The following is a 57,149-nucleotide window of genomic DNA, read 5'->3' as shown; positions in this document are numbered from 1 at the left end:
GGTTCCCAGTAGCGGTCAGAGCCGGGCGATCGCTTCGTCGACCGGCGTGTTCCCCGACACCAGTTCCAGCGTCCGGTGGAAGGTGCGGCCTTCCTCCAGCACCGCCACCACGACGACGGCGACGTCATCACGCGGCACCTCGCCGTAGTCGACGGTGTCGGCGAGGTGAATCTCGCCGGTGCCGGGTTCGTCAATCAACCGGCCAGGGCGGAGGATTGTCCAGTCGAGGTCGCGTTTGCGCAGGTCGTCCTCGGCGGCCTTCTTCGCCCGTAAGTAGGCGGCGAAGACGTCATCGGTGTCAGGGCGAGGTGGACGGTCCACCCCCATCGAGCCGATCTGGATGTGCCGGCGGACCCCCGCGCGCTCGGCGGCCTCGGCGAACAACGCCGCCGCGCCACGATCCACGGTGTCCTTCCGGGCGATGCCGCTGCCAGGCCCCGCGCCGGCGGCGAAGACCGCGGCGTCGGCGCCCCGCAGAACCTCGGCGACTTCGGCCACCTCGGCGCTTTCCAGATCGAGCACCACCGGCTCGGCGCTGGAATCCCGCAGATCACCGGCCTGACCCACGTTCCGGATGATGCCGATCGCGTGATCGCCGTTCGCCGCCAGCACACGCTCGATCCGCAACGCGACCTTGCCGTGCCCACCCGCAATCACCACTCGCATAGAAGTGACTGTACTTATGCCACCGGAAGGTCGTAGGACGCGAGCAGTTGCTCGTAGACCATCTCGTTCATCCACCGGGACACGGCGTCCTCCGCCATCATCAGGCGTTCGGGACGGCCCTCCAGGTCCTTCTCGACGATCGCGTCCGCGTCGGCGGAAACGATCCCGATGCCGTGGGCGCGCGCCCTCGGCAGGCAGTTGTCCACGTAGTCGCGGTTCAGCATCGCCGAGGTGGGCAGCACCAGCGCCGCGTCGCCGTAGCGGGCGAACGGCACGGCCGAGGCCATCGCGGTGCGCCAGTGCCGGGCGACGGCGAGCACGCCGACGATCTCCGCGGCGGGTTCGGGGGCCGTGGCGGCGAACTCGGGCCAGATCCAGGTCGCCACGGTGGCACGGTCGGTGACCGGGCCGGTGCCGACGGCGATCCGCTCGGCGTGCACGTCGGTCCGCAGCCGCGCGACCACGCACACCTTGCGGCCGAGCATCGTCACCTCGGGCAGCACGACCCCGGTCCAGCCGAGCCGCGCGGCGGCCTCGCCGGCCAGGAAGGAGGTACTCGCCGGAAGTTCGACGGGCGGCACCACACGAGTGGGAAATCGGCCGGTCACCACCGCGTCGCCGGTGTGCCCTGGTGTCACCGCCACGAGTCCGCCTCCTTGTTCGCGCCCTGGCTCCCCTGCGTTTCGCGCCTCGTGAAAAGAGGCACATGAATTGAGTACCAGTGGCGGCGGTCGTGGTCTCCGGGTAAAAGCACGGCCTGCGATCGGCGGCAGCCAACGGTCGGTGACCGGTCGATAAGCGGTCAATGGACTTCAGCCCGACCCTGCCACCGAACGGGTGAGATCAGGCTGAACGGCGTTACACGTTGGGGTGCCGTACCCCGAACGGAGCAGATTCCAGCAATGTCCATTTAGGACGATCATGGTAGCAGTGTTCGCCCTTGCGGACTCAACAAATCGGCGACCTCGGGGTAAGGAACCAGAAGCTCCTGGTAATCGCAGGCCATCGGGTAGCCCAGTGCCGAGGCGGCGATGCCGAACCTCACGCCCTCCGAAGTGAATTCGATCTGGACAACGGGTGAACCACCTGGTGTGTACGGCGCCAAATCCTCGAGTCGAAGCGCACGTTCGGGCTCGATCGGCTCGGTTCCTTCGCAATATCCATTGGGCGCGTGCGCGCGGATTCGCTGCTCCAACCGGGTTACGTCACCCTGGTCGCGCAGTGCGAAGACATCCTTCGCGGTCACCACGCCGCCGTTGGCGAGGTCGACGTTGACCGTCTTGATCGTGGCCGCACCGTGATTGCCGAACTGGCTGGAGTCCACGGTGAGCAGGTAGCGCACGGACAGCACCTTGCCGTCCTGGCGGTCGATCCGAACCTCGTTGTGCACATGCGGAATCCCGCCGCCGGGCTCGGGCCCGAGTGTGCCCGCACGGACGTAGGCGATCCAGTCGTCCAAGGGAGCCATGAGCGCGTCGTTCACCCGCTTTTCGGCCGCCGGATCGCTCATCCCCGACACCCGCACATACTGCGCGCTGACATCGAAGTCGGGGTACGTGTCGCGCTCGGTCCTGGTCGCGGTGTTCACCGCCAGCGTGACCGGCCGCACGGTCGAGGCCGGCGCGGCGGCCCGAGGTGGACTGTCGCCGCTGTCCGTCGCGACGACCACGGCGGCGGCGATCCCGGCGACAGCGACGACCCCCGCGACGATCGCCCCGACCTTGGCGCCGACCGCGACTCCGGCCGCGGTACCCGCTGTGCCGGCACCGGCAGTCCCGGCACCGGCCGTCCCGGCAGTCGCGGCACCGGCCGCCGCGCCCACCCCTGGCGCTGCCGCCGTCCCCACACCCAGCAGGGCCAACGGTGAGAGCGCGAGCAGCACCCCGGCGCGCTGCGCCAACCGTGCCAGCCCGCGGTCCTCCCAGTCCGCGCCGTAACCCGCGACCGCCGCAATCTCGAGCTCACGAACGAATTCCTCGGCACCGGCGGGCCGCCCTTCCGGGGTCTTCGCCAGGCCACGGGCAACGAGTGCACGGACCGGTTCCGGTACCTGCCCGACCGGGATCGGTGCCTGCTCGTGCGCTTCCCGCAGCAGCTGAAGATCCTCGGCGGCGTACGGCCGCGCACCGGTGACACCGAGAAAGAACACACAGGTGGCGGCGTAGACGTCGGTCGCGGGCGTGGCCGGTCCACCGCGCCACTGCTCCGGTGCCATATAGGCGGGAGTGCCGACCGGGGCCCCGGCCTCACCCGCCAGCATGGCGATGCCGAAGTCGACCAGCTTGCTCTCCCGATCGGGGCCGACGAGCACGTTGCCGGGTTTGTAGTCCCGGTGCACGACGCCGGCCCGGTGCGCGTCGGCCAACCCCAGCAGTGACCCCTTCAGGACGGCCAGCGCCGACTCGGGCGCCAGCCTCCCGTCGACCAGCAGTACCTCGCGCAACGGGACGCCGCGAACCGCCTCCATGACGATCGCCGCGCCCTCGGGAGTCTCGACGAATTCATAGAGCCGGCTGATGTGCGCGCTCGACACCCGGCGCAGCATCTCGGCCTCGCGCCGGAACTCGGCCAGCCGCACCGGATCGGTGAGATACCGCTTGAACAGGTACTTGACCGCGACCGGCGTGCCCGACGCGTCGTGCCGCGCGAGCACCACCCGGCCGAACCCGCCTTCACCCAGAGGCCTGAGTTCGGTGAAACCCGCCAACTTCACCCTCCTGGGAGGTGAGCTTCGCCGCAGCGGTTCCCATCCATGCCAAGCTAGGGTTCCTCGCTGGTACTGAACTGGTACTGAAAGGGAGGCATCGATGCGCTCGCCGAAGGACTTCTTCGCGCCCCTCGCCGTCGGCGCCCCGGAGCCGGTCCGGGAAATCCCGGCGCTGCCCTCCAGGATGATCCACTTCTTCGACCCCGGTAACGAGAAGATGATCGCCAAGCTGCCCGACCTGGCCAAGAAGGTCGATGTGCTGCTCGGCAACCTCGAAGACGCCGTACGCGCCGACCGCAAGGAAGCCGCCCGCCAAGGCCTGGTGGAGGTCGCGAAGACCACGGACTTCGGCGGCACCCAGCTGTGGACGCGCGTCAACAGCCTCGACTCGCCCTGGGTACTCGACGACCTGATCACCCTGGTCACCGAGATCGGCGACAAGCTCGACGTGATCATGGTGCCCAAGGTCGAAGGCGCACAGGACATTCATTACGTGGACCGCCTGCTCGCGCAGTTGGAGGCGCGCGCGGGGCTGCGGCGACCACTACTGGTGCACGCCATTCTGGAGACCGCGAGTGGCGTGGCGAACGTCGAGGAGATCGCCGGCGCCAGCCCCCGGATGCAGGGCATCTCGCTCGGCCCCGCCGACCTGGCCGCGAGTCGCCGGATGAAGACCACCCGTGTGGGTGGCGGTCACCCCGGCTACCTCGTCCGCACCGACCCCGTCGGCGACGACCTGCACTCCGGGCGCACCACCTATCAACAGGACCTGTGGCACTACACGGTGGCGCGGATGGTCGACGCCTGCGCGATGCACGGGATCCTGCCCTACTACGGGCCGTTCGGTGACATCCGCGATGTCGTGGCCTGCGAAGACCAGTTCCGTAACGCGTTCCTGCTCGGGTGCGTGGGCGCGTGGAGCCTGCACCCGACGCAGATCGAGATCGCGAAGAAGGTCTTTTCGCCCTCCCCCGAGGACGTCGCGTGGGCCAAGCGGGTGATCGACGCGATGGGTGACGGCACCGGCGCCGTGATGATCGACGGGAAGATGCAGGACGACGCCTCGGTGAAGCAGTGCCGCGTCGTCGCGGAGCTGGCCGACAAGCTGGCCGAACGCGACCCGGAACTGGCCGAGGCCTACCAGAACGCGGTCAAGGAGGCACAGCGGTGAGATCCCGACGCTCGGTGCTGTACATGCCCGGCGCCAACGAACGCGCGCTGGAAAAGGCCAAGTCTCTCCCGGCCGACGCGCTGATCCTCGACCTCGAGGACGCCGTCGCACCGGACGCCAAGGAAGCGGCGAGGGAACGCGTGTGCGCGGGCGTCGGCGAGTACGGCTCGCGCGAGGTCACGATCCGCGTCAACGGGCTCGACACCGAATGGCACGACGCCGACCTGCGTGCCACCGCACAGGCGGGGCCTGCGGCGGTCGTCGTGCCCAAGGTGAATTCGGCTCGCGACGTGGGCGGCATCGAGCGCGCGCTGGAACAGGGCGGGGCGCCCGATCACACCAAGATCTGGGCGATGGTAGAAACCCCGGTCGCGATGCTGCACGCCGAGGAGATCGCGTCGGCCAGCGAGCGCCTGACCGTACTCGTCATGGGCACCAACGACCTGGCCAAGGAGCTGCACGCCGAGTTCCTCCCCGGCCGCGCGCCGCTGCTCGGCGGGCTGTCCCTGTGCCTGCTCGCGGCCCGCGCGACCGGCAAAGTGATCCTCGACGGCGTCTACAACGACGTGAAGGACATCGAGGGGTTCGAGGCGGAATGCCGTCAGGGCCGGCAGTTCGGCTTCGACGGCAAGACCCTCGTCCACCCGGGTCAGATCGAACCGTGCAACCGGATCTTCGCCCCCTCCGGCGAGGAAATCGCGCAGGCCCGCAAGATCATCGCAGCGTTCGACGAGGCCAAGGCCGAGGGGCGCGGCGTGGTCACCGTGGACGGCCGCATGATCGAGAACCTGCATGTGGACAATGCTCACCGCATCCTGTCCCTGGCCGAGGCCATCGGCGCGGCGGACTGACGTCGCGAGCGGGGAACTCAGGCGCCGCGAACGAGGGACTCGCGCGGTCAGATGTCCGAGTCGTGGAGCCAGTCCAGGGCTTTGCGGGCGGCGTTGGAGACCATGCGGTCGGGATGAGCCACGGCCATGGACTCCAGGACCTCGCGCGTGCGGGGGTGGCCACAGATCGTCGCGTCGGCCAGGAAGAGCAACTGCGCCGGGCGCGGCTGGGCGGCGAACTCCTCGAGGGCCTTCCGCCGGCCCGCCGACCGGATGCCCGCGGCCAGCACGTCGACCATGCCGTAGGTCCGCTCGCGGCCGCTGACCTCGCTGGCGTCGATCAGGCCCGCGTCAAGCAGCCAGGCCAGCGCGGCCGGACCGGCGGCCGAGTGCTCGCGCATGCCGGCGATCGCGGCGATGCCCGCGTCGCCGCCTTCGGCGAGTAGCTCGAAGGCCAGCATGCGGTGTTCGAAGTCGTCGGTGCGGCGGGCCACCTCCGACAGCTCGGCCATGGCGCGGCCCGGTTCGCGTGCCTGCAGCCACAGGCGCGCGCCCTCGTCGAAAACCTCGCTCGGCAGCGGCGCGAGCCGCGCGAACAGCACCTCGGCGGTCTCGCCCGCGAGGTCGCGGAGAGTGATGGCCTCCCCGCCGGAGAAGATCCGTGCGTCGTACATGGCCCGCACACCCAGCGGGCGCAGGCGCACCACCTGGCGCTCCTCCGCCGGCACCTCGTCAACGGAGTCCACGCCGGCGAAGTCGACCAGGTCCTGGTGGTGCTCATCGGTCGCCGGAAAGGTCTCGACCAAGCCGAAGTCGACCAGCCGCCGCACCATCCGCAGCACCGAGTCGCTACCGCCGCCCAGCAACTCGACCAGCATCGGGATGGTCGCGGGCTCGGCCACCAACTCGTCCGCCAGCTCGAAGGTCCAGCGGTCTTCGAGCACATGTGGCAACGCCGCATGCCACAGCGCGAGCGGGTCGGCCAGCAACGGCGCCCCGCGCTTGACCGGCACCAGACGGCCTCGGTAGGAGCGCACCACACCGGCCTTCTTGGCGGAAGCCACCAGGTCGGGCATGTCCTGCACCGCGCCGAGCGGCTTGCCGTCGCCGATCCACTCGACGAACCGCCGCAGCCGCCGGACGACCACGGTTCTCTCCGCGTCCGCGGCAAGCCGATCATCGGGGGTCAGCACGAACACGGGCGCGGTCTCGGCGGGCTCCGCGCCGGGATCACCCTCGTAGTGCCGGTAGGCGATCTCGTGCAGCAGCTCCTGGTCGACCCGCACCTCGCCACGCTGCACCCGTTCGACGAACCGCTGCGCGGCCAACTCGTTCAGCGGGTCGATGCCGTACTCGGCCATCGCCACCGCCCAGAACTTGGCGAGACCGTAGTTGGCCGGGTCTTTCATCGCGTCGTCGAACTCGTCGCGGATGCCGGCGAGGAAGGTGCGCAGCACGGGCAGCGGCTCGCTGCGGTCGTCGAACAGATCCGCGTCCTCGAAGAAATCGAGCAGGGCTTCGACGGTGTCGGTGACCGCGCCGGTGTCCGGGTGGAGCAGCACCACCTTACGCGGGAACCAGGTCAGCAGCGCGACCCGCAACACCTCCCCCGTCCACCGGCCGAGCAGGCCGTCACGCTCGAACCGGTAGTCGAGCATGGCCCCGGCGACCACCGGGTCCACCGGCCGCAGGCGCATCTGCGACCACGCGTCCAGTTCGACCAGTAGCCGCTGGCGAGCGTCGATGAAGTCCTCTTCGTCCGCTCCGGTGTAGACCATGCGCATGTCCAGATGGTCTCACCAACCCGCGATCTATCACAGCGGAACGTCCCGTTGCGGATGCCGAATTCCTTCGAATGCCGCCGCCGTTCGGAGCACGCCGAGGTCGTCGAACCGGCACCCGGCGACCTGCAGGCCGATCGGCAGGCCCTCACGCGTGTGACCGCAGTTGACGGACACCGCGGGCTGGCCGGACATGTTGTACGGGACGGTGAACGCGATGTGCTCGAAGGGCCGTCCCGGGTCGTTCGTCGGCGATGCCCATCCGGCCGGCGGTGCGGACACCGGGCAGGTGGGCGACAGCACGAAGTCGAAGTCCCGGGTGGCGCGCAACACGGCCGTACTCATCGCATCCATCTGCGCGAACCCGCGGTACGTCGCGGCCCCGGAGGCACCGGCACCGCCTTCGGCCCACTCCGCGATGTAGGGCAGGATCTTCGCTCGCCGGTCCTCGCTCATGGCCGAGAAGTCGCACCAGAACCGCACCCGCCAGAAGGTGTCCAGACCATCCAGCATCTCCCGGGTCAGGAACGGCTCGACGGGTTCGACGATCGCCCCGGCCGCCTCGAACAGCCTGGCCGCCTCGGCCACCGCGGCACGGATGTCCGGTTCGACCTCGAGGCCCACGCCGCCGTCGAGGTGCAGGCCGATGCGAAGCCCGGCGATGTCGCACTCCAGCTCGGACCAGGCGATTTCGGCCGGCGGCAGGCTCAGGTGGTCGCGCTCGTCGGGTGCGGACAGCACCGGCATCAGCCACGCGGCATCGGCTACCGTCCTGGTCAGCGGCCCGACGACCCGGCCGGGGTACGGCGGGTCCACCGGCACCCGGCCGAAACTGGGCTTGAAGCCGACGAGCCCGCACCAGCCGGCGGGCAAGCGGATCGAGCCGCCGATGTCCGTGCCGACGTGCAACGGCCCGTATCCCGCCGCGGCGGCGGCCGCCGCGCCCGCACTCGACCCGCCGGGCGTGCGGCCGGTGTCCCACGGGTTGCGGCTTGCCCGGTGAAAGCTGGACAGGCTCGAGGTGAGCATGCCGTAGTCGGGCATCGTCGTCTTGGCCAGCAGGACTCCGCCGGCCTCACGCACGCGCGCGGCCGCCGGGGCGTCCTCGGCGGCCGGCACCAGCTCGGTGGCCGCGCTGCCGAGCGGGACCGGGGTGCCCCGGGTCGCGATGTTTTCCTTGAGCGTCAACGGAACGCCATCCAGTACGCCCGCCTCCCCGGACCGCCACCGCTGCTCCGACGCCTTCGCGGCCGACCGCGCGCGCTCCGGGTCGTACGCGTACAGCGCGTGCAGTTGGGGCTCAAGCGCGTCGATGCGGGCGAGCACCGCCTCGATCACCTCGACCGGGGACAACGATCCCTTGCCGTACTCGGCCAGCAACTCGGTGGTGCTCAAGCTGATCACGGGCTTCTCCTTACTCGGGTGGGGTGTATCTCCCGTCGACCGCGGTCCAGCCTCCGTCGACCGCGAGCACCGCACCGGTGACGAAGCTGGCCGCGTCGGAGGCGAGATACACCACGGCACCGGCGATCTCCTCCGGCCGCGCCCACCGCCCGAGCGCGCTCTTGCCGGCGTAAGCCGCGTACCAGTCGGGGCTGGCCTTGATCTGCTCGGTCAGCGGGGTCTCCACGACCCCGGGCGCGATCGCGTTGACGCGCACCCCGGCCGGGCCGAACTCCGCGGCCGCCGTCCGGAACAGCTGGACGAGCCCGGCCTTCGTCGCCGCGTAAGGCCCCTGACCGGGTTCCACGGTAGTCCCGCGGATCGAGGAGAAGCCGATGATGCTGCCGCCGCCGCGCTCGACCATGCCCTCGCCGAAGGCGCGCAAGACATCGAAGGTGGCACCGAGGTTGAGCGCGATCACCTGGTCGAACTCGTCCCGGCGGTAGTCCAGCAAGCGCTTGCGCACGTTCGTCGCGGCGGTGAGCACGACGATGTCGACGTCCCCGAGTTCGTTCGCGGCACGGTCGGCCGCGCCGGGTTCCAGCAGATCGATCCCGTACGCCGTACCGACGGCCGTCTCCTTGGCTGCCGCGACGTTCCGGTCCGCGCAGATCACGTCCGCGCCCTGGGCGGCGAGCGCCCTGGCGGACTCCCGGCCGATGCCACTGCCCGCGCCGAGCACCACCGCCCGCCTGCCGTCCAGACGGAACAGCCTCTCGTAGTTCAAGTCCGGATCACCGCCATCCGGGTCACGGTGAACTCCTCGACGGCGAATCTCGGCCCTTCGCGGCCGATCCCGGAGTCCTTGACCCCGCCGTAGGGCATGGTGTCCGAGCGGAACCCCGGCACCTCGTTGACCACCACGCCACCCACCTCCAGCTCGTCGACCGCACGGAACGCGGTGTTGAGGGAACGCGTGAACACCGCCGCGTGCAAGCCGTAGCGTGACGCGTTGACCTGCCGGAAGGCGTCGTCGATGTCGGACACCCGGCGCACGCAGACGACCGGTCCGAAGACCTCCTCGTCCCAGCACGCCACGCCGTCGGGCACGTCGAGCAGGACGGTCGGCCGGATGACCCCACCCTCGGCCTCACCGCCGGCCGCCAGCCGGGCCCCGGCCGCGACGGCTTCGAAGACCCAGTCCAGCACACGCCGGGTCGAACGCTGGTCGATCAGCGTCGACACCCGCGTCTTCTCCTCGCGCGGGTCGCCGACCACGATCTCGTTTAGCCGCGCCAGCAACCGTTCGGAGAACTCCGTCGCCACCACCTCGACGACCAGGATTCGCTGCACCGAGATGCACGCCTGGCCGGAGGCGTAGAAACCGCCGCGAAGAACCGCGTTTACAGCCGCGTCGAGATCGGCGTCCTCCGCGACCACGAGCGCCGCGTTGGAACCAAGCTCCAGCAGGGTTTTCGTGGGCGCGGCGGCTTGCGCGATCCGGTGCCCCACAGCGGCCGACCCGGTGAACGAGACCGCGCCGATCCGGCGGTCGGTGACCAGCGCCGAGCCGACCTCAGCGTCGCCGGTGACCAGCTGCGTCATCGCCGCGGGCAGCCCGGCCTCCCGGACGAGGTGCACGAGCCAGAGCGTCGCCAGCGGGGTCTGCGGGGCGGGCTTGACGATCACCGGGCAGCCTGCCGCGATCGCCGGGGCGATCTTGTGCGAGGCGAGCAGCAGCGGGTAGTTGAACCCGGCGATGCCGACGACCACGCCGATCGGCTTGCGCACCCAGAAGCCGGTGAGCCCATCACCGGACGGCGCCAGGTCGAGTGGCACGGTCTCCCCGTGCAGACGGCTGACCTCCTCGGCCGCGGCCTGCCAGGTGATCAGCGTGCGGGCGACTTCGGTCCGGCAGTCGGTCAGCGGCTTTCCGGTCTCGGCGACCAGGAGGCCTTCGAACTCGGCTTGCCACTCCGTGAGCGCGCGGTGAACGCCGAAAAGGATCTCCCTCCGCACACGCGACGGGAGAACTGCGGCCTGGCGGGTGATGCCGACGGCCTCGTCCAGGGCGCGCCGCGCCAGGGCGGGCGTGCCGACCGGGGCCCGCGCGATCACGCTGCCGTCGAACGGGAACCTGATCTCCTGTATGTCCTCTGTGGACACCCAGCCGGGGCCGACCGGCAGGCCGGGCGGATAGGGGTCGAACATCACTGTCCTCCCTTCAGCGAGCGAGTTCCTTCCGCGGGTTCGGCGCGGCCGCGATCAGCTCGCGGGTGTAGGAATGCCGCGGCTCCCGGTAGACCTCGGCGGCCTCGCCCAGTTCCACCACTTCGCCGTGTCGCATCACGGTCACGGTGTCACACACTCGTCGTACCACGCCGAGGTCGTGCGAGACGAAGATTAGGGCTTGTAGCGAATCAACTCAGTGTGGCTCGGGTGTGTCGCGCGGCGGGTGCAGGGTGTAGTTCCACTCGCCGTGCCATGTGTCGCGGCTGATCGGGAGGTCTTTCATCTGCCGGTTACTGATCTTGATGCCGGTCGGATAGTCGCCGGTGTCGAGTTCAGCCGTGACGGTCAGGCCGGTTGTGGTGGTCGTGGCGCCGATCAGATTGACGATCGTTTCCAGGCTCTCCAGGGGCCGCCCCCTCCAGTTGCGGCTGATCTGGGAGAACAAGCGGTGTTCGATCTTGTTCCATTTGCTGGTGCCCGGTGGCAAGTGGCACACGCTGATCTCCAGGCCGGTCTCGGCGGCCAGTGCGGCCAGTTCGGTCTTCCAGGCGCGGTGGCGGTTGCCGTTGGCGCCACCGGAATCGGCGGTGACCAGCAACCGTCGTGCGTGCGGGTAGGTACGCACACCGGTGCTGGTCCACCACGAGCGCAGGGTGTTCACCGCGAACGCGGCGGTCTCATGATCGATGCCCACGGTGACCCACCCGGTGTTGGCGCCGATGTCATAGACCCCGTAGGGGATCGCCTTGCCCAACTGCTTGTCGATGAAGTCATGGACGTTGACCGGTTCGGGCTCGCCTTTCGGGCGCCATTCCTTGCCGCCATTGCGGAACTGCCCGACCAGTTCCTTTTTCTTGCAGTCCACACTGACCACCGGGTCCCCGGCGGTCAGGAAAGCGGCCGCAGTGTCGTGGATATGCCGAAACTGCGCATCCCGGTCGAGATTCTGGTTGCCTTCCAACGTTTTCGCGTTGCCCTGCAAGCTGTAACCAGCCTCGTGCAACAGCCGCTGCACCAGACTGGCCGAGACCTGATAGCCCCGGCCACGCAACTCGTTTGCCAGCGTCCGCAACGACTTGCAGGTCCACCGCAGCGGCGTCATCGGATCGCCCCGCGATTCCGGGTCGACCAGCGAATCCAGCGCTTCCACCACACCAGGGTCTTGCTGCTCGGCACGTTTACGACCGCCGCCCGGCGCGCGGGAGCGCCCTACCTCCAACGGTTGCGGGTCATCCAACTCGTCTCGACCACGCCGCACCGTGTCCGGGGACACCCCAACCGCCTCAGCCACAATCCGCACCCCACTCGATCCCAACTCCCGAGCCTCCGCACCCAGCCACACCCGGCGTTGCCGCTCGGTCAGATGCGGCCTGACCGCGTCATACCGGCGTACGAGAGATTCCATGACCGGGCTCATAGCACAGACCGTAGACCTCCCGAGGCCAAAAACTAAGTTATTTCACGACGACACCTTAGTGTCAACCGGAACCGGTCGGCGAGACCGATGAGCAGGTCGAGGATCTTCTTGCGCACGGAGACGTCGAGGGCACCGACCGGTTCGTCCGCCACGAGCACGCTGGGGCTCTGGGGGCGAGGGAGATCGAGATCCGCTGCCGCTGCCCCCGGGAAACTGGTGCGGATACCGATCGGCGGCGTCGCGCGGAAGGCAGACCGCGTCCAGCAGCTCCGCGACACGCTCGAGGTTCCTCCGGCCGAGCGGCTCGCAGATGTCCTGACTCCGGGGATCGAGCGACCCCGCCGGGTCCTGGAACACGACCTGCAGTTCGGCCCGCAGGAAGCCGAGCCCGCGCTCCGGCAGTCCGTCGATTCGCTTGCCCTGGAACACCGATCTCACCCGAGGTCGGCCGGTCGAGCCCGGCCGTCAATCTGACCATTGTGGACTTTCCCGAACCGGGCTCGCCGACGATCCCGAACCGTCTGCCGGGCGGGATTTCAGCGAAACCCCTCGCAGCGCGTGGACCCGGCGGTACCGCCGACGCACCTGGGTTTGGTTCCCCAGTAGCCCGGATTCGCCCGCAGCACGATCGAATCACCGCGCCGCCGCTGCGCGACCACGTACGGTCCGGTGCCGACCGGCGTGTTGGCCAGATCGGCGACCCCGGTCGGGCTGAACATCGCACCGACCCGCGTGGTCATGTCGAACAACCAGCCGTTGCTCGGTTTTGTCGGTACGACGCGCGCATGCGACGGGTCGGCCACCTCGACATGGTTCACGATCGAAATCGACCAGTCGGTCCGGACCCGCTCGATGGAGAACTTGACGTCGGACGCGCTGGACGGTGCTCCGTTGCCGAACTTCACGCCGGGGCGGAGCTGGAAGTCGTAGGTCCGGCCGTCGGTGGTCCACGACTCGGCCAGGAGCGGCACGATCCTGCCGTCCGCGTCGAGCTTCACCAGTCCCTCATGAACGTTGTACGGCAGGGCTTGCGGGATCGCCGCACCGTCCGTGCGCGTGCGGTCGAAGTTCGCGGGCTCGGCCGAAAAGCCCACCGCGAGGGTGCCCGGCCCCTTGTCGCCCGACGCGCTGGAACCCGCCGAGCAGGCCGAAACCACCAGTGTCGCCACGACCGCCGCCGCCGAAATCCGGACCGTCACACCTCACCCCAACTCGGTATGCTGGTCCGGCCGGTATCACTGATGACGCAGTTCGGCGTCAGCAGGTCCCTTCGGCAGCAGCCAGAGCGCAGCGTGGTTCAGGTGAGCGCCTGGGCCAGATCGCGCCACAGGTCCTCGGGATCCTCCAAGCCGACACTGAACCGGATCAAGCCGGGCGGCACGTGCGCGTCGCCCGGCCACATCGCCCGGCGTTCCACCAGGCTCTCCACCCCGCCGAGGCTGGTCGCGTGCACGATCAGGCCCAGCCTGGCGCAGAATCCGTCCGCCGCGGCCGCGTCGGGCAGCTCGAAGGCGATCATGGAGCCGGCGTTACGCACCCTGCTCACGGCCGGATGCGCGGCGAGGCGATCGGCGAGCAGCGCGGCCGTGCGGGATTGCTCGGCCAGCCGGACGGGCAGCGTCCGCAGGCCGCGCAGGGCGAGCCAGGCTTCGAGCGCGCCCGGGGTCGCACCGTTACGGGTACGCGCGTCGCGCAGCTCGCGGGCCAGCGTGTCGTCCGCGGTCACGGTCAGCCCGAGCAAAAGATCGCTGTGCCCGCCGATCAGTTTGGTCGCGCTGTGCACCACGACGTCCGCGCCGAGGGACAGGGGTCGCTGGCCGAGCGGCGTGGCGAAGGTGTTGTCCACCACGACCCGGGCGCGCTGGCCGGCGAGCGGTGCGATGTCGATCTTCTCCAGGGTCGGGTTGGTCGGCGACTCGACCCACAGCAAATCCACCTGCCCGGCCGCCGCGGCCCACGCGCCGGTGTCGGCCGGTTCGATCCGCCGGACCTTGAGCCTTCCCATGCGCGCGGCGTGGTCCAGCAGGCCGCGCGTGCCGGCGTAGCTGTAGGTCGGCACGGCCACCTCGGTCCCCACCTGGCACAGGTCGAGTACGGCGGCGACCGTCGCGATTCCCGAGGCGAACGCGGTGGCCTGACCGCCCTCGAGCTCGCCGACCGCCGTTTCCAGCGCGACCCAGGTGGGCGTGCCGTCCTCGCGTGCATAGGCGAAGTCGCCACCAGCCAGATAGGTGCTGGCGGGCACGATCGGCGTGTTCAACGGCTCACCGGAACCCGCCGGACGCCCGGCGGTCACGGCACGGGTCCGGGGCGAGAGCTCCCTCACGCGTTCTCCTCGATCAATCTGTTCGCGATCATGGCGCCCGGGGCGAGGGCCTTTTCAGCCTGCTCACCAGGTCGTCGGCCGCCTCCTTGAGCGCGGGTACGGACATCGGCTCCAGCCTCTCCAGCAGGAACGACCCACGCTTGCCGTCTTCCCGCGATCGGGTCCGCACACGCTGCCGGTGGTTCCATCGACGGCAGGTCACGCCCTGGTCGTCACGCCAGACGACCTCGCCGGGTTCGGGGTACTCGGTCAATGGCTCCCCGCTCGCCATCGTGTCGAAGGGTTCGTCGCCGTTCGCCCGCATCGGTCTCGGCAGGCCGACGTATACGCCTCGAGGTGACGGTCATTGTAGAAACCATAAGGTTCTCTCAAATGTCTTCGGGCGCAGGCCCGGTGCCCACCCTCGCCCGCAACATCCGGGCACGGCGAATCGCCCTGGCAGTGGAGCATGGACTTCCCTCACCACACGGGCCGGCCTGAGCAAGGGCGTCGTGGTGGCACTCGGACAACCGGGGCGAGCAGGCCGTCGACCACATCGGCGTCGTGGTCGTCCCGGCCTCCCGATGTCTCGCTCGACGCTCAAGTCGCGGGAGGCATGGGTGATGGGTACCGTGCACCGACCGCAACACGAGGAGGAACTGATGGCACTGGAAAGGCCCGAGGTCGACCGTCCGGAAGGTCCGCCGCCGGCGGACCTGGAGATCACCGACCTCAGCGTCGGCGACGGCGCGGAAGCCGCGGCGGGCGACGTCGTGTCCGTGCACTACGTCGGCGTCTCGCACTCGACCGGGGAGGAGTTCGACGCCTCCTGGAACCGGGGTCAGCCGCTGCGGTTCCCGCTCGGCCAGGGACACGTGATCCAGGGCTGGGATCAGGGCGTGGCCGGGATGCGCGTCGGCGGGCGGCGCAAGCTGGTGATCCCGCCGCGACTGGGCTACGGCGACCGCGGCGCGGGCGGCGTGATCAAACCAGGTGAGACGCTCGTGTTCGTGGTCGACCTGGTGGCGGTCAACTAGCGAAGTTGTGCAGCAGGCCGACCATCGTCGTCACGTGGGCGGGCGGCCGGGTGCGGTGCACGGTGTAGATCTCGCGGGCGGGCCGGCGGCCGGCCAGGTCGCGGACCGCGATCCGTTGGTGGTCGGCGGAGGCGAGCACGGTGGCCGGCACGAAGGCCACCCCCAAACCGGCCCGCACCAACGCGAGGATGACCGCGTAGTCCCGCGATTCGTAAGCGGCTCGTACCTCGACACCGGTTTCGGCGGTCAGCCCGTCCAGGCACAGCCGGTTGGGTGCTTGGGGACCACCCGAAATCCAGTCTTCGCCGGCGAAATCCTCGAACCTCAGTCGCGACGCTTTGGCGAGCGAATGGCCAGCGGGCAGCACGAGCCGGAGCGGGTCGGCCAACAGCGGTGTGCGAATCAGCCCGCGTGACGGCGGCAGCCGGACCGCCGGATATCGATGGGTGATCAGCAGGTCGAGGTCACCGGCGACGACCAGGTCGTAGCCGTCCGGCGGTTCGAGGTCGCTGAGCCGCAGCCGGGTGCCCGGATGCGCCCGGCGGAAGGCGGCCATCGCCTGCGGCAGGAGCAGCTGCCCGGCCGTGGCGAAGGTGCCGACGCTGGGGTCGGCGGGCGGCAGCTCTCTCAACGCCGCCACGGACTGTTCGGCCGCGCGCAACTCACCGGCGATCGTTTCGCCGTGCCGTACGAGAAGCCGCCCCGCCTCGGTGAGGGAGGCACCGGTGGGCCGCCGTTCCAGCAGCGTGCAGCCGACCTCCCGCTCCAACCGGGCGAGCTGCTGGGACAGCGCCGACGGGGTGAATCCCATGCGCCGGGCGGCGGTGGTGATCGACCCGGCGTGCGCCACCTCGACCAGCGCCCTCAGCCGTTCGGCGGTAATCACGTCGTAAGTATCGCTAACACTCGATTAGTGGAAAGCGCTGGCAGCTAACGGCCGGGGGTGCGCAGAGTGGAGTCATGACCACTGCCCTGCTCGCCGACGTCAAAGCCGCCGAGGACCGTATCCGCCCGCACGTCCGCCACACCCCGCTGCTCCGGGCCGAAGTCGACGGCAGGCCGCTGGTGCTCAAGCTCGAACACCTCCAGCGAACCGGTTCGTTCAAGCTGCGGGGTGCACTCAACGCCCTGCTGAGCGGCGAGCGCCCGCGAGAGGTCATCACCGCGTCCGGCGGCAACCACGGTATCGGCGTCGCGACGGCGGCGGCGATACTCGGCCTGCCCGCGACGGTGTACGTGCCCGGGACCGTACCGGCGGACAAGGCGGAGCGGATCGAAGCCGCGGGCGCGCGACTGGTTCGTGTCGGGGCAACCTATGCCGAAGCGGCGGCCACGGCACAGGAGGCGGCGACCGATCCGGACGTCCGGTACGTCGAGGCCTACAACGACCCCGTGGTGATCGCGGGCCAGGGCACGGTGGCTGCCGAAATCGTCCGCGACGCCCCCGAGGTGGACGCCATCGTGGTCGCCGCGGGCGGTGGTGGGCTCGCCGCGGGAACCGCGCTGGGCGGGGGTGGCAGGCTCACCGTCGCCGTCGAGCCGGACCACTGCAACGGCCTGCACGAGGCGTTGGCGGCCGGAAAACCCGTCGACGCCGACGTCGACTCGGTCACGGCTTCGGCCCTCGGCGCCACGCGTGTCGGTGAGGAACCGTTCGCCGTGCTGTCCGCTCACGAGCACCCGGTGAACTCGGTGCTCGTGAGCGAAAAGGAAATCCTGGCCGCCCGTGACCGGCTGTGGGACGAATTCCGGCTGGCCGTCGAGCCGGCCGGCGCGGTCGCGTTCGCCGCCTGGTTGAACGGCCAGGTGCCGGGCGAACTGCCGTGCGTCCTGCTGTGCGGCGCGAACGCGAACTGGACACCCTGAACGCTCACTTCGAAGTCGATGCTTCTCAGGTTGGCCAGATGGCTGAGCAGGAAAGTGCCCAGCTACCCGTCGCGGACTGTTCCGGCAGGGTCGAGGGACAAGTGCCGCACCACGACCGACTCGCCAAGCCATCCACGTCCTACAAAAACACGAAGTCACCATCGGACGAAAAAGGCTCACTGGCAGCATAATCAGGAAACCGCCGCCCCGAAGCCACCGACCGTTCCCGACCGGCCGTAAACTCCTACTTGTTCAGTGACCAGTCGGCGTGGCCGTCTTTGACGCTGCCGTCGTTGAACGAGCCGGCGATGGGGTCGGGCCAGTGCCCGCCAGGGAATGTGCTGTTGTCGATTGTCTCACCATGCAGACCGATCAGCTGCTGGGCCTGGGTTCCCAGGGCGCCGATTGCTGCCCAGATCAGGCCGCTGTTGACGCCCGCTTCCTCGACGACCAGCGCGGCGCCGGCCCACGAGAAAACGGCGGTGCCGAAGGCCGCGATTGCAGCGGCCATGGCGGCGATGAACTTGACCAGGATGACCGCGCGCACTGGCGAGATGCCCACCCGGCCGACCCCACGCAACCACCCCGACGACGCCCGCGCCGACGCGCAACCCGGCCACTCACCGACTGGAAACCCGCAACAAGCTGAGACCCGGACCACACCGACTCGCGCGAACACCCATCCGCCTCCGGACACCAACCCCAGTCCAGGGACAGTGAAGGCGCCGCAGTCGCGGCGCCTTCACTGTCACAACTCATCTGGATCAGACCAGCAAAAACGTCGGTCCGAGCGGGCCGATTTCGTCGTCGGCCCGAAGTGGGCGAGGAGGGAGTTGAACCCTCACGTCCTTTCGGACACACGGACCTGAACCGTGCGCGTCTGCCATTCCGCCACTCGCCCGAGTCACCGCGACAGCCAACACAGCGTAGCAGGCCGCTGAAGACGGTTTTACCGGGGCCGGTGTCTTACCCCCACGATGCCGATAGGATCGGGTGCGAAAGCACACGCGTGAAGGAGGCTGCGAGTCCCGGTGGGCCGCGTTGAACGTTTCGATCGACGCCTGGAAAGCCTGATGGGCAACGCCTTCGCGCGCATGTTCGGAGGCAAGGTCGTCACCCAGGAGGTGGCCCTGGCCCTGGAGCGCGAGAGTGAGGACAACGTTCGTGAGCTGGCCGGTGGCAGGCTGCTCGCCCCGAACCACTACATCGTGTCGTTGGGGGCGGAGGATCATGTCCGGATGGCCGGTGACGAGAGGCGCGTCACTCACGTGCTCGCGGAAGCGGTGGCACAGCATCTCGCCGAGCACGGCTGGGACACCTATGGTGACGTCATAGTCTCGCTCGAGCGCAACGAGGCGCTGCATACTGGACAATTCAAAACCCGTTCATCCGTCGATCCGGACGTCAGCGCACGTGACGCCCCGGGTCCAGGACGGCCAGCACGACCCAGCAACGCAGGAGACCCAGCAATGAGCCAGCCCCCCGGCTACGGCCAATACGACCAGGGTGACCCCTACGGTCAGCAGCATGGCGGCCAGTACGGCTACGGACAGCAGGGACAACCCGGGTACGACCAGGGTGGCGGCTACGGCGGCCAGCAACCGGGTTACGACCAGGGTGGCGGCTACGGCGGCCAGCAACCAGGTTACGACCAGGCCGGCGGCTACGGCGGGCAGCAACCGGGCTATGACCAGGGCTACGGCGGCCAGCAACCGGGTTACGACCAGGGTGGCGGCTATGGCGGCCAGCAGCCCGGCTACGACCAGGGCGGCGGCTATGGCGGCCAGCAACCGGGCTATGACCAGGGCTACGGCGGGCAGCCGGGTTATGACCAGGGCTATGGCGGCCAGCAACCGGGTTACGACCAGGGCGGCTACGGCGGCCAGCCCGGCTACGGCGCTCCCCCGGCCCAGGCTCCTGGTTACCCGCCTCAGGGCGCCCCGGACCCATACGCGCAGCAGGGCTACGCTCCGCCCGCCGTGCAGGGCGGCAACCGCCAGCTCGCCGCGACGCTGCAGTTGGACGACGGCTCGAACCGCGCCTACTCGCTGAAGCAGGGCGGCAACGTGGTCGGCCGTGGCCAGGACGCGGACTTCCGGCTGCCGGACACCGGCGTTTCCCGCCGCCACCTGGAGATCACCTGGGACGGCCAGAGCGCGACGCTGGCCGACATCGGCTCGACCAACGGCACCACGGTCAACGGCACTCCGGTGCAGACCTGGCAGCTGGCCGACGGTGACGTGATCAGGGTCGGGCACTCGTCGCTGGTGTTCCGTACCCAGGGCTGACACCACGGCGAGCACACTCGTTACGTGAGCCGCTGGAAGATCCGATTGGCGTGTCCCGCAGAATTACCGTCGGGGGTCCTGCGGTGCGTACCTGTGCCGCGGGCGGGAATGCAGGAGGCGGTGACCACGTGCGGACAACCATGGCGGCAGACTCGTCGACGCGTGAGTGCGGCTCCGTCATCTCGGCTGCGCGCAGCCGCCATGAGCACGGGAGCTGACACAACAGGTGCCGGAGCTGGTCGTTCAACTCACCAGAGTGGGCTTTCTGGTCCTGCTCTGGCTTTTTGTGCTGGCCGCGTTGCGGGTGGTGCGGTCAGATCTGTACGCGGCATCAGGCTTGAAGGTGGCCGTCCCGGGACTGCGGCGGAACAAGGACCAGCAGCGTCCGCGTGGGTCGAGCAAGGCCCCTCGCCAGCTGATCGTGACACACGGGGCGCTGTCGGGCACCCGGATCACCCTCGACGGCCGGCCCATCACGATCGGCCGTGCGGACGACTCCACGTTGGTGCTCGACGACGACTACGCTTCCACCCGGCACGCGCGGCTGTCCCTACGCGGTACGGACTGGTATGTGGAAGATCTGGGATCGACCAACGGGACATACCTGGACCGGGCTAAGGTCACTGCACCCCTCCGAGTTCCACTCGGCGTCCCCATCCGGATCGGTAAGACGGTGATCGAGCTTCGCCCATGACACTCGTTCTTCGCTACGCGGCCCGCAGTGACCGGGGCCTGGTGCGGTCAAGCAACCAGGACTCGGTGTACGCGGGCCCCCGCCTGCTCGCACTCGCCGACGGCATGGGTGGCCATGCCGCGGGTGAGGTGGCGAGCAAAGTCGTCATCGCCTCCCTCGCCCCGCTCGACGACGACGAACCGGGCGACGATCTGCTGTACCAGCTCAGAGAGGCGGTTTCCGGTGGGAACGCGGCGATCTCCGAACTGGTGGCCAACGACCCCGATCTCGACGGCATGGGCACGACACTCACCGCGATGCTGTTCTCCGGCTCGCGCATGGGCATGGTGCATGTCGGCGACTCCCGTGCCTACCTGTTCCGGAACGGGCAGTTCGCCCAGATCACCCGGGACGACAGTTTCGTCAACGAGTTGCTCGAGCAGGGCCGGATCACCGCGGACCAGGCCGCCACCCATCCGCAGCGCTCGCTGCTGCTGAAGGCGCTGACCGGGCATGAGGTCGAGCCCACGTTCGTCGTGCGCGAGGCCCGGGCTGGCGACCGCTACCTGCTCTGTTCGGACGGGCTGTCCGGCATGGTCAGCGACGAGACGCTGGCCGAGGCGATCCAGATCCCGGACCCGCAGGAGTGCGCGGACCGGATGATCGAACTCGCGCTCAAGGGCGGTGGCACGGACAACGTCACGGTGATCGTCGCCGACGTGGTCGACGTGGCCTACGGGGAGGACGCGCCCATCGTGGGCGGCGCCGCCGGGGACGGCAGTGACGAGTACAACCATCAGGGCGACTCGCCGGCGGCGAGGGCCAGGGCGCTCACCGCCCCACCGCCGCCTCCACCCCAGCAGTTCACCGAACCGCCGCCCGATCCGAAGGCCAAGCGCCGCAAACGGTGGCGCTGGATCGTGGGCATCTTCCTGGTCCTGGTCCTGCTGGCCGCGGGCGGCATCGCGACCCGCTATTTCGTGCTGAGCCAGTACTACGTCGGCGAGGGCACCGACTCCGAAGTGGCGATCTTCCGGGGCGTACCGGGCAGCGTGCTGGGGATCCAGCTGCACGAGCAGGCCGAAGGGTCCTGCCCGGCGGGCAGCACGATGTGCGACAAGCTGCTGGTCACGCAACTGCAGCAGGACGCGCAGACCGCGGTCCGCAACGGTGTGAAGAAGGACAGCCTGCAGGCCTCGCGTGACTACATCAACAACTTCCTGCGGTACAAGACACTCCAGGACTGCGCCCCCTCCCAGCCGGCCGGGCAGGGAGCCTCTTCGGCGCCTCCCCCGCCCACGACTCTGCCCCCGGCGTCGACCTCGGCCAGTGACCAAGCGGGGAGGGACTGCCAGTCTTCGACCGCGCCGGGTGGCGGTGGCGGATGACCAGGCCTCCACTGTCCGAGCAGGCGGCTGCCATCTACCAGACCAACCCGCAGCGCGAGCTACCGACCCGGCGTGGCACGGAACTCGTTATGCTCGGTTTCGCGGCCTTGATCGTGACCTGTGCGTTCGTGCTGGTGCAGGTCAACCAGGAGCAGGAGCTGTCCTGGTCGATCCTGTGGTACGGCCTGGCCTATCTGGCGCTGTTCGCCGTCGCGCACTTCGCGGTGCGCCGGTGGGCGCCCTACGCGGATCCGCTGATCCTGCCCTGTGTGGCCCTGCTCAACGGCCTCGGCCTGGTGATGATCTACCGGCTCGACCTGGCATTGCAGGAGCGGGCGATCCAGAACGGCAGAGCCTACGCCTCAACCGCCCCCAAACAGGTGCTGTTCACCACGCTCGCGCTGGTGCTGTTCCTGGCCGTGCTCATCCTCGTGAAGGACCACCGGACGCTCACCCGCTACGGCTACATCAGCGGCCTGCTCGGAGTGATCGCGCTGGCCCTGCCCGCGATCCTGCCCGCGTCGCTGTCGCAGGTGAACGGCGCCAAGGTGTGGATCAAGCTGCCCGGGATCTCCATCCAGCCGGGTGAGTTCGCCAAGATCCTGCTGTTGATCTTCTTCGCGTCCTTCCTGGTCACCAAACGGGACCTGTTCATGGTGGCGGGCAAGAAGGTCCTGGGCGTGGAGCTGCCGCGGGGGCGCGACCTCGGCCCGATCCTGATCGCCGCGGTCGCCGCCATGGGCATCCTGATGTTCGAGAAGGACCTCGGCCAGTCGCTGCTGCTGTTCGGCATCGTGCTGGTGATGGTCTACGTGGCGACCGAGCGCGGCATCTGGGTCGCGGTGGGGCTGCTGTTCTTCGCCGTCGGCTGCGTCCTCGCCTACAACCTGTTCACGCACGTCCAGCAGCGGGTGGCGAACTGGATCGACCCGCTGGCGACCTACTACGACGACGGTGGTGGCTACCAGGTCGCCCAGGGGTTGTTCGGCCTGGGCACGGGCGGCGTCGGCGGCACCGGGCTCGGCGGGGGACGACCGGACATCGTGCCGGAGGCCAACTCCGACTTCATCACCGCCGGTCTCGGCGAGGAACTCGGCTTCGTCGGGCTGGCCGCGATCCTGGTCGTGTACCTGCTGCTCGCCACCCGTGGCATGCGCAGCGCGCTGGCCGTGCGCGACACGTTCGGCAAGCTGCTCGGCGCCGGGCTTTCCTTCGCCGTCGTGATGCAGGTGTTCGTGATCGTCGGCGGGGTCACCAAGCTGATTCCGATGACGGGTATCACCACCCCGTTCATCTCCTACGGCGGTTCTTCCCTGCTGGCCAACTACATCCTGGTCGCGCTGCTGCTGCGGATCTCCGACGCGGCGCGCCGGCCCGCACCGAAACCGAAGCTCAGGGCGGTGGCGCAGGCGCCGCTGGCCGAGGCGCACACCGTCATGGTGACGCGACCGCCCGCCGGATCGGGGAACGACGCGGGGAGTGAGTCGTGAACAAGCCCATGCGCCGTGTCGGCATCGCCATGATCGTCATGGTGGTGCTCCTGCTGGCGAACATCACCTACATCCAGGTGGTCGAGGCCGACAGCTACCGCACCGATTCGCGGAACCAGCGCGTGCTGCTCGACGAGTACGCCCGCCAGCGGGGCAGCATCGTGTCCCAGTTCAACGGGCAGGTGCTGGCCGACGTGAAGGAGACCACCGACAAGTACAAGTTCGAGCGGCGCTACGTCGACGGGCCGATGTACGCACCGGTCACCGGGTACTACTCGCTGTGGTACGGCGCGGGTGGACTGGAAAGCGCGGAGAACGACATCCTCAACGGCTCGGACCCGCGACTGTTCGTGCGCCGGCTGTCGGACATGGTCACCGGCCGGGACCCGCGCGGCGGCAACGTCCAGCTCACCATCAACCCGGCCGTGCAGAGCGCCCTGTACCGGCTGATGACGCAGCGGAACTACACCGGTGCCGCGGTCGCGATGAACCCGAAGACCGGCGAGATCCTCGCCATGGTGTCCACCCCGTCGTACGACCCGAACCAGCTGGCCACGCACGACGGCACGGCGCAGCGGAACGCGTGGGCGGCGTTTTCCGACGAAAGCAGGAAGCCGATGCTGAACCGGGCGATTTCGGAGACGTACCCGCCCGGATCGACCTTCAAGCTGGTGGTGGCCGCGGCCGAGCTGGAAAGCGGCGGCGGCCCGACCACGCCGGTGAGCAACGCGCCGAACGTTATCCTGCCGGGCACGAACACCGACCTGGAGAACTACGGCGGCGAGAACTGCCCGGGCACGACCTTCGCCGACGCGCTGAGGTACTCCTGCAACGTGCCGTTCGCCACCTTCGCCGGTCAGTTGGGCGCGGACAAGCTCCGTGCCACCGCGGCGAACTTCGGGATCGGGATGACCGGTCTGAACACCCCGCTGAAGGTGGCGGCCTCCGGTCTGGGTGACCTCGACTCGCAGGCCGCGCTTTACCAGAGCGGCATCGGACAGCGTGACGTCCGGCTGACCCCGCTGCAGGACTGCCTGCTCGCCGCGACCGTCGCCAACGGCGGGATGGCGATGAAGCCGCAACTGGTCAAGAAGCTGCTCGCGCCGGACCTGTCCGATCTGGAGACGTTCAGCCCGCAGGAGCTCACCGGCGCCCCGGCGCTGTCCGCGTCGAACGCGGAGATCCTCAAGCAGATGATGGAGGCGTCGGAGGACAACACCAAGGGCGGCGGCAAGTCGAACATCAAGATCGCTTCGAAGACGGGCACGGCCGAGCACGGCAGCGACCCGAAGAACACCCCGCCGCACGCCTGGTACACCGCGTTCGCCCCGGCCGACGACCCGCAGATCGCGGTCGCGGTGGTCGTGGAGTCGGGCGGTAACCGTGGGCTGGCGGCCACCGGTGGCACCGTCGCGGCGGAGATCGGCCGGGCCGCGATCAACGCGCAGGTCGGGGGTGGGTAGCGAATGCTGTCCACGGGTCGGCTGCTGGCCGAGCGCTACCGGCTCGTCCACCGGATCGCCGTAGGCGGGATGGGCGAGGTCTGGCAGGCCAGCGACACCCGGTTGGACCGCGTCGTGGCGGTCAAGGTGCTCAAGGCCGAGCTTTCCGGCGACGCCGAGTTCCTGCATCGCTTTCGCACCGAGGCTCGCACCACGGCGTCGCTGAACCATCCCGGTATCGCCGCCGTGCACGACTACGGCGAGACGACGGCCGACGAGCTCGCCATCGCCTACCTGGTGATGGAACTCGTCGAAGGTGAGCCGCTCGCCGGAATCCTGGCGCGGCAGGGACGGCTGAACGCGGAACAGACCCTGGACGTCCTGGAGCAGGCGGGCAACGCGTTGCAGGCGGCGCACGAGCGGGGTCTGGTGCACCGGGACATCAAGCCGGGCAACATCCTGGTCACCGGGAACGGCCGCGTGAAGATCACCGACTTCGGCATCGCGAAGGCCGCCGACGCGGCGCCGGTGACCCGGTCCGGAATGGTCATGGGGACGGCGCACTACATCGCGCCGGAACAGGCGCTCGGACATGACGCGGAACCGGCCAGCGACGTCTACTCCCTGGCGGTGTGCGGGTACGAATGTCTGACCGGGTACCGGCCGTTCCTGTCCGAGAACGCGGTCACCGTCGCGATGATGCACATCCGGGACATGCCGCCACCGTTGCCCCCGGACGTCCCGCCGGGGACCCGTGCGCTGATCGAGGCGACCCTGGTCAAGGACCCGCGGCAGCGCTACCGCAACGGCGGTGAGTTCGCGGCCGCCGTCGCCGCGGTGCGGGCGGGCAGGCCGTTGCCCACCCCGTCCGGGATGCTGCAGACGTACGCGCAGGCGCCGATGGCTCCGGTGGGGCCGGGTTCACATCCGGTCATGCAGCCGGTGAGCCCGCCGCCGATGGGTCATCCGAGCGGCGTGATGCCGATGCCTATCCCGGCTCCCCGCAGGCGCAACCTCGCCGTGGTGTGGGTGATACTCGCCGTGGTCGTCGTGGGGCTCATCGTCGCCGGGGTACTGCTTCTGCCCCGATTGCTCTCGGGGCCAGATAACGTAGGGCCGCCTCGCGGCAACACGAGCAACGTCGTGCCCGGGACGAGGCAGACTCCGCCAACCGAACGAACGACTTATCAGGCATGAAACCTTGGACGGAACGGAACGGCTTACTGCGATGAGCGCACCCAGACTGCTCTCCAACCGCTACGAGCTGGGCGAAACGCTTGGATACGGCGGCATGTCCGAGGTTCACCACGGCACCGACATCCGGCTCGGCCGCGAGGTCGCGGTGAAGATCCTTCGTGCCGACCTGGCCCGCGACCCGCAGTTCCAGGAACGCTTCCGCCGTGAGGCGCAGAACGCCGCCGCGTTGAACCACCCGGCGATCGTCGCGGTGTACGACACCGGCGAGGCACAGACCGAGTACGGTCCGCTGCCCTACATCGTGATGGAGTACGTCAAGGGCCGAACGCTGCGCGACATCGTCAAGACCGAGGGCCCGCTGTCGGAAAAGCGGGCCATGGAGGTCATGGCCGACGTGTGCGCCGCGCTGGACTTCTCGCACCGGCACGCCATCGTGCACCGGGACGTCAAGCCCGCCAACATCATGATCACCGATCAGGGCGCGGTCAAGGTGATGGACTTCGGCATCGCGCGTGCGATGCACGACGGCCAGGCCTCGATGACCCAGACCGCCGCGGTGATCGGAACGGCGCAGTACCTCTCGCCGGAGCAGGCGCGGGGCGAGGGTGTCGACGCGCGAAGCGACGTGTACGCGGCCGGATGTGTGCTCTACGAGCTGCTGACCGGAGAACCCCCGTTCACCGGGGACTCCCCGGTCGCCGTGGCCTACCAGCACGTCCGGGAGGATCCGAAGGCGCCGTCGACGGTGAACCCGGCGGTGTCGCCCGCACTCGACGCGATCGTGCTCAAGGCGCTGGCCAAGGGCCCGGCGAACCGGTACCAGTCGGCGGCGGAGATGCGCTCGGACATGGTGCGCGTGCTGTCCGGCCAGCGGCCGTCGGCGCCGATGGTGATGACGGCCGACGAGCGGACCCAGGTGCTGAACGGCGGCGGCCCGCCGGGGCACGCGGCGGACTACGACGACTACGGCGGGCCCTACGCCGACGAAGAGAGCCCGAAGAAGAGTCGCAAGCGAAAGGTGCTGACCGCGGTACTGGTCTCCGTCGTCGGCGTCGGGCTGGTGGCGTTCGTGGCCTGGCTGGCCGGGGCCTTCGAAACCAAGCAGGCCACGGCCCAGATTCCGCGAGTGAAGGACATGACCGCCATCGAGGCCGAGAACCAGCTGCGGAACGCCGGTTTCACTCCGGTCAAGGAGACGGTCGAATGCATCGGGTCCTTCGACAACCAGCCCACCTGCAACAACCCGGACCAGGTCAACAAGGCGTTGCGCACCAACCCGGGCGAGGGGACGACCGCCGCCCAGGGTACGAAGGTCACCCTCTACGTCGGCGTCCAGCCGGGCAATGTGGCCGTACCGGACCTGAGCGGCTTGAGCCAGGATGAGGCGGCCCAGCGGCTCAAGGACGTCAAGCTGAACCTCAACCCGGTGGTGCAGCAGGTCGACGACGACAACCCCAACAACTACGGCAAGGTGCTCAGGCAGAACCCGGCTCCGAACGCGCAGGTGCAACGAGGCGGCCAGGTCACGATCACGATCGCCAAGACCAAGAACCTGGTGCAGATCGTCGACCACACCGGTGAGCAGTTCGCCTCGGCCAGCGCGGCGCTCGCCGCGCAGGGGCTCACCGTGAAGAAGACGAGCCAGGCTTCGGACCAGCCCGAGGGCCAGGTGGTCAAACAGACGCCGAACGGTGGCGCCGTGCCCGAGGGCAGCACGGTCACGCTGATCGTGTCCGACGGGACGCAGCAGAAGATCACCATGCCCAACCTGGTCGGCCTGACCCAGAATGACGCGCTCGCGCAGTTGAGGGCCGCGGGCTGGGACGGCGATGTCGACTACCAGACGACCAGGGTCGCCGATCCGAGGCAGGTCGGCATCGTGCAGAGCACGTCGCCGACGGCGAACACCCAGATCACCAAGAATCAGAACATCACCCTTTTCCTCGGCAGCTTCAACCAAATCAGTTCGAGCAGCAGCTCACCCACGTCGAGCAGTAGGAACGGTCCCGGCTTTCCCTGATGAATCCTGAGTGCGGGAAGGCGTTGCGGTGCGACAATTCCCGCACTCAGGTGAGGCGGCGAAGAAGTTCTGCGACAGCGGCCGAGCTGCCGGCGAGAACGAGCAGCGAGACGGCGAACCCGAGCAGTACCGGTAAGGCCGCGACGTCGTTCGCGGAAAGCTCGCGCAGTATCGGATTGACCAGCGGAATCCAGCGGATCAACAGCACCAGGGCCATCCCGACCCCCGCGGCGATCACGGTGTAACCGACGCGCGGCACCAGCAGTCGTGAAGCCGGCAGTCCGATCGCGATACCCGTGCCGGCGCACGCGAAATGTGCCAGGGCTCCGATGACCAGCTCGCCCGGCGGGTCGCCGTGGTGCGTGATCACCGACCACAGCAGCGAAAGCACCGTCAGCCCGGTACAGCACACGAGCACCGTGAGCACGATCCCGCCCACCACTGTGGACAGTCGTCGGGCGTGCGCCAGCGTGATCAGCCACTGCACGGGATCCTCGATGTCCACCAGCGCGATCGTCAGCCAGCACGCGATCACGGCGAGCGCACCGGCACTGGCCGCGTATTCCGGTGGCGCGGGAGTGTTCGCTTCGTTGCCGTAAAGCACACCAAGGAACACCAGAAAGACCAGCATGGGCAGCAGATAGCGCTGGGAATGGGCGAGCAGGGCCAGTTGGTATCTGATCATTTCGCCCCCGGCGTGTGCACGCGGACCACCGACCAGCCACGCTGCAATGCCTGCAACAGCACGGTATCCGAGCGGCTCAGCGGAACCGTCGAAGTGACGAGCTGACCGCCGGGATTACGCAGCACTATGCGGGCGTATCGCTCACCGCTCGATTCGCGCAGAGTTCCACCGGAAAGCTCGAAGACCTCCGTCGCATGAGCGCGGGCGAAATCGTCCCGGTGTTCGGCGAAGACCACACTCGCCCCGCGTTCGCGTGTTTCGGTGATGAGTTGCGCGAGCACGGCATGCGCGGCCGGATCGAGCCCGGACCACGGTTCGTCCAGCACGAGCAGTTCCGGTTCCGCGAGCAACGCCTGCGCGAGCGCGACCTTCTGCGCGTTTCCTTTGGAAAGTTCCCGCAACGGCACCCGCGGCCCGCCCTCCAGCGCGAGCCGCTCCAACAGCTCCGGCGCCTTGGAGTCCACATCGGACACTTTGCCGATCCGGCCGAGATGGCGGAGATAGCTGAGCGCGCTCATCCTGGTCCCGGCGGGAAAACGGTCGGGGACGTAGCCGACCAGCGGGCTGCCGGTCACCGTACCGGCGGACGGCCTGGACAGTCCCGCGAGAATGCGCAACAGGGTCGACTTCCCGGACCCGTTCGGCCCGACGACACCGACCACCTGCTCCGGCCGGATCTCCAGATTCACGTCGGTGAGCACCGGCGCCGACCGCCCGTAGCTCTTCCCGATTCCCCGCAACAGGAGCATTAGCCGACCCCAAGTTCCCGCACACGCCTCAGACTGCGGCGGCCTTCTGCAGCGTGACGACCTCACGTTCCAGAGAGTCCACAACGGACCCGGCGACCCGGTGCCCGGCATCGGCCATCCAGTTCGCCAGCATCCGGTGCCCGCCCTCGGTGAGCACCGACTCCGGATGGAACTGCACCCCTTCGATCGGGAGCTCGCGGTGCCGCATGCCCATCACCACTCCCGACTCGGTGCGCGCGGTGATCTCGAACTCGGCCGGGATCGTCTCGGGCAGCACGGTCAGCGAGTGGTAGCGGGTGGCGGTGAACGGGTCGGGCAGTCCGGCCAGGACCCCGGAACCGTTGTGGTGCACCTGGCTGGTCTTGCCGTGCAGCAACTCGGGGGCGCGGTCGACCGTGGCCCCCCAGGCGACACCGATGGCCTGGTGCCCGAGGCACACGCCGAGCATCGGGGTGCCGGTGTCCGCGCAGCGGCGCACCACCTCGATGCTCTGCCCGGCACGCTCGGGCGTGCCCGGTCCCGGCGAGACCAGCACCCCGTCGAACTCGCCGATCCGCTCGGTGTCCACGACGTCGTTGCGCCACACCGCGCAGTCCGCGCCGAGTTGGGCCAGGTACTGCACGAGGTTGTAGACGAAGCTGTCGTAGTTGTCGACGACGAGGACACGCATGCGGACAGCCTACCGGCGTGGATCAGTTCACCGAGACCTGGTTGAACGGCAGCAGCGGCTCGGCCCACGGAAACACCACGAACATCAGCAGCGCGACCACGCCCAGCACCAGCAGGATCGCCAGCACCAGTTTCACGGCGAACGGCCCCGGCAGGTGCCGCCAGATCCACGCATACATCACGCTGTCCCGATGGCGATCTGCGAGCGAACCCGATCATGTCGCCGGGGCGTGAGTTCGCGACAGGGATGCGCCCTTGCCGGTCCGCGCCCCGCCGCCCTCATCGCGTGGCCTTCCGCCCAGCGCGTGCTCTGTCGTCGCGTCACTCCGTGTTTCATGTCTCCCCGATCGACTGCAACAGCTGCTGATAGATCGACCCGGGCGTCTTCGCGTACTGATTGGTGAGCATGGCGTGCACGATCAGCCGCTGCCGGTCGGAAAACCGCGGATGGCAGGTGGTCAGCGTGAGCAGGGCGACCTGCTGTACCTTGGGCAGCAGGTCGGCCGGCTGGTGCGGCACCGGCGAAATCACACTGACCTCACCGGCGCCGACGACCTCGCGACCGGAGGTCCCGCCGTAGGGCCCGCCGTCCGCCGCGTTCGTCCGGAGCGTGCTCACGTGCGCGCACTGCGGTCGCGTGCCCTTCCCGGCCGCCCAGCCGCCGATCTCGTCGGGCCGCGGCAGCACCCGGTAGACGAAGAAGTCGGTCTGCGTCTCGATCACGATCGCGTCACACGAAGCGAGCAGGTCGAGGTCGTTGAACGGCGCGCCCTTGCCGACCCGGTGCCCGGCGACCGCGAAGTTGCCCGGTTCGCCCGGCAGCGCGGTGCCCCGGTAGTGCCCCGGCCCGATCTCCAGCGCGGCCGCGCTGGTGCCTTCCTGGATGGTGAAGTGGTAGTCGGCACCGAAGGCAGGGATGTGGAGCTTGGCGAACGCCTTGCCGTCGATCAGCTCCGGATGCAGCTGGCGGCCGTCGTCCGCCCAGTCCTGGTCGAGGGTGGCGGTCGCGTCGGCCTGCTTACCCGCCGACGACAGGTTGGTCACGTACAGCTCGTAGACGACGAACAGCAACACCACGACCCCGGCCGTGATGAGCAGTTCTCCGAGGGTGCGGACGGCCCGGACCCCGATGCCGGACGGCCCACGGGCCGGCGGTTGGTCGACGATCGCCACGCGCACTCCTCTCCGATCGTCGCTTACGTTAACGTGTTGAGGTAGAGGTCGGGTGCGCTGTGTGCGCCCGGCCCCAGCGAGTTAGCCGAGCACCCGAGGATTCCGATGCCCAAGTCCAAGGTTCGCAAGAAGACGGCGTACACGCCGCCGGCCGATCGGCGTACGCCGGTCAAGGTGCGCGCCGCGGGGCCGTCGCACCCCGTGTACCTGGTCGTGATGTTCGGCCTTATGCTGATCGGGCTGGCGTGGCTCGTGGTGAACTACATCGCGGGCGACAAGATCGGTTTCATGGCCGAGCTGGGCAGCTGGAACTTCGCCATCGGGTTCGCGCTGATGATCTCGGGCCTGCTGATGACGATGCGCTGGCGGTAGTTACTCCGAACGGCCGCTTGACAGCGAATTACATGGGTGTGACTCATCCCCATTGTGGATAAAACCTGTGGATAACCTTGCGAGTTGGGCACCTCGGCCCGCGCTGATCGCGCTCGGCTGGGCCGGTGCCCTGCTCGCCCTTGCCGCTGTCCTGTTCTACGAGGACCGGATGGGTCGCGTGCTGTTCGGCATCGCGGCGCTCCTGCTCGCCGCCGCCTCGGCGTACGGAACGCTCGTCCGGCCCCGGCTCTCCGCCGACCGCCGGGGCATCCGGATCCGCACGGCCCATGGCCAGGTCCAGCTCGACTGGGCCGAGACGCGGACCCGGCTGCGGGCCACGCGGAGGCTGGGCCGGGACAGCGCCACCCTCGAACTCGAAACAGGCGAAAACCTGTACGTGTTCGGGTGGCTCGAGCTGGGCACGGATCCGCGGGAGGTACTCGACGTGCTCACGGCGCTACGCCCCTGACGGGGTCGTGCAGAGCAGCTCCCCGCCCTGGTAATCGCAGGCGACGCTGGCGAGCTGGCTGTCGCGGTAGAGCACCAGCGCAACGCAGGCCGCCGCCAGCACCACGACCGCCGCTGCCTGCCAGACGACCCGCCCCCTGGCCGGCGCGAAGACCATCGCGGCGGTGACCGCCGCACCGACGACCAGCCCGCCGACATGCCCGAGCAACGAGATGTTCGGGATCGTCACCGAGATGATCAGATTCAGCACGATCAAGCCGATCGCGGCCGTGGGGTTGAGCCGGAGCCGCAGGACGACGACCAGGATCCCGCCGAGCAATCCGTAGATCGCCCCGGAAGCGCCGGCCGTGCCGCGGTTCGAATCGTCGAACAGGTAGACCGACACGGCGCCGCCCAGCAACGACACCAGGTACACCGCGATGAACCGGACTCTGCCGAGCTGTGCCTCCATGTCGCGCCCGAGCACCCACAGCGCGAACATGTTGACCGCCAGATGCACCGGGCCGTAGTGCAGGAAGCCGGCGGTCACCAGCCGCCACCACTGGTCGGCCCCGGCGATCGCCCGCGGCCACAGCACCCAGTCGCCGAACAGGGTCGCGCGCTCGTTGTCCAGGGGACTGCGAGCCTGCGCCACCGTGACGACATAGAGCAGCACGTTGACCGCGATGAGCACCGGGGTGACCACCGGCCGGGGGGCCAGCGTGGCTCCGGCGACCGTCCGCGGGTGCGCACGGCGCTGCGCCTCGCGTCCCGCCCGCACACAGTCGACGCACTGGTAGCCCACGGACGCCTCACGCAGGCAGTCCGGGCAGGCCGCACGCCCACAACGGGTGCAGCTCAGCCCGGTCTGCCGGCCGGGATGCCACCAGCAAACCGGCATCGTGGTCGGTGGGGTGTCGTTGGAAGCAGGCTCGTTCACAGTGCCTCCGCTTGGGTGGAGTGCACTTCCGAACTTACCCGTCAGCCTTCGCGGTCGATGTCGACCTTTTCGATGACCACGTCCTGGATCGGCCGGTCGGCCACGCCGGTGGCGGTGTTGGCGATCGAGTCCACCACGTTGCGCGACTCCTGGTCGGCCACCTCACCGAAGATGGTGTGCTTGAAGTTCAGGTGGGTGGTGGGGCCTACCGTGATGAAGAACTGCGAGCCGTTGGTCGCGGGCCCGGCGTTGGCCATGGCCAGCAGGTACGGCTTGTTGAACTGCAGTTCCGGGTGGAACTCGTCGCCGAACTCGTAGCCCGGGCCACCGCGACCGGTGCCGGTCGGGTCACCGCCCTGGATCATGAAGCCGGAAATCACCCGGTGGAAGATCGAACCGTCATAGAACGGTCCCGCGTTGCCGCCCTTCGCGTTGGGCCGGTGGTACGGCTTGGTGCCGTCGGCCAGGCCGACGAAGTTGGCGACCGTCTTGGGTGCGTGATCGGGGAAGAGGTTCAGCCGGATGTCACCGTGGTTGGTGTGCAGCGTGGCCTTGACCTTCGTCCCTACGAGGGATTCATTGCTCTGCGTCACGCTGTTTATCGTGCCATCCGCAGCGCGATCGACGAGAAACGGGCAGGATGGTGAACGGGGACGGGACCCGAAACTAACGATTGACGAGGTGAAGGCCATGACCCGGGCCGCGGACTCGGTCGGCGAGTCGGTCAAGACCGGCTTGCAGGGCCTGCGTAAGACCGCTGTGGAGGCGGGGAAGGCGGGCGCCGAGGCAGCCGCCAAGGCGGCGCAGGCAGCCGAGCAACTGCTCGTGGAGAGCACCGAAGAAGCCCGTAAGGAGGCCGGGCGGCGAGGCCGCCGGGCGCGCAAGAAGCTCGCGGCGACGACCGGCCAGACACGCAAGGAGCTGGCACGCGCGAGCAAGCAGGCTCGGAAGGAGGCCGCCGAGCGGCTCGCCGAGCTGCGCAAGCCTGGACGCAAGGCCCGTAAGGCGGCCGTGAAGGCGGCCAAGGCCGCCGGCGAGTCCAAGCGGCAGGCCAAGCGCGACTTCAAGCAGGCCAAGAAGGACTTCAAGGCCGCGCTGGTGGAAGCGAAGGCGGCCGCGAAAGGTGAGCGCAAGCGCCGTCGCTGGCCGTGGCTGCTGGGCATCGGCCTGCTCGCCGCAGGTGCGGCCTACGCGCGGCGGTCGAAGCAGCAGCCACCGGTGGCCACGGAACCGCCTCATGCCGCGCCGACGCCCACTGAATCCCAGGCCAACGGCCAGAAGACCTCGGCCCAGACTACCGCGCAGAAAAAGAACTAGAACCGCCAAAGGCCGCCCCGGAGGCTTGGGAAAGCTCCGAGGCGGCCTTGAACGTCTTACGCGGCTCCCGGATCAGGCGGTGGCGGCGTGCTTGTCGATGAGCTTGCCCAGGCGCGGGAGCGCCTCCTCGACGTTCTTCTTCCCGTTCGGGCGCAGCTTGCTGTACACCTTCTTGATGGCGTCGCGGTTGCTCTTCTCCGCACGAGCGTCGGTGACGGACAGCAGCGCGTTGGCCGCCTGGTCGCCACGGCTCGACAGGTAGGCGCCGAAGTCGCCGCCACCGTTGCCCTTGAAGTCGGCGTAGAACGGCTCGAGCGCCGCGGCGAACTCGTCGAGCAGGGCGTCGCAAGCCGCTCCGATGATGCCCGGCTTGATCTTCTTGACGGCCGCGAAACCAGTCTTGATCACGGCACCCGAAACGCCGCTCTTGTCCGAGACCTCTTCGTCGACCAGCGTCTCCAAATCGGTGACGACGGCCGGACGCCTGCTGGAGTCGAGCAGGATTTCCTTGAGGGTGTCAGCCACGGATGTAGTCCTTCTTCACTTCGAGGTACACGGAAAGCTCCCACAGCCCTTGGCACTCCGCCCGAGTGCTGGTCCTCCCCGACGGTGGGGTGGGGTCAGCGTAGTACAAGGGAGTCCAGACCCCATCAGCCACTAGCTTTATAAGCCCAGAGCCAAGACAACTTGTTCTACCACTGTTCTGGCCTTCACTGTCTGTTCCTGATTGGTGGTCACCACCACCGCCGCGCCCTGTTTCGCGACGGCGTAGACCGCGCCGTTCCCGGTGGCCTGATACCCGCCCTGCCAGCCGGCGGGCCGCGTGGCCGGGTTGCTCGTGCCGACCGGCGCGGCGTGATCGACGAGCGCCTTCGCCACGGCCGGATCACCGACGTAAACCCGCGCGGTCAGTTGAAGCTTCCCAGCCAGCGCGTAAAAGAAACATGCGGGATGCGGTTCGGCTGGGGAGGTCTGAACTTTCGACACCCGCTGCCCGTTCGTGTCGGCGACGAAAGTCGTGTCCAGGTACGGGCACGGTCCTGGCGATGTCGGTTGCGGGTCGGGCGGAAGCCACACTTCGCTGAGCGTGGTCGGGACCGGCGAGGTCGAAGACGGCGCTGGCGGGCCTGACGAGGTGCAACCGGCGACGGAGACGAGGACCAGAAGGACAAGCACGGCAGGGCGCATGACTGGGTTGTTCCAGACCAACGGAGGGTTGTGCACGGCGACCCCCTCGGCGAAGGTAGTTGGACTACCCAGCGTGATTGTGTGGAGGCGGAATGTTTCCAATACGGCGAGGAATCCACGGCGCGTTGACGTTCTTGGCGGGGGCGGCTCTCCTGGTCGGCATGGCGCCCGCGGCGAGCGCGGCCGCCAACGACTTTCCGTCCGGCTACCAGGGCTATCACACCTATGCGGAAGTCACCGCGGAACTTCAGAAGGCCGTCGCGAACCATCCCGACATCGCGAAACTGTCCAGCGTCGGCAAGTCCTACGAGGGCCGGAACCTGAACCTCCTCACGATCGGCTCGGGCACCGGGAAGCCCGAGGTGCTGTTCACCTGTAACCAGCACGCCCGCGAGCACCTGACCACGGAAATGTGCCTGCACATCGTGCAGCGCTTCACCGATGGTTACGCGACCGATTCGAAGATCAAGAACATGGTGGACACGCACACCATCTACGTGGTTCCGAACGTGAACCCGGACGGCTCCGAATACGACATTTCCGGCGGCCGCTTCCACAACTGGCGCAAGACCCGTAAGCCGGTGCCGGGTAGCACCGCGATCGGCACGGACCCCAACCGCAACTGGGACTACCAGTGGGGCTGCTGCGACGGGTCCAGCACGAACCCGAGCGCCCAGGACTACCGTGGCACGGCGCCGTTCTCCGAGCCGGAGACCCGGGCGCTGGCGGATTTCATCAATGCGCACCAGGTCAAGGCCCACATCGACTTTCACACCTATTCCGAGCTGGTGCTCTGGCCGTTCGGCTACACGACCAGCCCCACCGCGACGGGCATGACGGCCGCGGAAGCGAAACGATTCCAGGATCTCGGCAAGGCGATGGCCGCGACCAACGGCTACACCCCGGAACAGTCCAGCAAGCTCTACATCACCGATGGCGACATCAACGACTGGTCCTGGGGCACGCACAAGATCCTCAGCTTCTGCTTCGAGATGTACCCGACGGGCTCGAACCCCGGCTTCTACCCCAAGGACACGCAGATCGTCCCGCAGACCACTCGCAACGACCCCGCGGTCGACCTGCTCATCGGCCAGGTCTGACCGGAAAATACCCCGACCACGACGGCGCTCGTGGGTGTGCGGGACCGTCCCCGGTCTTGTGGGATGGTGCGGGGATGCGGTTGGAGTTCTTGGTTCAGGCTGCGGCTGGGTTCAGGGCGACGGTGTAGCCGAGGGCCTGTATTTGCCGGATGTGACCGCGGAGTTTCTTCTGCTAGGCAATCGGTCGAGGCGCCGGCGGTGCCGCCCCGGCGCCTTGCCCATGGTGGAGCTATCGGGAAAAGGCGTTCCAAGGTGGCACAGGCGGCTTCACCCGCATTTCGTCGGTAATGGGTTTCGCATTCCCGCACAAGGTCTTCAACGCCTGACCGGTGAGGCACCTGGCCGGAAAGGCCGCGGAAGCGACCTTCGCGGTCAACTCCGCCACCGGCAACTCCCCGGCGGACGCGGCCAGCACAAGGTTTCCGAACCGGCGGCCGCGCAACACCCCCGGTTCGGCGAGCAGCGCGACGTGCGGAAACACTTCCGCGACAGTGGCGGCGACACGGCGCGCGAACACCAGCCCCGGCCCGTCGGCGACGTTGAGCAGGTAGCTACCCGACGCGCGCAACACCCGGGCAACGTCGGTGGTGAACTCGGTCGTCGCGATGTCGCTCGGCATCGTCGCGCGCTGGAACACATCGGCGACGATCAGATCCGCGGAGTTGTCGCGGCGGGTGCGCGCGCCTTCCCTTCCGTCGGAAATCCGCACCCTCAGGTTCGGGACGCTGCGCAGGTCCAGTTGCTCGCGCACCAGATCGATCAGCTCGCCGTCGGCGTCGAAAACGAGCTGCCGCGAACCAGGTCGGGTAGCGGCCACGTAGCGCGGCAGGGTGCAACCTGCCCCACCGAGATGCAACACCTCCAGCGGCCCGGGTTCGAGGCAGTCGATCACATCGCCGATGCGCCTTGCGTACTCGAACTCCAGATGAGTCGGATCCTCGAGATCCACATAGGACTGTGCGACCCCGTCGACGGTCAGCAGCCAGCCACCCGGCCAGTCGGCGTCCGCGAGCAGCTCGGCCATGCCGAACCGCACCGGATACTCACCCGGCATCGGCCTGGGCCTCCGGCGCCTGTCACGATCACTCACCCGACAAGATCTTTTCCGCTTGCCGTGGCCAATCTCTGAGATAGACGACGTTTTCCCCCGAAGTCTTCGCTACCCGCGGCTTGCGGGGTAGTTCACCAGCGGTCGCGTGCTGTCCCAGGACATCGACGGTCAATTCTTCGGACCAACCGGCCTCGGCGGCCATCCGTTCGATGTTGGGACCAGCGCCGTAGCACAGCTCCGCCAGTTTGCGCAGACCCCGCGGTTTCTCGTCCGGCACGAAGCCGGGTTCCTTGCGGTTCCAGCCCTTCTTGCTGAGCTGCTTGTACAGGCTCAGCGCTCGATCCGCGTCGATGACGCCGAGTTCGCGGCAACGCCGCACCAGCGCCTTGATCGACACGCCCCACTGGGTTTTCACCATCGTCAAACTGGTGAGGTTCGGCTGTCGCGGCAGGGTCGGCAACAGCGCGTGCCGGGGTGTCAGCAATTCGGCGGCGAAAGCGTCCGCCTGATCCTCGACCTGCTTGCCGGTCTGCCCGCCCCGATGCAAGATCAAATGCCCGAGCTCGTGGGCAACGGTGAAGCGGACCCGGTCGGCGGGAACGCCGGCCATTATTCCGACGACCGGTGTCCGACCGTGCCAGGCGCAGAACGCGTCGATGGTGGGCACCTGGAACGGAAGCCCCAGCACGCGAACCCCGGTACGTTCGGCCGCCAAGATGAGATAGGGCAACGGTTCGTCCGCGGTGAACCCGAGCAGTTCGCGCGTCCGGTGTGCCGCCTCGACCGGATCCAGGTCGGTCGCCGGGGCGAGCCGGTTGGGAATGGCGGTGTTGCGGTCCGCGAGCCGGGTGTACTCCTCGTTGATCAGGTTTGCCCAGGCATGTGCGGCGTGCTTGTCTCGCTGAGTGACCCGGCTGCGTGCGCGGAACAGTGGGGAATGCGTCTCGATCGGCACCGGCGGCGGCCGGAACAGGTAGTCGCTGGTGACCCCGAGCTCGACCGCGAGCATCTGCTGCGTCTCTTCGGGGCAGGACATCTCGCCGCTCTCGATCCGCGACAGCTTGTACTGGTTGAGCAGCACCCGGGCAGCGAGTTCGGCCTGCGTCATGCCGTGCATGAGCCGCAACTGGCGGACCCGCTGTCCGAAACTCATCCCACGTCCTCTCCCCCCAGCATGGGGTTCTCGACCGAGGCCTGCATCTCGTTGAGGTCGTCAACGGCCAGGGTGGCCATCTCGCGCCGGAGTGGCCCGATCCAGTGAGTCCTCAGGTTATCTCGCCGGTGATCGCCGCCAAGCGGGCGGACCAGGGTCATCGTCGGGTGGATGACGCCCTGCTCCTCCGACCACAGCAACAGGATGTTGTCCGCGGGCATCCCACCCAGTTCCAGCACCGGCTCCTGCCGCCAGAAGGCCTTCTTGCGCGCGGAGTGCTCGGGCAGCGGCACCCGGTGCCGTGGATCGGCATCGCTGATCTTCGCCGCCTTGAACACCCAGATGACCAGGCCCTCGTAGGGAATCTGGATCGAGGACATCGGGTTGATCGGCCGGTCGTCCTCTTCTCGCGACAGGTACAACCCCTCGGCCTTGAGGTCGCGCATCACCAGCCGCCGGATGATGCCGGTGTAGTAGTGCTGGTCATCCCGGCGCGACAACCCGAGATCGGCGTGGTGCGCGGCGGCCTCCACGGCTGCCTCGTCGAAGGCGTCGAAGAGGCGCTCGATCACCGGCTGCATCTTGGCCAGCGTGGCCCCGTAAGAGATCATCGGCATATTATGCCTGCTGTTTTCACCCCAGTCCGCCAGCCACGCCGAACCCGTGCGGCAGACAAGGCGGCACTACCCGGAAACGGAACGGAGGCCCCGAGAGGTGGAGCCCGCCGGGCGGGGTTCGGGGTTGCACCCCGGGAAAACAACAACGGAACGAGACGGTTCGCGCCTTTCGCGGGCACTCCTCGCCCCGAGCGGAGTGGACCTTGGGGGAGCTTACTCGAACACAAAAGACCAGTTCAGAGCCCTGGAAGAACTCCGAGAGAAGCTTCCCAGCCTCGATACGCCCGAGCCGCCGTCGATCAAGCGCGACGCCCCCGCCGCGCACGGCAACTCGGCACCGAGCAAGTCGAGCAACTGATCGCCGACTACCAGTCCGGCTCGACGGTGTACGAACTCGGTGACCGGTTCGGCATCGAACGGCGAACGGTCAGCAACATCCTCCACCGGCACGGCGTGGCGATGCGCCGCCGCGGCCTCTCCCCCGACCAGGTCGACCACGCCATCCACCTTAACAACCTCGGCTGGTCTCTCGCGCGAGTCGGTGATCACCTGAGCGTCAACCACACACCGTGCTGAACAAGCTGCGTGAACGCGGCATCCCACCCGAGACACCCACAGGCGTCCGCGCGTCGAGGCAGGTGTCCCTCGATGACGCGGCCCGCAGCTAACTTGTCAGCCCGATCAGGTTCGGACAGCGGTACTGTCTTCAGGCCGTCACCGTGATCATGGGCGTCGTCGCCGGCCTCACCTTCCTAACCTTGGAACAGAGCACACGCCGGCAGGTGAACCGCACCCGTAATCCTTCGTGTTCGGACAGCGTGGTTGCCGCGCCGCCGGCGCGCGCCACGGCCATGATCTTGTCTGGCTCCGCGTGCCTCATAATCAAGCGATGGCGACCGTTGTGGCATTCCACGCCCATCCCGACGACGAAACGCTGCTGACCGGTGGCACCCTCGCCCGCGTCGCGGCGGAGGGTCACCGGGTGGTGATAGTGGCGGCGACCGACAGCATGGACGCAGCGTCCGAGACCTCACCGACCCGCATGAACGAGCTGCGCGCGAGCGCGGCCATCCTCGGCGTGCACCGGGTCGAGCACCTGGGCTACGCCGACAGCGGACATGGCCCAGTCCTCTATCCCGACCCGCCGGACCGGCAGCGTTTCGCCCGCGCCGACACCGACGAGGCCGCGGAACGGCTGGCCGCGCTGCTGCGCGAGGAGAACGCCGACGTGCTGCTCAGCTACGACCCCAACGGCGGGTATGGCCACCGCGACCACGTCAAGGTCCACCACGTCGGCAAGCGCGCCGCAGACCTGGCCGGGGTGGAGCAAGTGCTGGAGGCAACGATGCCCCGCGACGTCATTGAGCGCTTCGTTAGGCTGATTCGCACCCTGCGGATCCCCTTCCGCTACGACACCGACGCGCTTCGCGCCGCCTACAGCTCCGGTTCGGCCATCACCCACCGGGTCAACGTGCGCCGCTTCGCACGCCAGAAGCAGGCGGCACTGGCCGCACACCACTCTCAGGTGAACGGGCGCGGCAGACTCGCCTCCGTCATGCGGCTGCTCGTCCGGCTCCCGACGCCGATATTTGGGCTGCTCCTCGGCCGTGAATGGTTCGTCGAGCCTGCCAGGACGCCGGTTCCCAAGCCTGCTACCAGCATCTTCCCCCACAACTGATCGTGTCGGCCGAGCCATCGCAGGAAGGCTGCGAACGACGGAACAACGTGAAGCCGACTGCCGAACACGCTCAACATCAGCATCCGCGGCATCACCGGACACAGCCTGCTGGCGGCGACTCCCGGTATCGCCGCGTCGACCGGATCGGCCTGCCACAGCGGCGACCACCAACCCTCGCCGGTGCTCATGGCCATGTGGCTGGACGCCAACCGGGGCCTGTCCACGTTGCGGCTGTCGCTGGGCCGGTGGAGCACGAGAGACGACATCGACCGTGCAGCGCAGCTGATCATCGCCTTCGCGCACCGACAACCGCATCACTCAGAGGACGTTCACGCCGGACTGACCAAGCATTAGTCGCAACAGGAAGCAGGGAAAGACGACATCTGTGTTCCGGCAGGCCGACGGATACGGCAACAAACGTGTGACCCGATCGGTAGCCCCTCTGAGCCGCAAACCCGTAGGTCAGGTGGGCCGCAGGGGCTACCCATGCTTCGGAGGAGTGGACCTTGGGGGAACTTACTACTCGAACACGACGTCGCCATCGGCCGCGTCCTCCCGGCCGGCCCCACTGTCGCGGTGACGGCCCTGGGCGGCACACTCCTGGCCTTGGTCGAACTCCGCCACACCGCCCTCGAGGCAGACGCGAACGCCACGGCAACCGCCATGTCGGAGATGGTGCTCCGCATGCTGTGGCCTGAGTCCGGAGGACACAGCCGAGGTAGCCCGACGTCCGCTCCCTGCGCTCAGGGCCTGAGATCGTCGTCAGGCGCGGGCTGCCTGCTCGATGTCGGCGAAGAGCCCGATCACCCCGGGATCCGCGAATGGGACGAGTTGGGTGAACAGGACACCCGCTGTCGCCCCGTCCGTCTCCACCCAGTAGTAGCAGTTCGCCCCGCCGGCCCAGGCCACCGTCCCGACCGGACGGGCCTGCGGCGTGCGCTCCTCGTTGCGTATTCCTAGCAGTGACCACGACACCGGAGTGCCCGGCAGCAGGTCGATGTCGTGTGACGTCGCGGGATTGGCCGATACCAACCGTCCGAACACCGCCGAATGACTCTGCTGGGCTGCGGTCAGGGTCTCCGGCTCGAGGAGCTTCACCCCATTGAAGACCCCGCCCGCACCCAGCATCCGCAGGAACGTCAAGTAGTCCCGCGGGGTCCCGTACAACCCGCCCCCGCCAGAGAAGAACTCCGGCTCGGCGGGAAGCTCGAACGGAACTGTCATCAACCCGTCCGGGGTCTTCGCCCACACAGTCGCCAGCCGAGACCGGTCCACGATCCCGAACGCCGTGTCCACCATCCCCAGCGGGTCGAAGACAGCCTCCCGCAGGTGGGTTGCCAGATCCCGCCCGGTCAACCGCGAGATGGCCAACCCCACCCACTCGAGACCGGTTCCGTACCACGTGTCAGTCCCCGGTTCGTACACCAGCGGCGAGTCCACGATCGAGGCCAGCTTGCACTCCAGGCTCGTCGGGATCTTGTTCTCCTGCTGGTACCGAGCAAGGTCCGCCGACAGGAAGGAGTACCCCGCGCCCGCCGTGTGCGACAACAACATCCGCAACGTCACCGGAGTCCGAACAGGCCGTAGGCGGGGCACGTCCCCGTCGTAGCCCTCGAGCACATGGGACGCGGCGAGTTCGGGGAGGACGTCGGCCGTCGGCGTGTCCAGCCCGATCACACCGCGTTCCACCAGTTGCAGAGCAGCGACGGCCACAATTGACTTGGTCATCGACGCGAGCCACGCGACGGTGTCGTCCGCCCACGGAGATTTACCGTCGCGTGTGCCCGCGCCGCCCGAGTACACGACCCCGTCTCGGTTGGCGGCCATCGCGTAGAAGCCTGCGGCGACGCCGTTGTCGACGGCCTTCGCCAGCAGAAAATCGATCGTCGTCGCTAATGCCATTGTCACCGCGCAGCCAAGATGGTCACCACGTGACGGGCAGTTCGTTCACTCCGTAGATGCCCATGGCTGGCTCACGGAACTCGATCTGGTCCATGTCCACCGCCCGGCGCAACGTCGGGATCCGGCGCAACAGGGTCGGGAACGCGACCTGCAGTTCAAGCCGCGCCAGGGGCATGCCCAGGCACTGGTGGGGCCCGTGTCCGAAGGTCACGTGCTTGTGCGCAGGCCTGCGCAGGTCCAGGCGATCCGGCCCCTCGACCACCGACGCGTCCCGGTTGGCCAGATCGCCCGCGAGGATCAGTCCGTCCCCGGCACGGATGACCAAGCCATTGATCTCGATGTCCTCCAGCGCCACCCGTCGCCTGCCGCCCTGTGGGACGGCGGTGTACCGCAGGATCTCCTCGACCGCGCCCTCGATCTCCTCCTGCGTCTCCATCTCCAGCAGGATGTCCAGTTGGCCGCGGTTCTCGGTCAGCGCCAGCACGCCCAAAGAGATGGTGTTCGACGTCGTGTCGAAGCCGCCGAGGAGCATCAGCATGCCTATCAGAGTGGCGTCCTGCTGCGTCAGGTTGCCGGTGGCCACGTGCTCGTTGGCCAACTCCGACAGCATGTCCTCGCCCGGGTCGGTGCGTTTGACCGTCAGCAGCCGGTCGATGTAGTCGACCAGGCCCTGCCGGGCGGCCATGGCCTCCTCGTGGGTGGCACGGGGGTTGATGAGCGCCTGGGCACTCATCGAGAAGAATTCGTGGTCCTCGTACGGTACGCCCAGCAGGTGGCAGATCACTGTGCACGGCACCGGCAGCGCGAACGCCTCCAGCAGGTCGACCGGCTTCGGCCCGGCCAGGAGCCGGTCGACCAGGTCGTTCACCAGCTCCTGGATCGGCAGCCGCATGGCCTGGATGCGCTTGGCGGAGAACGGCTTGGCGACGAAGCGGCGCTGGCGGGTGTGCTCCGGGGCGTCCATGGTGAGGAAGCTCAGGCGCTGCATGAACTTGCTGGGGGTCGAGTGCGGGTAGTTGGGGTGCTCGGGCCCCGCGCTCAGCCGCGGGTCGCGCAACAGTGCCCGCACCTCGTGGTAGCCGCTGACCAGCCACGGGGTGCTGCCGTCCCAGATCTCCACGCGGGCGATCGGGGCCTTTGCCTGGATTGCGCGCAGTGCAGGCGCCGGGTCGAACGGGCAGCTTCGGCTCCGGGGCGAGGGGAAGGGCGGGAGCTCGGCCCGCACCTCGTCCACCGGGGAGTTGGCGGTGTCGGTCACCGGGCGCACCACCTTTCCACGGCGAGCCGGGCGCTCACCGCGACTCGCCGAAGCTGGCGAACAGGTCGTTCGCCGTCTCGAAGTCGGGTCCGGTCCGGGGACCGGGGGTGAAGCGGGCGGGCATCTCCACGTAGCCGTTGATCTGTCCGACAGTCGGGTAACGCACCGCCGCGCCCTCGACCAGCTGGTAGTCCCGCAGCCGCGTGAGCACCTCCCCGACGACGACCTGGAAGTCGGTCTGCGCGATGTGGCGGCCGATGCACCGGTGTGCGCCGATGCCGAACGCCGCGTGCTTGCGGGTGTCCCGGTCGAAGTCGATGGTGAGCGGGTCCGGGAAGACCTTCTCGTCCAGGTTCGCCGCGGCCCATGAGATCAGCACGCGCTCCCCGGTGCGCACGGTGGCGCCGTCGATCTGGGCCTCCTCGGTGGCCGTGCGACCGACGCAGACCACGGGGCTGAAGTACCGGAGGAACTCCTCACACGCCCTGGGGATGTCCTCCGGGTGCTCGGTCAGGCGCCTGCGGTCGTCGTGGTGACGGTCCAGGTGCTCGAAGGTGGAGGACAACAGGGCGGTAGTGGTGTCCATGCCACCGGCGATCATCGCGTTGCAGACGGCGATAATGTCCGGGTCGCTGATCTTCTCGCCCCCGATGTCCAGCTGGGTGAGGAAGCTGATCAGGTCGTTCCCGGGGTTCGCGCGGCGCACCGGGATGGTCTCGATGACCTCCTTGATGAGCATCGCGAAGCCCGCTTCGACCGCCTTGTACTGGGGCGTGTCCGACGGCGTGTACGCCAGCGAGTGCACGGCCTCTGCGTAGATGCGCCAGTTGTCCATCGACAGGCCGACGATGTCCAGCGTCAGCAGCGCGGGCACGGCGTTGGCCAGGTCCATGACCAGGTCGATCTCGCCCGATTCGATGAACTGGTCGATGCACCAGGTGGTGTAGGCCTCGATGCGCGGGCGCAGCTTTTTCGCCGAGGTGGGCGAGAAGAAGTTGTTCAGCGCCCGGCGCCACTCCAGGAACTCCGGCGGGTCCATCTCCAGCGGCAGCGCGCGGAACGTCGACGCCGGGATGATCGTCCCCTGTGGACGGCCTGGGGTATTGGGCAGCTCGTGCGCGGAGGAGAACACCTCCGGGCGGCGGGCCACGGAGACGACCTGCTCGTAGCCGGTAACCACGTAGAAGCCGCCGTAGTGCGAGCTGTGCGCCACCGGGCACTTCTGGCTGAGGGCCGTGTTGGCGGCCCAGGGATCGGCGGAGTACTCCGGCGAGTGGTGATCGAAGTCGATTTCCGGGACCTCGGGGTGTGCCATGTGTGTGCGCTCCTGTCAGCTCTGGGTGGCCGGGACCGGGTCGTGTGCGAGGGCGAAGCCCGGGTAGCCGGTGGCCGCGATCTCCGCGCACTTCTTGGCGTAGTCGGGGAACCCGACCAGCGGCATGAAGACGCGCTTCTTACCGGGGATGTTCGCGCCCAGGTACCAAGACCCGCACGAAGAGAGCAGGGTCTGCGCGGCGACGTCGCTGACGTGCTGCCCCCAGGCATGCTCGGCCTCCGGCGTGGCCTCGATCGTCCGGATGCCGTTGTCGGCCAGGTGCTTGAGGCACTCGCCGATCCACGTCGCGTGCTGATGGATGGCGACCAGCACGTTGGCCAACACCGACGGGCTGCCGGGGCCGGTCATGGTGAACAGGTTCGGGAAGCCGGGGACTCCGAGCCCCAGGTAGGTGCGCGGGCCGGCCAACCACGCCTCCCGCAGCGACAGCCCGTCGCGGCCGCGGACGTCGATGCGCGACAGCGCGCCGGTGATGGCGTCGTACCCGGTGGCGAACACCAGCACGTCCAGCTCGTGGGAGCCCTCCCCGGTACGGACCGAGGTCGGGGTGATCTCCTCGAACGGGTGGGTGGCGATGTCGACCAAGCGCACGTTCGGCCGGTTGTAGGTCTCGTAGTAGCCGTCGCCGAGGCAGATGCGTTTGCACCCGATGACGTGCGTCGGGGTGAGCTTCGCGGCCACCTCGGGGTCGGTGACGATCTGGCGGATCCTGCCGCGGACGAACTCGGCGACGACCTCGTTGGCCGCCGGGTCGACCAGCGGGTCGCCGAAGGCGCGCAGCAGCAGCGGCCCGCCCCGGTTCCAGAAGTGCTCGAAGATGGCCTCCCGCTCCTTGGCGGAAAACAGGAACACCGAGTTCGGGTTCGTCGGGAACCGGGAGAGGCCCGCCGTGGGCACCTCGTTGTTGCGCGCGCGGAACCCCGCGTAGTCGGCCTTGATCGCCGCCTGCAGCTCCGGGTCGAGCGGCTCGTCGCCCGCGGGCAGCGTGTACGCGGGGGTGCGCTGGAAGACGACGAGCTCGGCCGCCGCCTTCGCGATGATCGGGATGGCCTGCACACCGGACGAGCCGGTGCCGATGACGCCGACGCGCTTGCCGGTGAAGTCGACCGGTTCCCGCGGCCAGCGCCCGGTGTGCAGGATGTCGCCCGCGAACGTCTTCACGCCGGGGATGTCCGGCACGTTCGGCTCTGACAGGCAGCCGGTGGCCATGATGACGAACCGGGCCACGACCTCGTCACCGGTGTCGGTGCGCACGGTCCACGTGGCGTCGGCCTCGTCGTAGGCCATTGCCTCGACCCGGGTGTGGAACCGGATGTCGCGGGCCAGGTCGAAGCGTTCGACGACGTGGCCGATGTAGCGCATGATCTCGGCCTGATCGGCGTACCGCCGGGTCCACTCCCAGTCCTGCTGCAGCTCGGCGGAGAACTGGTAGGAGTACTCCAGGCTCTCCACGTCGCAGCGGGCACCCGGATAGCGGTTCCAGTACCAGGTGCCGCCCGCGCCGCCCCCGGCCTCGAGTACCTGTGCCGTGAGCCCGGCCCCGCGGACCTCGTGCAGCATCTGCATACCCGCGAGACCCGCACCCACGATCACCACGTCGAATTTTCCTGTCATCCCAGCGCTCCGGTGGACGGGTTCAGACTTCCGAGTACGCTTCTTCCCGATCCTGGCTCGGTTTGGCCCGTTCCGAGCGGATGGCCGCGATGCTCGCCATGGCGATCCAGATGACCACGGCGAACACGCTCGCGTAGGTGATCAGCCCGCCCGCCTTCAGCGGGCTGTTCGGCGCGAGCAGCGGCACGCACCCGAGCAGCTGGACCAGCACGACGACCACGGCCAGCGGCTTGAGCCAGCCCGGCCACCCCGCGGTCCGCCTCGTGCACAGCGCCGCCGCGATGACCGCGACCGCAGCCGGGACCGCGCTGAACATGAAACCCAGCACGTAGGCGTCGGAGAACGCGCGCAGCAGCAGGTGGGTCGCCGGGTCCGCAGCCCAGCCCGAGAAGATCTGGAACAGGCCCAGGTACACCACGGCGAAGCCGACCCAGGCGGTGCCCGCCGCGATCATCAGCACCGGCAGTGGACTGTCCGGCACCTCCCGACGGAACCGGGTGTAGAGGTAGCCGAGGAACCAGAGCACGGCCATCAGCGCGATGCCCGCGATGAACTGATAGATGTACCCACTGGTGGTGTGGGTGGCGTAGAACTGCACGACCTCGGCCTCCGACGACCCGAAGGGCGGGATCGGCGACAGGACCAGGATCGTGGAGGCCAGTATCAGCAGGCTGATGATCCCGCTGGCCGCGTGCGCGACCTGAGGCAGACGGTTGCCCACGGTGACTCCCTCTGCGCGGTTGGTGTCCATCTACTGCGCCGCCCCGAGGTTGAGCTGGGCGACGATATGCGAGGCCAGCGCCGACGGGCTGGAGTCCTGGCGCATCTGCTTGGGCGTGACCCGGATGTCGAAGTCCCGGTTGATCCGGGTGCTCAGTTCCAGCGCCATCAGCGAGTCCAGGCCGTGGTCGGTCAGTGACCGGTCCGGGTCCAGGCCCGAGGCATTGACCCGGAGGATCTCCGCCGCGTGCGCGGTGAGGTGCTTCTCCAGGAACCGCTGCCGGGCCGCCGGGCCGGCGATCCGCAGCTCCGCCAGCACGGCGTGCCCGGCGATGTCGCCGCCCCGATCAGCCCCGCGGTCAGCGGGGATGGCGGCGAAGAACGGCGAGGTGCGGATCTTCTCCGAGAACATCGCTTGCCAGCCCTTGTCCAGGATCGCCAGGTAGCCCGCGCGGGCCCGGTCGTGGCGCAGCAGCGCGTCGCAGACCTTCACACCCTCATCCGGGTCGATCATGGCGTTGCCGCGTTCGGCGAACATCGTGCCGCGCCCATACTCGGCCCACGCGCCCCAGTTGACGCTCAGCGCAGGCAGCCCCTGCCCGCGCCGCCAGGTGGTAAGGCCGTCCAGCAGGGCGTTGGCTGAGGCGTAGCAGGCCTGGCCGGCGAAGCCGACCAGGGCCGAGGCGGAGGAGAACCCGAACCACCAGTCCAGCTCGCTGTCCGCGCAAGCTTCCTGCAGCCGCAGCGCACCCCGAACCTTCGGCGCCCACACCCGCTCGACCAGGGCGTCATCCACGCTGGTGATCGTCGCGTCGTCGACCACCGCGGCGGCGTGGATGACGCCGCGCAGGGACAGGCCGGTAGCGGTGGCGACGCGGACCAGCTCCTCGGCGGTGCCGTCCGCGGCGATGTCACCGCGCACCACCTCGATGTCGGCACCGGCCGCGCGCAGTTCGTCGATGGTCGCCCGCGCCTCGGCGGACGGGGCCGAGCGGCCGTTGAGGATGACGCGGCCCGCGCCCTCCCCGGCGAACCAACGGGCGATGATCAGGCCGAGACCGCCCAGACCGCCGGTGACCACATACGCGCCGTCCGCGCGGATCACGGGCACGTCATCCGGCCGGACCACGGCCTCGCCGTCGCCGTCCTGGGGGACAGCGAGAACGAGCTTGCCGATGTGTCCGCCGGAGGCCAGCGTGCGGAACGCGGTGCTGGCCTCACCCAGCGGGTGCGTGGTGTGCGGAGTCGGGGTGAGCGCGCCCGAGGCGAGCAACTCGTGGACCTCGCGGAGGATGTCGCCGAGGTGCTCGTAGGCCAGGACGCCGAGGTCGACGCTGTGCAGGGAGATGTTGCGGCGGAACGGGAAGAGCCCGATGCGCGCGTCGGCGTAGATGTCCTTCTTGCCCAGCTCGACGAACCGACCGCCAATGCGCAGCAGGTCCAGACCGGCCCGCTGGGCGGCACCGGTGAGCGAGTTGAGCACCACGTCCACACCCTCGCCGCCGGTCAGCTCGCGGATCTGGCCGGCGAACTTCGTGGAGCGGGAGTCGAAAACGTGCTCGACACCCAGGTCGCGCAGGTACTGCCGCTTCGCGTCGGTGCCCGCGGTGGCGTAGATCTCCGCGCCGAGGTGGCGGGCCACCGCGATCGCCGCCAGGCCCACGCCACCGGTCGCCGAGTGGATCAGCACCCGCTCGCCGGGGCTGAGCCTGCTCAGCCGGTGCAGGCCGTACCAGGCGGTGGCGAACACGCTGGGCCTGGCCGCGGCCTCCTCGAACGTGACGTCGTCGGGGATCCGGTTGGCCTTGCAGGCTGGCACCACCGCGAACGCGTGGAACGCGCCAGGGTGCATGGCCGCCACCCGGTCACCGACCTGGAACGAGGTGACGCCCGCGCCGACGGCGACGACCGTACCCGCGCAGTCGAAGCCGAACGGCATCGGGCTGCCGTCGACGGTCTTGTACAGGCCCATCGCATTGAGCACGTCGGCGTAGTTCAGGCCGAGGGCCTCGACCCGGATCTCGACCTCGTCCGAGGCGGTCGCGCGCGGCTCGGTCGCGACCAGCTCCAGGCTGCCCAGGTCACCGGCGTGCCGGGTGGCCAGGGCGTACCGGTCCTGCCCATAGCGGATCGGGCGCATCCGGCGCTCACCCTCGTGCAGCGGCGCCATCTTGAGCCGGGCCAGGAACAGCTCGTCGCCGCGCAGCGCCACCTCGTCGGCGTCGCCGTTCGCACCCAGCAGCTCGGCCACCCGCTGGGGCGTGGTCCCGGCGCCGGTGTCGAGGTGGCAGATCCCCAGTTCGGGGTGCTCGTGGCCGATCACCCGGCACAGGCCGCGCAGCGCGGTCTGCTCCAGGTTCCGCCCATCGCCCTCGCCCACCTGCTGGGCGTCGCGGGTGAGCACCCACAGCCGGGGCCGGTGCGCGTCGGTGCGCTCCACCAGGAACCGGACCAGGTCGATCAGCCGTTTCACCCGGCGCTCCGCGCGTTCCACAGCGTCGTGGTCGGCGGTGGCGGTCGGCGCCGGGCACACTACCACGAGCCCCTGCGGCGGCTGCGCGGCCAGCTGCGCCTCCAGTTCGTCCACAGTGGCGCTCAGCGTCAGGTGGGCGGTCTCGGCGCCCAGCGCCGAGGTCAGCTCGTCGACGAACAGCTCGGGGACCGCGTCCGCCTCGGTCAGAACCAGCCACGGGCCGGAGGCGGCGCCCGGCTCCGGGAAGTCGGCGCGGTCCCAGCCGACGGCCAGCAGGCGCTCGGCCAGCCGCCGGTCCGTGGTGGCCAGGCGCACGCCCCTGACCTCGGCGACCACGGTGCCGTCCTCGTCGAGCAGTGCGACGTCGCCGATGGCGAGCTGGTCGTCGAGGTGGTGCAGCCGGGCCAGGCAGTAGCGGGCGCGGTGCGGGTCGCGGTGCACGCGCAACGCACCCACTCCCACTGGGAAGGCGTCGTGGATCAACGCCGGGTGCGACGCCAGCGTCTGCAGGCAGCCGTCCATCAGTACTGGGTGCATCCAGTAGGAATTGATGTCGCTGCGCACCGCCGTGGGCAGCGTCAGCTCCGCGAACACCGTCCGCTCGACACCCAGATCCTCGGACAGGTGCAGCGCGACCAGGGCGGCGAACGCGTCACCGTGATGGACACCGGCCCCGTGGAACTTGGCGTAGGCCTCCTGCGGGGCCAGCGACCCGGGGTGCGCGGCCAGCAGCCCGGCCACGTCGAGCCGGTCCGGCTCGGTGGCCGTGCGCACCCGCAGGGTCCCGGTGGCCAGCAGCGTCGGGTCTTCGCCGTCGCGGCGGGTCAGCGACTCGAACCGGACCACTCCGTCGCTCACGGGGCGGGTGCGCGAGGACACCACGGTGTGCTCGTCGAGGTGCAGCATCTCGTGGATGGTCAGGTCGGTCACCTCGATCGCGTCGAGGTCGGCTCCGAACACGGTCTTCGCCGCGGTCAGCCCCATCTCGCAGTAGGCCGCGCCCGGCAGCACCGGCTGGTCGTGGACCTGGTGGTCCTCCAGGTAGCGCAGGTCGCGGCCGCTGATCGTGGCCTGCCAGGTGTGCTCGTCGTCGGTGTCGACCGGGCTAACGTGCACGCCGAGCAGCGGGTGCGCGTCCACCCTCGCGCCGGGCTTCTTCACCTGCAGTGCCAGCACGCCCAGGTCGGCGCCCGCCCACACCGGCAGCGGCACGTCGACCAGGTTGCCCGCCGGGTAGGCGCGCTCCCAGTCGACCGGGACACCGCTGCAGTGCAGGTCAGACAGCTGGGGCAGCAGCCCGGTGGACTGGTCGCCGTCGCGGCGCAGCGTGCCCATGGCGGTGGCGTCCCGGCCGATCGACTTCGCCGTCTCGGCAATCGCGTGGGTCAGCAGCGGGTGCGGGGACAGCTCGACGAAGATCCGGTGCCCGTCCAGCACGGCGGCAGTGACCGCGTCGGCGAAGCGGACCGGGCGGCGCAGGTTGTTCACCCAGTACCCGGCGTCAAACGAGGCGGGCTTCTTCGGGTCGTCCAGCACGGTGCCGTAGACCAGGACGGTCGCCGCAGCCGGGGCGAGGTCCTCCAGCCGCTCGGCCAGGTCGTCGAGGATTGCGTCGACGTGCGGGGAGTGCGAAGCGTAGTCCACCGCAATCCTGCGGGCGTGCAGGTCGCGGGCCTCCCAGCCGGCGACCAGTTCGTCGACCCGGGCGGGATTGCCCGCCACGACCGTGGACCCGGGGGAGGCGATCACCGCGACGGTGACGTCCTCGGTGCCCGCAGCGGCCAACTCGGCCGCGACCTCCTGGTGCGGCAGCTCGATGGTGGCCATGGCGCCGCCGCCCGCAATCCGGGTGATCAGCTGGGACCGGCGGCAGATCACCTTCACACCGTCGTCGGGGGTCAGCGCGCCCGCGACCACCGACGCGGCGGTCTCACCGAGCGAGTGCCCGATCACCGCGGCGGGCTCGACACCCCGCGACCGCCAGGCGGCGGCGAGGGCGACCTGCACCGCGAAGATGGTCGGCTGGACCTTCTCGATGCCGGTGACGGTCTCGTCGGCCACCAGCTCGGCGCGCACGGAGAACCCGGCCTCCCGGGCGATCAGCGGCTCCAACTCGTCGATCATCGCGGCGAACGCGGGCTCGGTCTGCAGCAGCACCCGGCCCATGCCCGCCCACTGCGAGCCCTGGCCGGAGAACACCCACACCGGCGCACCACTGTGGCTGCTGACCGTGCCGGACACCACGCCCGGCGCGGGCTGCGACGCCGCAGCCGCCAGTAACTGCTCGGCCAGCCCGCCGTGCGACGACGCCAGGGCGACGAGCCGCTCCGCGCGGTGCTCCCGACCGCGGGCGAGGGTGTGGCCGATGTCGGCCAGCGGCGCCGACACACCCTCGCGGGCCAGCCACCTCGCCACGCGATCGGCGGTCTCCGCCAAGCCCTGCGGAGTGCTTCCGGAGAGCAGGATGGGAAGCGCTTTCTCCTCCGGTGCGCGAATCACGGCAGGGACCACGGTGTCCGGGGCTTCTTCGAGGATGACGTGGACGTTGGTGCCGCTGAACCCGTAGGAGGAGACCGACGCCAGCCGCGGCGAGCCGTTCGCGCTCCACTCACGCAACTCGGTGGGGACGTACAACCGCGTCCCGTCGGCGGAGATGTCCGGGTTCCACCCGGTGAAGTGGAGGTTGCCCGGGATCTTCTTGTGCCGCAACGACATCACGGCCTTGATGAGCCCGGCCACGCCGGACACCGACTCGGTGTGCCCGATGTTGGTCTTCACCGAGCCCAGCGCGCACGGCTTGTCGCCTGCGCCGTACACGGCGGACAGCGCGCGGAACTCCACCGGGTCGCCGGTAGGTGTGCCGGGGCCGTGCGCCTCGACCAGTTCGACCGCGGACGGGTCGACGGCGGCGGCACGCAGAGCGCTGCGCTGCACGGCTTCCTGTGCGGTCGCGGAAGGGACGACGATGTTGTCGGAGCGGCCGTCGGAGTTGGCCGCCGAGCCGCGGATGACCGCGAGGACCCGGTTGCCGTCGCGCACCGCGTCGTCGAGCCGCTGCAGCGCGACGACCGCGCAGCCCTCGCTGCGGACGAACCCGTCGGCAGCGGCGTCGAACGCGGCGCACCGGCCGTTGGGCGACAGCATGGACCACTGGGAGAACAGGACGCCGACCTCGGGGCCCAGTTGCAGCATCGCCGCACCCGCCAGCGCCAGGTCGGACTCCCCGGCGCGCAGGCTCTGGCAGCCCAGGTGCACCGACAGCAGACCTGAGGAGCAGGCGGTGTCCACGGCCACAGAGGGCCCGTGCAGCCCGAGCAAGTAGGACACCCGGCCCGCGCCGACGGAGTGCGCGTTGCCGGTCATCACGTACGGGTTGTCCACGAGAGAGTCGTCGAACGTCCGCAGCAGGTAGTCGTGGTGCGCGAGGCCGAAGAAGACACCGGTCTGCGACCCCTTGAGCGACCCGGGCGCTATGCCTGCGTGCTCCAGCGCTTCCCAGGCCACCTGGGTCAGCATCCGGTGTTGCGGATCCATCGCCTCGGCCTCGTACTCGGTGATGCCGAAGGCGGCAGTGTCGAAACCACCGACGCTGTCGAGGAACCCGCCCCAGCGGGAGACGGTGCGGCCGAGCACACCGGGCTGCGGGTCGTAGACCTCGTCCACGGCCCAACGCTCCGGCGGGACCTCGCGGACGGCGTTGCCGCCGCGCTCAAGCAGGCTCCACAGCGTGGCGGGAGAGTCGACCCCGCCCGCGAACCGGCACCCGATGCCCACGATCGCGATCGGCTCGACGGCGGCGCCCCGCCCCTGGTCGGTGGTGGTGCTGGTGGACCGCTGCGTGGTGGTGGTTTCAAGCATGGGTCAGCTCGCTCCCATCGGTCTCGAGCGGGGTGACGATCATGGGCAGGCTGTTCGGGCGCGGCATCGCCGCCGCGACCCGGCGCACGGTGTGGCCGGGTGCCGGGACCAGGCGCCAGCGGCCGAGGATGGTCGCCAGCGCGATGACCGCCTTGGCCTGTGCGTAGGACTCGCCGATGCAGCGCCGGCTGCCCTCGCCGAACGGGAGAAAGGCGGTGCGGTTGGGTAGGTGCTCGCGGTCGACGAGCCAGCGTTCGGGGTGGAACCGGTCCGGGTCGGTGAACGCTTCGCCGTCCCGGTGCAGGTCGATCTGGCTGAACATGATGTCCGCGCCCGCGGACAGCGGGATACCGTCGACGACCACGGGTTCCTCCGCACGGCGGAAGAGCATCAGCAGCGAGTACCGGCGCAGGACCTCGTTCACAACGGCGCGGGTGTAGCTCAGCTTCTCGATGTCGTCGTACTCCGCAGGGCGCCCGCCGAGCACGTCCCGCAGCTCGGCGCGCAGCTTCTCCTCGACCTCAGGGTGCTGGGAGAGCTCATGGAACGCCCAGGTCAGAGTGGCGGCCGTGGTCTCGGTACCCGCCATCATGATCGACACCAGCTCGTCGCGGATGAGGTCGTCGCTCATCGCCTCACCGGTGTCCGGATCGCGGGCGGCGCGCAGGTGCGAGAGCAGGTCGGTCCCGCCCGTGCTCTTGTCGGTGCGCACCACGTGGTCGACGGCGGCACGCAGCCGGTCCGCCGCGCCGAGGAAGCGCCGGTCGAAGCCGGAGACCTTGCACAGCCAGGCGGGCAGCACGGTGCGGGCGACCATGCCGTAGGTGAAGATCGGCAACGAGCGGATGATCTCCCGCACCACGTCCCTGGGCAGGCTGCCGGAGAACATCGACCGCACGATGGTGGTCAGCGTCAGCTCGATCATGGCCTTCTGCACGGCGACCTTCTGCCCCGGCTTCCAGGACTCGGCCAGCGCCTGCGACTCGGCGGTCATGATCTGCGCGTAGGAGGCGATCATCTTCCGGTGGAACAGCGGCTGGATCAGCCGTCGCTGGCGGCGGTGCAGCGCGCGATCGGAGGCCAGCAAACCGTTGCCGCTCAACGGGTGCACGGCCTCCCACACCATGCCCTTGCCGAACGAGCGGGCCTCCTTCACCAGTACCTGGTGCGCCAGGCGCGCGGTGGTGAGGAAGTAGATCGGTCGCTTGCCGATGTAGAGCTTCACCACGTCACCGCTGGCGCGCAGGTCGGCGAAGAAGTCGAAGGGATTGCGCACGAGCGGCCACATGTGACCGATCATGGGCAGTCTGCCGGGTGCGACCCCCACCGTCCGGACTGGTTGTTCCTGTCCTGGTTCTGCCCCGCTGAACGGGCAAGCTGGTGTCTGCTGCGCAGGCGAGTCGTTGCTCATTCGCTTCCCTCACCAAATCTGGCCCTGGTCAGCCCGATGCCGTCCCAGGCGCGATTGTGAAGCGTTGCAGAAAGGGCGGCGGACCACCCGGTTCCGGGCATGCCTAATACGTGCGGACCCATTCGCATCTCCATTGGGTTTGGGTCCACGTTGGCCCGACGTTCATCCTCGTCATCGGCAGAGAATCGGGACGCCCATCGCTATGAAATTCATACTTGGACGCGTTGAGGTGCGTCAACAAAGCGGTACGGCGGCAATGATCGACCAGGTCGGATTCAGCTGCGACGGCCGTGGGTTTATACCTACCCATTTGGTGAGTTTGCGGGAGATTGTCCGAATTTGGTTCCCCCGATTGGCGGCTCCCCAAGTCAAGTGCGTGATTCGAGTCACAATCGCGCGCAAGGTGTGCTGCGCGGCCGGCCCTTGGATGCACCGATCTCCTACCCGTGCCGCGGTGTCGTCGAGGCTCGATGACCTTGCGGCTGCTTCGTCGAAACCGCCTCCGGATGCGGGCGGGAGGGCGGGCGAAGTGTGTAATTGGTACGCAGGCGAGGTGATCTGCGATCGGGCTATCGTCCGGCGACTCCGCCCGGTCACGTTTCTCGCCTCTTCTGGTCGGGCCGCCGAATGCGAACCCTCAATGCTCGTCCGGCGAGGGCGCGATGTGCGGCAATTCCCGAGCCCGCCGACTCCGATTGTGGCGGAGGCCCAGGGCTGAGGCAAAGTCGGATTCCAGGGGCTTGACCTGCTGGTTTGGGTTGCGGCGCACCGGAGATTGAGCGGGTGCGGAGCGGGTGCGGAGCGGGTGCGGAGCGGGCACGGCGGGATCGTTGATCACGAAGTTCCTACGCCATCATGACTTTCGGAGCCTCGCCGTGCCTGTCGCGCCACCTGGCCCAGCTTGCGAGATGGCACCAGAGGCGCGGGGCGGTTTGCTCGAGGTGTTGGAGTCGGTGCCGGATCCCCGCAAGAAACGGGGTGTGCGGCATCGGTTCTCGGCGATCTTGTTCGTGTCGGTGTGCGCGGTGGTCTCGGGTGCGCGGTCGTTCGCCGAATGGGCCGCCGACGCGGTCGAGGACAGTCTGCGCGGGATGGGGATCGGCGTGCCGAACGCGTCCACGATCCGGCGGGCGCTCTCGACATTCACCGGCGACGGATTCGACACCGCGATCGGCGCTTGGCTGTCCGGGCGTGTCAGGGCCGCGTGGGCGGGGCGCCGGGCAGACGGCGACGACGCCGCGCGATCGCGGTCGACGGCAAGGCGCTGCGGGGTTCCCGCGACGGTGAGCAGCGGCCCGAATGGTGATGACGTGCTTGGACCACGACAGCGGGGTCACGTTAGGCCAGGTTGAGATCGCCGAGAAGAGCAATGCTGGCCGCGACGCGAAGGACCTGGCGTTCGCCGCCGAGTTGTTCCGCCGCTACGCCGACGAGGGCGCCTCGATCGCCGAGCTGACCCGGTGGCTCACCGAGCAAGGAGTGGCGACCCGGACCGGCAAACACCGGTGGGACCGCTCGGTGATCTGGGGCATGCTGCGCAATCCC

General features: G+C 68.8%; 53 protein-coding genes, 1 tRNA gene and 2 pseudogenes (1 of these 56 running past the window's edge). 20 read left to right on the top strand and 36 right to left on the bottom strand.

The genetic code is table 11. The annotated features are described in order from the left end of the window. Positions 1 to 12, top strand: the 3' end of a protein-coding gene (locus tag VJT49_RS16410) for a D-arabinono-1,4-lactone oxidase (protein ID WP_324165687.1). It extends 1,302 nt beyond the left edge of the window; the window shows 12 of its 1,314 coding nt (coding positions 1,303–1,314); the start codon falls outside the window, past its left edge; the stop codon is at positions 10 to 12. Between the two features lie 3 nt (positions 13 to 15). Here VJT49_RS16410 and VJT49_RS16405 read toward each other — a convergent pair whose 3' ends face one another. From VJT49_RS16405 to VJT49_RS16395, 3 genes are all read right to left on the bottom strand, one after another. Beyond that, entirely contained in the window at positions 16 to 666 is a 651-nt protein-coding gene (locus tag VJT49_RS16405; protein WP_324165686.1) for an NAD(P)H-binding protein, read from the bottom strand. Between the two features lie 14 nt (positions 667 to 680). Further along, the gene (locus VJT49_RS16400) at positions 681 to 1,310 is read right to left on the bottom strand and encodes a hypothetical protein (RefSeq protein ID WP_324165685.1); all 630 of its coding nucleotides are present in this window, start codon (positions 1,308 to 1,310) and stop codon (positions 681 to 683) included. Between the two features lie 275 nt (positions 1,311 to 1,585). Beyond that, positions 1,586 to 3,379 (bottom strand): protein kinase domain-containing protein, encoded by a 1,794-nt coding sequence (locus tag VJT49_RS16395; RefSeq protein WP_414635988.1) that lies wholly within the window; start codon positions 3,377 to 3,379, stop codon positions 1,586 to 1,588. A gap of 94 nt (positions 3,380 to 3,473) precedes the next feature. Here VJT49_RS16395 and VJT49_RS16390 point away from each other — a divergent pair, with 94 nt between their 5' ends. Both VJT49_RS16390 and VJT49_RS16385 read left to right on the top strand, forming a co-directional pair. Beyond that, positions 3,474 to 4,544 (top strand): CoA ester lyase, encoded by a 1,071-nt coding sequence (locus tag VJT49_RS16390; RefSeq protein ID WP_324165683.1) that lies wholly within the window; start codon positions 3,474 to 3,476, stop codon positions 4,542 to 4,544. Then, complete coding sequence (locus tag VJT49_RS16385) at positions 4,541 to 5,395, top strand: CoA ester lyase (RefSeq protein ID WP_324165682.1); 855 nt, start codon at positions 4,541 to 4,543, stop codon at positions 5,393 to 5,395. The genes VJT49_RS16390 and VJT49_RS16385 overlap by 4 nt, the downstream gene beginning before the upstream one ends. 47 nt (positions 5,396 to 5,442) lie before the next feature. Here the strand turns inward: VJT49_RS16385 and VJT49_RS16380 are convergent, their stop codons facing one another. The 10 genes and pseudogenes from VJT49_RS16380 to VJT49_RS16335 all read right to left on the bottom strand — a co-directional run bounded on the left by VJT49_RS16380 (position 5,443) and on the right by VJT49_RS16335 (position 14,784). Further along, on the bottom strand, positions 5,443 to 7,158 hold the full coding sequence (locus VJT49_RS16380) for a hypothetical protein (RefSeq protein ID WP_324165681.1): 1,716 nt from the start codon (positions 7,156 to 7,158) through the stop codon (positions 5,443 to 5,445). A 30-nt stretch (positions 7,159 to 7,188) separates the two neighbouring features. Further along, on the bottom strand, positions 7,189 to 8,559 hold the full coding sequence (locus VJT49_RS16375; RefSeq protein ID WP_324165680.1) for an amidase: 1,371 nt from the start codon (positions 8,557 to 8,559) through the stop codon (positions 7,189 to 7,191). Positions 8,560 to 8,569: 10 nt separating this feature from the next. Then, positions 8,570 to 9,325, bottom strand: a complete 756-nt coding sequence (locus tag VJT49_RS16370; RefSeq protein ID WP_324165679.1) for an SDR family oxidoreductase — start codon at positions 9,323 to 9,325, stop codon at positions 8,570 to 8,572. Beyond that, complete coding sequence (locus tag VJT49_RS16365; protein ID WP_324165678.1) at positions 9,322 to 10,749, bottom strand: aldehyde dehydrogenase family protein; 1,428 nt, start codon at positions 10,747 to 10,749, stop codon at positions 9,322 to 9,324. Before VJT49_RS16365 ends, VJT49_RS16370 begins: the two co-directional genes overlap by 4 nt. 13 nt (positions 10,750 to 10,762) lie before the next feature. Further along, positions 10,763 to 10,945, bottom strand: a pseudogene (locus VJT49_RS16360) (ABC transporter ATP-binding protein); the annotation flags it as partial. 18 nt (positions 10,946 to 10,963) lie between these two features. Continuing rightward, the gene (locus tag VJT49_RS16355; RefSeq protein WP_414635987.1) at positions 10,964 to 12,187 is read right to left on the bottom strand and encodes an ISAzo13 family transposase; all 1,224 of its coding nucleotides are present in this window, start codon (positions 12,185 to 12,187) and stop codon (positions 10,964 to 10,966) included. Positions 12,188 to 12,248: 61 nt separating this feature from the next. Next, entirely contained in the window at positions 12,249 to 12,665 is a 417-nt protein-coding gene (locus VJT49_RS16350) for a hypothetical protein (RefSeq protein ID WP_414635986.1), read from the bottom strand. Between the two features lie 109 nt (positions 12,666 to 12,774). Beyond that, positions 12,775 to 13,386, bottom strand: a pseudogene (locus VJT49_RS16345) (ABC transporter substrate-binding protein); the annotation flags it as partial. 98 nt (positions 13,387 to 13,484) lie between these two features. Beyond that, positions 13,485 to 14,513 (bottom strand): trans-sulfuration enzyme family protein, encoded by a 1,029-nt coding sequence (locus tag VJT49_RS16340; RefSeq protein ID WP_324165677.1) that lies wholly within the window; start codon positions 14,511 to 14,513, stop codon positions 13,485 to 13,487. A gap of 28 nt (positions 14,514 to 14,541) precedes the next feature. Next, on the bottom strand, positions 14,542 to 14,784 hold the full coding sequence (locus tag VJT49_RS16335) for a hypothetical protein (RefSeq protein ID WP_324165676.1): 243 nt from the start codon (positions 14,782 to 14,784) through the stop codon (positions 14,542 to 14,544). A 370-nt stretch (positions 14,785 to 15,154) separates the two neighbouring features. Between VJT49_RS16335 and VJT49_RS16330 the strand changes: the two genes are divergently transcribed. Next, entirely contained in the window at positions 15,155 to 15,529 is a 375-nt protein-coding gene (locus tag VJT49_RS16330) for an FKBP-type peptidyl-prolyl cis-trans isomerase (RefSeq protein ID WP_324165675.1), read from the top strand. Here the strand turns inward: VJT49_RS16330 and VJT49_RS16325 are convergent. Further along, positions 15,522 to 16,415 carry a LysR family transcriptional regulator gene (locus VJT49_RS16325; RefSeq protein ID WP_324165674.1) on the bottom strand — a complete coding sequence of 298 codons (894 nt, stop codon included), beginning with the start codon at positions 16,413 to 16,415 and terminating at the stop codon, positions 15,522 to 15,524. The two genes, VJT49_RS16330 and VJT49_RS16325, sit on opposite strands and share 8 nt — an antisense overlap. 74 nt (positions 16,416 to 16,489) lie before the next feature. Between VJT49_RS16325 and VJT49_RS16320 the strand changes: the two genes are divergently transcribed. Continuing rightward, positions 16,490 to 17,395 (top strand): serine/threonine dehydratase, encoded by a 906-nt coding sequence (locus VJT49_RS16320; RefSeq protein WP_324165673.1) that lies wholly within the window; start codon positions 16,490 to 16,492, stop codon positions 17,393 to 17,395. A gap of 244 nt (positions 17,396 to 17,639) precedes the next feature. Here the strand turns inward: VJT49_RS16320 and VJT49_RS16315 are convergent, their stop codons facing one another. Beyond that, the gene (locus VJT49_RS16315; RefSeq protein WP_324165672.1) at positions 17,640 to 17,957 is read right to left on the bottom strand and encodes a hypothetical protein; all 318 of its coding nucleotides are present in this window, start codon (positions 17,955 to 17,957) and stop codon (positions 17,640 to 17,642) included. A 256-nt stretch (positions 17,958 to 18,213) separates the two neighbouring features. Next, positions 18,214 to 18,296 (bottom strand) — tRNA-Leu (locus VJT49_RS16310). A gap of 130 nt (positions 18,297 to 18,426) precedes the next feature. On the opposite strand from VJT49_RS16310, the gene VJT49_RS16305 reads away from it, so the two are divergent. From VJT49_RS16305 to pknB, 7 genes are all read left to right on the top strand, one after another. Next, positions 18,427 to 19,683: a DUF3662 and FHA domain-containing protein gene (locus VJT49_RS16305; RefSeq protein WP_324165671.1), complete on the top strand. Its 1,257-nt coding sequence runs from the start codon at positions 18,427 to 18,429 to the stop codon at positions 19,681 to 19,683. 226 nt (positions 19,684 to 19,909) lie between these two features. Continuing rightward, a complete protein-coding gene (locus VJT49_RS16300; protein WP_324165670.1) occupies positions 19,910 to 20,377 on the top strand; it encodes an FHA domain-containing protein FhaB/FipA in 468 nt (155 codons plus the stop codon). Continuing rightward, a complete protein-coding gene (locus VJT49_RS16295) occupies positions 20,374 to 21,744 on the top strand; it encodes a PP2C family protein-serine/threonine phosphatase (protein WP_324165669.1) in 1,371 nt (456 codons plus the stop codon). Before VJT49_RS16300 ends, VJT49_RS16295 begins: the two co-directional genes overlap by 4 nt. Continuing rightward, entirely contained in the window at positions 21,741 to 23,234 is a 1,494-nt protein-coding gene (locus VJT49_RS16290; RefSeq protein ID WP_324165668.1) for an FtsW/RodA/SpoVE family cell cycle protein, read from the top strand. Before VJT49_RS16295 ends, VJT49_RS16290 begins: the two co-directional genes overlap by 4 nt. After that, positions 23,231 to 24,697, top strand: coding sequence for a penicillin-binding protein 2 (locus tag VJT49_RS16285; RefSeq protein WP_324165667.1), 1,467 nt, complete (start codon positions 23,231 to 23,233; stop codon positions 24,695 to 24,697). The genes VJT49_RS16290 and VJT49_RS16285 overlap by 4 nt, the downstream gene beginning before the upstream one ends. A gap of 3 nt (positions 24,698 to 24,700) precedes the next feature. Further along, a complete protein-coding gene (locus VJT49_RS16280) occupies positions 24,701 to 25,873 on the top strand; it encodes a serine/threonine-protein kinase (RefSeq protein ID WP_324165666.1) in 1,173 nt (390 codons plus the stop codon). Positions 25,874 to 25,904: 31 nt separating this feature from the next. Further along, on the top strand, positions 25,905 to 27,893 hold the full coding sequence (pknB, locus tag VJT49_RS16275) for a Stk1 family PASTA domain-containing Ser/Thr kinase (protein ID WP_324165665.1): 1,989 nt from the start codon (positions 25,905 to 25,907) through the stop codon (positions 27,891 to 27,893). A 46-nt stretch (positions 27,894 to 27,939) separates the two neighbouring features. On the opposite strand, the gene VJT49_RS16270 is transcribed toward pknB, so the two are convergent. The 5 genes from VJT49_RS16270 to VJT49_RS16250 all read right to left on the bottom strand — a co-directional run bounded on the left by VJT49_RS16270 (position 27,940) and on the right by VJT49_RS16250 (position 31,169). After that, entirely contained in the window at positions 27,940 to 28,578 is a 639-nt protein-coding gene (locus VJT49_RS16270) for a hypothetical protein (RefSeq protein ID WP_324165664.1), read from the bottom strand. Then, positions 28,575 to 29,327, bottom strand: a complete 753-nt coding sequence (locus VJT49_RS16265) for an ABC transporter ATP-binding protein (protein WP_324165663.1) — start codon at positions 29,325 to 29,327, stop codon at positions 28,575 to 28,577. Before VJT49_RS16265 ends, VJT49_RS16270 begins: the two co-directional genes overlap by 4 nt. A gap of 28 nt (positions 29,328 to 29,355) precedes the next feature. Continuing rightward, complete coding sequence (locus tag VJT49_RS16260) at positions 29,356 to 29,997, bottom strand: aminodeoxychorismate/anthranilate synthase component II (RefSeq protein ID WP_324165662.1); 642 nt, start codon at positions 29,995 to 29,997, stop codon at positions 29,356 to 29,358. 22 nt (positions 29,998 to 30,019) lie between these two features. Further along, the gene (locus tag VJT49_RS16255) at positions 30,020 to 30,175 is read right to left on the bottom strand and encodes a hypothetical protein (protein ID WP_324165661.1); all 156 of its coding nucleotides are present in this window, start codon (positions 30,173 to 30,175) and stop codon (positions 30,020 to 30,022) included. Between the two features lie 154 nt (positions 30,176 to 30,329). Continuing rightward, positions 30,330 to 31,169: a class E sortase gene (locus VJT49_RS16250; protein ID WP_324165660.1), complete on the bottom strand. Its 840-nt coding sequence runs from the start codon at positions 31,167 to 31,169 to the stop codon at positions 30,330 to 30,332. A 105-nt stretch (positions 31,170 to 31,274) separates the two neighbouring features. On the opposite strand from VJT49_RS16250, the gene crgA reads away from it, so the two are divergent. Further along, positions 31,275 to 31,541, top strand: coding sequence for a cell division protein CrgA (crgA, locus tag VJT49_RS16245; RefSeq protein ID WP_324165659.1), 267 nt, complete (start codon positions 31,275 to 31,277; stop codon positions 31,539 to 31,541). A 67-nt stretch (positions 31,542 to 31,608) separates the two neighbouring features. After that, positions 31,609 to 32,010 (top strand): PH domain-containing protein, encoded by a 402-nt coding sequence (locus VJT49_RS16240; protein WP_324165658.1) that lies wholly within the window; start codon positions 31,609 to 31,611, stop codon positions 32,008 to 32,010. On the opposite strand, the gene VJT49_RS16235 is transcribed toward VJT49_RS16240, so the two are convergent. Continuing rightward, positions 31,999 to 32,928 carry a rhomboid family intramembrane serine protease gene (locus VJT49_RS16235; RefSeq protein WP_414635984.1) on the bottom strand — a complete coding sequence of 310 codons (930 nt, stop codon included), beginning with the start codon at positions 32,926 to 32,928 and terminating at the stop codon, positions 31,999 to 32,001. The genes VJT49_RS16240 and VJT49_RS16235 overlap by 12 nt on opposite strands. Before the next feature lie 41 nt (positions 32,929 to 32,969). Continuing rightward, positions 32,970 to 33,530 carry a peptidylprolyl isomerase gene (locus VJT49_RS16230; protein WP_324165720.1) on the bottom strand — a complete coding sequence of 187 codons (561 nt, stop codon included), beginning with the start codon at positions 33,528 to 33,530 and terminating at the stop codon, positions 32,970 to 32,972. A gap of 88 nt (positions 33,531 to 33,618) precedes the next feature. On the opposite strand from VJT49_RS16230, the gene VJT49_RS16225 reads away from it, so the two are divergent. Next, positions 33,619 to 34,245 (top strand): hypothetical protein, encoded by a 627-nt coding sequence (locus VJT49_RS16225; protein WP_324165657.1) that lies wholly within the window; start codon positions 33,619 to 33,621, stop codon positions 34,243 to 34,245. 72 nt (positions 34,246 to 34,317) lie between these two features. Here VJT49_RS16225 and VJT49_RS16220 read toward each other — a convergent pair whose 3' ends face one another. Then, positions 34,318 to 34,770 carry a DUF6918 family protein gene (locus VJT49_RS16220; RefSeq protein ID WP_324165656.1) on the bottom strand — a complete coding sequence of 151 codons (453 nt, stop codon included), beginning with the start codon at positions 34,768 to 34,770 and terminating at the stop codon, positions 34,318 to 34,320. 138 nt (positions 34,771 to 34,908) lie between these two features. After that, on the bottom strand, positions 34,909 to 35,433 hold the full coding sequence (locus tag VJT49_RS16215) for a DUF2020 domain-containing protein (RefSeq protein ID WP_324165719.1): 525 nt from the start codon (positions 35,431 to 35,433) through the stop codon (positions 34,909 to 34,911). A 161-nt stretch (positions 35,434 to 35,594) separates the two neighbouring features. Here VJT49_RS16215 and VJT49_RS16210 point away from each other — a divergent pair, with 161 nt between their 5' ends. Beyond that, positions 35,595 to 36,533 (top strand): M14 family metallopeptidase, encoded by a 939-nt coding sequence (locus VJT49_RS16210; RefSeq protein WP_324165718.1) that lies wholly within the window; start codon positions 35,595 to 35,597, stop codon positions 36,531 to 36,533. 229 nt (positions 36,534 to 36,762) lie between these two features. On the opposite strand, the gene VJT49_RS16205 is transcribed toward VJT49_RS16210, so the two are convergent. The 4 genes from VJT49_RS16205 to VJT49_RS35290 form a co-directional block, all read right to left on the bottom strand. Beyond that, complete coding sequence (locus tag VJT49_RS16205; RefSeq protein ID WP_324165655.1) at positions 36,763 to 37,587, bottom strand: fused MFS/spermidine synthase; 825 nt, start codon at positions 37,585 to 37,587, stop codon at positions 36,763 to 36,765. Between the two features lie 28 nt (positions 37,588 to 37,615). Continuing rightward, a complete protein-coding gene (locus VJT49_RS16200; protein WP_324165654.1) occupies positions 37,616 to 38,737 on the bottom strand; it encodes an XRE family transcriptional regulator in 1,122 nt (373 codons plus the stop codon). Further along, positions 38,734 to 39,348, bottom strand: coding sequence for a hypothetical protein (locus tag VJT49_RS16195; RefSeq protein ID WP_324165653.1), 615 nt, complete (start codon positions 39,346 to 39,348; stop codon positions 38,734 to 38,736). Before VJT49_RS16195 ends, VJT49_RS16200 begins: the two co-directional genes overlap by 4 nt. 219 nt (positions 39,349 to 39,567) lie before the next feature. After that, positions 39,568 to 39,852, bottom strand: coding sequence for a hypothetical protein (locus tag VJT49_RS35290; protein ID WP_414635982.1), 285 nt, complete (start codon positions 39,850 to 39,852; stop codon positions 39,568 to 39,570). A gap of 391 nt (positions 39,853 to 40,243) precedes the next feature. Between VJT49_RS35290 and VJT49_RS16185 the strand changes: the two genes are divergently transcribed. Next, the gene (locus VJT49_RS16185) at positions 40,244 to 41,032 is read left to right on the top strand and encodes a PIG-L deacetylase family protein (protein WP_324165652.1); all 789 of its coding nucleotides are present in this window, start codon (positions 40,244 to 40,246) and stop codon (positions 41,030 to 41,032) included. A gap of 180 nt (positions 41,033 to 41,212) precedes the next feature. Next, complete coding sequence (locus VJT49_RS16180; protein WP_324165651.1) at positions 41,213 to 41,386, top strand: hypothetical protein; 174 nt, start codon at positions 41,213 to 41,215, stop codon at positions 41,384 to 41,386. 408 nt (positions 41,387 to 41,794) lie between these two features. On the opposite strand, the gene VJT49_RS16175 is transcribed toward VJT49_RS16180, so the two are convergent. From VJT49_RS16175 to VJT49_RS16145, 7 genes are read right to left on the bottom strand one after another with little or no spacing between them, the layout of a single operon-like run. Then, complete coding sequence (locus tag VJT49_RS16175; RefSeq protein ID WP_324165717.1) at positions 41,795 to 42,934, bottom strand: serine hydrolase domain-containing protein; 1,140 nt, start codon at positions 42,932 to 42,934, stop codon at positions 41,795 to 41,797. Between the two features lie 22 nt (positions 42,935 to 42,956). Next, positions 42,957 to 44,192 (bottom strand): cytochrome P450, encoded by a 1,236-nt coding sequence (locus tag VJT49_RS16170; protein WP_324165650.1) that lies wholly within the window; start codon positions 44,190 to 44,192, stop codon positions 42,957 to 42,959. A 34-nt stretch (positions 44,193 to 44,226) separates the two neighbouring features. Next, the gene (locus tag VJT49_RS16165) at positions 44,227 to 45,507 is read right to left on the bottom strand and encodes a cytochrome P450 (RefSeq protein WP_324165649.1); all 1,281 of its coding nucleotides are present in this window, start codon (positions 45,505 to 45,507) and stop codon (positions 44,227 to 44,229) included. A gap of 15 nt (positions 45,508 to 45,522) precedes the next feature. Continuing rightward, entirely contained in the window at positions 45,523 to 47,142 is a 1,620-nt protein-coding gene (locus VJT49_RS16160; RefSeq protein ID WP_324165648.1) for an NAD(P)/FAD-dependent oxidoreductase, read from the bottom strand. 22 nt (positions 47,143 to 47,164) lie between these two features. Further along, the gene (locus VJT49_RS16155) at positions 47,165 to 47,863 is read right to left on the bottom strand and encodes a hypothetical protein (protein WP_324165647.1); all 699 of its coding nucleotides are present in this window, start codon (positions 47,861 to 47,863) and stop codon (positions 47,165 to 47,167) included. 30 nt (positions 47,864 to 47,893) lie between these two features. After that, positions 47,894 to 54,193, bottom strand: a complete 6,300-nt coding sequence (locus VJT49_RS16150; protein ID WP_324165646.1) for a type I polyketide synthase — start codon at positions 54,191 to 54,193, stop codon at positions 47,894 to 47,896. Then, positions 54,186 to 55,604 carry a cytochrome P450 gene (locus VJT49_RS16145; RefSeq protein ID WP_324165645.1) on the bottom strand — a complete coding sequence of 473 codons (1,419 nt, stop codon included), beginning with the start codon at positions 55,602 to 55,604 and terminating at the stop codon, positions 54,186 to 54,188. The genes VJT49_RS16150 and VJT49_RS16145 overlap by 8 nt, the downstream gene beginning before the upstream one ends. A 941-nt stretch (positions 55,605 to 56,545) precedes the next feature. Here VJT49_RS16145 and VJT49_RS16140 point away from each other — a divergent pair. Beyond that, on the top strand, positions 56,546 to 56,956 hold the full coding sequence (locus VJT49_RS16140) for a transposase family protein (protein WP_324165716.1): 411 nt from the start codon (positions 56,546 to 56,548) through the stop codon (positions 56,954 to 56,956). Further along, a partial coding sequence (locus VJT49_RS16135; protein ID WP_324165644.1) for a recombinase family protein occupies positions 56,919 to 57,149 on the top strand: 231 nt, incomplete at its 3' end. The genes VJT49_RS16140 and VJT49_RS16135, both read left to right, overlap by 38 nt.

The sequence above is a fragment of the Amycolatopsis sp. genome (assembly GCF_035276945.1).
GTDB lineage: Bacteria > Actinomycetota > Actinomycetes > Mycobacteriales > Pseudonocardiaceae > Amycolatopsis_E.
Note: the sequence above shows the minus strand (reverse complement) of the source record. Positions and strands in the feature narration are given on the sequence as shown.

Excerpts from the sequence above, each read along its gene's own strand:
- VJT49_RS16280 (WP_324165666.1), top strand. The coding sequence starts at position 24,701 with ATGCTGTCCACGGGTCGGCTGCTGGCCGAGCGCTACCGGCTCGTCCAC.
- pknB (WP_324165665.1), top strand. The coding sequence starts at position 25,905 with ATGAGCGCACCCAGACTGCTCTCCAACCGCTACGAGCTGGGCGAAACG.
- VJT49_RS16175 (WP_324165717.1), bottom strand. The coding sequence starts at position 42,934 with ATGGCATTAGCGACGACGATCGATTTTCTGCTGGCGAAGGCCGTCGAC.
- VJT49_RS16195 (WP_324165653.1), bottom strand. The coding sequence starts at position 39,348 with ATGATCTCTTACGGGGCCACGCTGGCCAAGATGCAGCCGGTGATCGAG.
- VJT49_RS16150 (WP_324165646.1), bottom strand. The coding sequence starts at position 54,193 with ATGCTTGAAACCACCACCACGCAGCGGTCCACCAGCACCACCACCGAC.
- VJT49_RS16335 (WP_324165676.1), bottom strand. The coding sequence starts at position 14,784 with ATGGCGAGCGGGGAGCCATTGACCGAGTACCCCGAACCCGGCGAGGTC.
- VJT49_RS16200 (WP_324165654.1), bottom strand. The coding sequence starts at position 38,737 with ATGAGTTTCGGACAGCGGGTCCGCCAGTTGCGGCTCATGCACGGCATG.
- crgA (WP_324165659.1), top strand. The coding sequence starts at position 31,275 with ATGCCCAAGTCCAAGGTTCGCAAGAAGACGGCGTACACGCCGCCGGCC.
- VJT49_RS16380 (WP_324165681.1), bottom strand. The coding sequence starts at position 7,158 with ATGCGCATGGTCTACACCGGAGCGGACGAAGAGGACTTCATCGACGCT.
- VJT49_RS16320 (WP_324165673.1), top strand. The coding sequence starts at position 16,490 with ATGACCACTGCCCTGCTCGCCGACGTCAAAGCCGCCGAGGACCGTATC.
- VJT49_RS16260 (WP_324165662.1), bottom strand. The coding sequence starts at position 29,997 with ATGCGTGTCCTCGTCGTCGACAACTACGACAGCTTCGTCTACAACCTC.
- VJT49_RS16330 (WP_324165675.1), top strand. The coding sequence starts at position 15,155 with ATGGCACTGGAAAGGCCCGAGGTCGACCGTCCGGAAGGTCCGCCGCCG.
- VJT49_RS16225 (WP_324165657.1), top strand. The coding sequence starts at position 33,619 with ATGACCCGGGCCGCGGACTCGGTCGGCGAGTCGGTCAAGACCGGCTTG.
- VJT49_RS16160 (WP_324165648.1), bottom strand. The coding sequence starts at position 47,142 with ATGACAGGAAAATTCGACGTGGTGATCGTGGGTGCGGGTCTCGCGGGT.
- VJT49_RS16165 (WP_324165649.1), bottom strand. The coding sequence starts at position 45,507 with ATGGCACACCCCGAGGTCCCGGAAATCGACTTCGATCACCACTCGCCG.
- VJT49_RS16350 (WP_414635986.1), bottom strand. The coding sequence starts at position 12,665 with ATGGTCAGATTGACGGCCGGGCTCGACCGGCCGACCTCGGGTGAGATC.
- VJT49_RS16355 (WP_414635987.1), bottom strand. The coding sequence starts at position 12,187 with ATGAGCCCGGTCATGGAATCTCTCGTACGCCGGTATGACGCGGTCAGG.
- VJT49_RS16185 (WP_324165652.1), top strand. The coding sequence starts at position 40,244 with ATGGCGACCGTTGTGGCATTCCACGCCCATCCCGACGACGAAACGCTG.
- VJT49_RS16265 (WP_324165663.1), bottom strand. The coding sequence starts at position 29,327 with ATGCTCCTGTTGCGGGGAATCGGGAAGAGCTACGGGCGGTCGGCGCCG.
- VJT49_RS16365 (WP_324165678.1), bottom strand. The coding sequence starts at position 10,749 with ATGTTCGACCCCTATCCGCCCGGCCTGCCGGTCGGCCCCGGCTGGGTG.
- VJT49_RS16405 (WP_324165686.1), bottom strand. The coding sequence starts at position 666 with ATGCGAGTGGTGATTGCGGGTGGGCACGGCAAGGTCGCGTTGCGGATC.
- VJT49_RS16210 (WP_324165718.1), top strand. The coding sequence starts at position 35,595 with ATGGCGCCCGCGGCGAGCGCGGCCGCCAACGACTTTCCGTCCGGCTAC.
- VJT49_RS16290 (WP_324165668.1), top strand. The coding sequence starts at position 21,741 with ATGACCAGGCCTCCACTGTCCGAGCAGGCGGCTGCCATCTACCAGACC.
- VJT49_RS16390 (WP_324165683.1), top strand. The coding sequence starts at position 3,474 with ATGCGCTCGCCGAAGGACTTCTTCGCGCCCCTCGCCGTCGGCGCCCCG.
- VJT49_RS16295 (WP_324165669.1), top strand. The coding sequence starts at position 20,374 with ATGACACTCGTTCTTCGCTACGCGGCCCGCAGTGACCGGGGCCTGGTG.
- VJT49_RS16270 (WP_324165664.1), bottom strand. The coding sequence starts at position 28,578 with ATGATCAGATACCAACTGGCCCTGCTCGCCCATTCCCAGCGCTATCTG.
- VJT49_RS16215 (WP_324165719.1), bottom strand. The coding sequence starts at position 35,433 with ATGCGCCCTGCCGTGCTTGTCCTTCTGGTCCTCGTCTCCGTCGCCGGT.
- VJT49_RS16205 (WP_324165655.1), bottom strand. The coding sequence starts at position 37,587 with ATGCCGGGTGAGTATCCGGTGCGGTTCGGCATGGCCGAGCTGCTCGCG.
- VJT49_RS16145 (WP_324165645.1), bottom strand. The coding sequence starts at position 55,604 with ATGAGCAACGACTCGCCTGCGCAGCAGACACCAGCTTGCCCGTTCAGC.
- VJT49_RS16255 (WP_324165661.1), bottom strand. The coding sequence starts at position 30,175 with ATGTATGCGTGGATCTGGCGGCACCTGCCGGGGCCGTTCGCCGTGAAA.